Annotated in this window: 37 protein-coding genes and 6 pseudogenes; 19 read left to right on the plus strand and 24 right to left on the minus strand. The window is 43.3% G+C overall.

Annotated features, from left to right (window positions below):
- Nucleotides 1-449: 449 nt before the first annotated feature.
- The gene (locus tag IQ270_RS06915) at nt 450-677 is read left to right on the plus strand and encodes a photosystem II protein, Psb35-related (protein WP_193972508.1); all 228 of its coding nucleotides are present in this window, start codon (nt 450-452) and stop codon (nt 675-677) included.
- Between the two features lie 93 nt (nt 678-770).
- Here IQ270_RS06915 and IQ270_RS06920 read toward each other — a convergent pair whose 3' ends face one another.
- The 3 genes from IQ270_RS06920 to IQ270_RS06930 form a co-directional block, all read right to left on the minus strand.
- Nucleotides 771-1,142, minus strand: a complete 372-nt coding sequence (locus tag IQ270_RS06920) for a DUF5615 family PIN-like protein (protein WP_193972509.1) — start codon at nt 1,140-1,142, stop codon at nt 771-773.
- Nucleotides 1,139-1,369, minus strand: coding sequence for a DUF433 domain-containing protein (locus IQ270_RS06925; protein WP_193972510.1), 231 nt, complete (start codon nt 1,367-1,369; stop codon nt 1,139-1,141). The genes IQ270_RS06920 and IQ270_RS06925 overlap by 4 nt, the downstream gene beginning before the upstream one ends.
- An 87-nt stretch (nt 1,370-1,456) precedes the next feature.
- Nucleotides 1,457-4,417, minus strand: coding sequence for an AAA family ATPase (locus IQ270_RS06930; protein WP_193972511.1), 2,961 nt, complete (start codon nt 4,415-4,417; stop codon nt 1,457-1,459).
- A 388-nt stretch (nt 4,418-4,805) separates the two neighbouring features.
- Between IQ270_RS06930 and IQ270_RS06935 the strand changes: the two genes are divergently transcribed.
- Both IQ270_RS06935 and IQ270_RS06940 read left to right on the plus strand, forming a co-directional pair.
- Nucleotides 4,806-6,221, plus strand: a complete 1,416-nt coding sequence (locus tag IQ270_RS06935; protein ID WP_193972512.1) for an MBOAT family protein — start codon at nt 4,806-4,808, stop codon at nt 6,219-6,221.
- Nucleotides 6,222-6,467: 246 nt separating this feature from the next.
- Nucleotides 6,468-7,550, plus strand: coding sequence for a DUF459 domain-containing protein (locus IQ270_RS06940; RefSeq protein ID WP_228056136.1), 1,083 nt, complete (start codon nt 6,468-6,470; stop codon nt 7,548-7,550).
- A gap of 52 nt (nt 7,551-7,602) precedes the next feature.
- Here the strand turns inward: IQ270_RS06940 and gloA are convergent, their stop codons facing one another.
- The 4 genes from gloA to IQ270_RS06960 all read right to left on the minus strand — a co-directional run bounded on the left by gloA (nt 7,603) and on the right by IQ270_RS06960 (nt 11,290).
- On the minus strand, nt 7,603-7,998 hold the full coding sequence (gloA, locus tag IQ270_RS06945; protein ID WP_193972513.1) for a lactoylglutathione lyase: 396 nt from the start codon (nt 7,996-7,998) through the stop codon (nt 7,603-7,605).
- A 96-nt stretch (nt 7,999-8,094) separates the two neighbouring features.
- On the minus strand, nt 8,095-8,604 hold the full coding sequence (locus IQ270_RS06950; RefSeq protein WP_193972514.1) for a cupredoxin domain-containing protein: 510 nt from the start codon (nt 8,602-8,604) through the stop codon (nt 8,095-8,097).
- Nucleotides 8,605-8,623: 19 nt separating this feature from the next.
- Nucleotides 8,624-10,879 carry a heavy metal translocating P-type ATPase gene (locus tag IQ270_RS06955; protein WP_193972515.1) on the minus strand — a complete coding sequence of 752 codons (2,256 nt, stop codon included), beginning with the start codon at nt 10,877-10,879 and terminating at the stop codon, nt 8,624-8,626.
- Nucleotides 10,880-11,095: 216 nt separating this feature from the next.
- Nucleotides 11,096-11,290 carry a heavy-metal-associated domain-containing protein gene (locus tag IQ270_RS06960; protein WP_193972516.1) on the minus strand — a complete coding sequence of 65 codons (195 nt, stop codon included), beginning with the start codon at nt 11,288-11,290 and terminating at the stop codon, nt 11,096-11,098.
- A 275-nt stretch (nt 11,291-11,565) separates the two neighbouring features.
- On the opposite strand from IQ270_RS06960, the gene IQ270_RS06965 reads away from it, so the two are divergent.
- The 3 genes from IQ270_RS06965 (at nt 11,566) to IQ270_RS06970 (ending at nt 14,893) form a co-directional block, all read left to right on the plus strand.
- A complete protein-coding gene (locus IQ270_RS06965) occupies nt 11,566-12,276 on the plus strand; it encodes a DUF305 domain-containing protein (RefSeq protein WP_193972517.1) in 711 nt (236 codons plus the stop codon).
- Nucleotides 12,277-12,386: 110 nt separating this feature from the next.
- Nucleotides 12,387-12,509 carry a hypothetical protein gene (locus IQ270_RS31830; RefSeq protein ID WP_255532378.1) on the plus strand — a complete coding sequence of 41 codons (123 nt, stop codon included), beginning with the start codon at nt 12,387-12,389 and terminating at the stop codon, nt 12,507-12,509.
- A 440-nt stretch (nt 12,510-12,949) separates the two neighbouring features.
- Nucleotides 12,950-14,893 (plus strand): efflux RND transporter periplasmic adaptor subunit, encoded by a 1,944-nt coding sequence (locus IQ270_RS06970; RefSeq protein WP_193972518.1) that lies wholly within the window; start codon nt 12,950-12,952, stop codon nt 14,891-14,893.
- A 41-nt stretch (nt 14,894-14,934) separates the two neighbouring features.
- Here IQ270_RS06970 and IQ270_RS06975 read toward each other — a convergent pair whose 3' ends face one another.
- The 3 genes and pseudogenes from IQ270_RS06975 to IQ270_RS06985 form a co-directional block, all read right to left on the minus strand.
- Nucleotides 14,935-15,450, minus strand: a complete 516-nt coding sequence (locus IQ270_RS06975; protein ID WP_339384369.1) for a hypothetical protein — start codon at nt 15,448-15,450, stop codon at nt 14,935-14,937.
- A 17-nt stretch (nt 15,451-15,467) separates the two neighbouring features.
- Nucleotides 15,468-15,761 (minus strand): hypothetical protein, encoded by a 294-nt coding sequence (locus tag IQ270_RS06980; RefSeq protein WP_193972519.1) that lies wholly within the window; start codon nt 15,759-15,761, stop codon nt 15,468-15,470.
- Nucleotides 15,761-16,498, minus strand: a pseudogene (locus IQ270_RS06985) (TIGR04255 family protein). Before IQ270_RS06985 ends, IQ270_RS06980 begins: the two are co-directional and overlap by 1 nt.
- Before the next feature lie 310 nt (nt 16,499-16,808).
- Between IQ270_RS06985 and IQ270_RS06990 the strand changes: the two are divergent.
- A complete protein-coding gene (locus IQ270_RS06990) occupies nt 16,809-19,907 on the plus strand; it encodes an efflux RND transporter permease subunit (protein ID WP_193972520.1) in 3,099 nt (1,032 codons plus the stop codon).
- 282 nt (nt 19,908-20,189) lie between these two features.
- Here IQ270_RS06990 and htpG read toward each other — a convergent pair whose 3' ends face one another.
- From htpG to IQ270_RS07010, 4 genes are all read right to left on the minus strand, one after another.
- A complete protein-coding gene (gene htpG / locus IQ270_RS06995) occupies nt 20,190-22,178 on the minus strand; it encodes a molecular chaperone HtpG (RefSeq protein WP_193972521.1) in 1,989 nt (662 codons plus the stop codon).
- A 320-nt stretch (nt 22,179-22,498) separates the two neighbouring features.
- Nucleotides 22,499-23,863 (minus strand): two-component system sensor histidine kinase RppB, encoded by a 1,365-nt coding sequence (gene rppB, locus IQ270_RS07000; protein ID WP_193972522.1) that lies wholly within the window; start codon nt 23,861-23,863, stop codon nt 22,499-22,501.
- 228 nt (nt 23,864-24,091) lie between these two features.
- Entirely contained in the window at nt 24,092-24,781 is a 690-nt protein-coding gene (gene rppA, locus IQ270_RS07005) for a two-component system response regulator RppA (RefSeq protein ID WP_193972523.1), read from the minus strand.
- A 904-nt stretch (nt 24,782-25,685) separates the two neighbouring features.
- Nucleotides 25,686-26,189: a hypothetical protein gene (locus IQ270_RS07010; protein WP_193972524.1), complete on the minus strand. Its 504-nt coding sequence runs from the start codon at nt 26,187-26,189 to the stop codon at nt 25,686-25,688.
- Nucleotides 26,190-26,518: 329 nt separating this feature from the next.
- Here IQ270_RS07010 and IQ270_RS07015 point away from each other — a divergent pair, with 329 nt between their 5' ends.
- The 6 genes from IQ270_RS07015 to IQ270_RS07040 all read left to right on the plus strand — a co-directional run bounded on the left by IQ270_RS07015 (nt 26,519) and on the right by IQ270_RS07040 (nt 31,445).
- Nucleotides 26,519-26,749: a hypothetical protein gene (locus tag IQ270_RS07015; protein ID WP_193972525.1), complete on the plus strand. Its 231-nt coding sequence runs from the start codon at nt 26,519-26,521 to the stop codon at nt 26,747-26,749.
- A 78-nt stretch (nt 26,750-26,827) separates the two neighbouring features.
- Entirely contained in the window at nt 26,828-28,405 is a 1,578-nt protein-coding gene (locus tag IQ270_RS07020) for an ATP-binding protein (RefSeq protein ID WP_228056140.1), read from the plus strand.
- A 137-nt stretch (nt 28,406-28,542) separates the two neighbouring features.
- A complete protein-coding gene (locus IQ270_RS07025; RefSeq protein ID WP_193972527.1) occupies nt 28,543-28,851 on the plus strand; it encodes a hypothetical protein in 309 nt (102 codons plus the stop codon).
- A gap of 14 nt (nt 28,852-28,865) precedes the next feature.
- Nucleotides 28,866-29,363 carry a PepSY domain-containing protein gene (locus IQ270_RS07030; protein ID WP_193972528.1) on the plus strand — a complete coding sequence of 166 codons (498 nt, stop codon included), beginning with the start codon at nt 28,866-28,868 and terminating at the stop codon, nt 29,361-29,363.
- A 119-nt stretch (nt 29,364-29,482) separates the two neighbouring features.
- Nucleotides 29,483-30,250, plus strand: a complete 768-nt coding sequence (locus IQ270_RS07035; protein ID WP_193972529.1) for a hypothetical protein — start codon at nt 29,483-29,485, stop codon at nt 30,248-30,250.
- A gap of 439 nt (nt 30,251-30,689) precedes the next feature.
- Nucleotides 30,690-31,445 carry a hypothetical protein gene (locus tag IQ270_RS07040; protein ID WP_193972530.1) on the plus strand — a complete coding sequence of 252 codons (756 nt, stop codon included), beginning with the start codon at nt 30,690-30,692 and terminating at the stop codon, nt 31,443-31,445.
- A 246-nt stretch (nt 31,446-31,691) separates the two neighbouring features.
- Here the strand turns inward: IQ270_RS07040 and IQ270_RS07045 are convergent, their stop codons facing one another.
- The 7 genes and pseudogenes from IQ270_RS07045 to IQ270_RS30775 form a co-directional block, all read right to left on the minus strand.
- Nucleotides 31,692-32,375: a phosphatase PAP2 family protein gene (locus tag IQ270_RS07045; RefSeq protein WP_193972531.1), complete on the minus strand. Its 684-nt coding sequence runs from the start codon at nt 32,373-32,375 to the stop codon at nt 31,692-31,694.
- Between the two features lie 129 nt (nt 32,376-32,504).
- Nucleotides 32,505-33,764 carry a cell wall metabolism sensor histidine kinase WalK gene (locus IQ270_RS07050; protein ID WP_193972532.1) on the minus strand — a complete coding sequence of 420 codons (1,260 nt, stop codon included), beginning with the start codon at nt 33,762-33,764 and terminating at the stop codon, nt 32,505-32,507.
- Nucleotides 33,765-33,826: 62 nt separating this feature from the next.
- Nucleotides 33,827-34,504 carry a response regulator transcription factor gene (locus IQ270_RS07055; protein ID WP_193972533.1) on the minus strand — a complete coding sequence of 226 codons (678 nt, stop codon included), beginning with the start codon at nt 34,502-34,504 and terminating at the stop codon, nt 33,827-33,829.
- 31 nt (nt 34,505-34,535) lie between these two features.
- Nucleotides 34,536-34,742 carry a hypothetical protein gene (locus tag IQ270_RS07060; protein ID WP_193972534.1) on the minus strand — a complete coding sequence of 69 codons (207 nt, stop codon included), beginning with the start codon at nt 34,740-34,742 and terminating at the stop codon, nt 34,536-34,538.
- A 19-nt stretch (nt 34,743-34,761) separates the two neighbouring features.
- On the minus strand, nt 34,762-35,046 hold the full coding sequence (locus IQ270_RS30765; RefSeq protein WP_255532379.1) for a transposase: 285 nt from the start codon (nt 35,044-35,046) through the stop codon (nt 34,762-34,764).
- A gap of 240 nt (nt 35,047-35,286) precedes the next feature.
- A pseudogene (locus IQ270_RS30770) lies at nt 35,287-35,364 on the minus strand (IS630 transposase-related protein); the annotation flags it as partial.
- A pseudogene (locus IQ270_RS30775) lies at nt 35,336-35,608 on the minus strand (IS630 transposase-related protein); the annotation flags it as partial. The pseudogenes IQ270_RS30770 and IQ270_RS30775, both read right to left, overlap by 29 nt.
- Before the next feature lie 845 nt (nt 35,609-36,453).
- On the opposite strand from IQ270_RS30775, the gene rpmB reads away from it, so the two are divergent.
- A complete protein-coding gene (gene rpmB / locus IQ270_RS07070) occupies nt 36,454-36,690 on the plus strand; it encodes a 50S ribosomal protein L28 (protein WP_193972542.1) in 237 nt (78 codons plus the stop codon).
- Between the two features lie 82 nt (nt 36,691-36,772).
- Here rpmB and IQ270_RS07075 read toward each other — a convergent pair whose 3' ends face one another.
- The 3 genes and pseudogenes from IQ270_RS07075 to IQ270_RS07080 form a co-directional block, all read right to left on the minus strand.
- Nucleotides 36,773-36,937: an adenylate/guanylate cyclase domain-containing protein gene (locus IQ270_RS07075; protein ID WP_193972535.1), complete on the minus strand. Its 165-nt coding sequence runs from the start codon at nt 36,935-36,937 to the stop codon at nt 36,773-36,775.
- Nucleotides 36,895-37,343, minus strand: a pseudogene (locus IQ270_RS32245) (adenylate/guanylate cyclase); the annotation flags it as partial. The gene IQ270_RS07075 and the pseudogene IQ270_RS32245, both read right to left, overlap by 43 nt.
- Before the next feature lie 489 nt (nt 37,344-37,832).
- Nucleotides 37,833-39,638 (minus strand): proline--tRNA ligase, encoded by a 1,806-nt coding sequence (locus IQ270_RS07080; protein ID WP_193972536.1) that lies wholly within the window; start codon nt 39,636-39,638, stop codon nt 37,833-37,835.
- Between the two features lie 85 nt (nt 39,639-39,723).
- Between IQ270_RS07080 and IQ270_RS07085 the strand changes: the two genes are divergently transcribed.
- The 5 genes and pseudogenes from IQ270_RS07085 to IQ270_RS07105 all read left to right on the plus strand — a co-directional run.
- Nucleotides 39,724-40,038: a hypothetical protein gene (locus IQ270_RS07085; RefSeq protein WP_193972537.1), complete on the plus strand. Its 315-nt coding sequence runs from the start codon at nt 39,724-39,726 to the stop codon at nt 40,036-40,038.
- 70 nt (nt 40,039-40,108) lie between these two features.
- A pseudogene (locus IQ270_RS07090) lies at nt 40,109-41,076 on the plus strand (hypothetical protein).
- A 63-nt stretch (nt 41,077-41,139) separates the two neighbouring features.
- Nucleotides 41,140-41,442, plus strand: a pseudogene (locus tag IQ270_RS07095) (hypothetical protein); the annotation flags it as partial.
- A gap of 481 nt (nt 41,443-41,923) precedes the next feature.
- Complete coding sequence (locus IQ270_RS07100; RefSeq protein ID WP_193972538.1) at nt 41,924-45,058, plus strand: MFS transporter; 3,135 nt, start codon at nt 41,924-41,926, stop codon at nt 45,056-45,058.
- Nucleotides 45,059-45,815: 757 nt separating this feature from the next.
- On the plus strand, nt 45,816-46,251 hold a 436-nt coding region (locus IQ270_RS07105; protein ID WP_193972539.1), incomplete at its 3' end, for an orange carotenoid protein N-terminal domain-containing protein.

Raw genomic sequence — 46,251 nt, forward strand, 5'->3', positions numbered from 1 at the left:
TCATAGCGCCATAGTTTTAATCGTAATTTATTAACGCAAAAATTAGGATTTCTTAACTAAAAAATTATAATATTCAATGATTGTTGTCATTTCGGATACAGTTTAAGTTCGTCCCCACGGATAAATCGGGGGAAGTTGGCAGTGGGCAGTTGACTGTGGGCAGTTGACTGTGGGCTGTGGGTGGTTGGCAGCGGGCAGTTGGTGGTTGTTAAAGCTGCTTCCTGCTGACGATTCATCGCGGCGCTTCCTGTCTCTGCGCTCAGCACAGCCTACATACCTATATATTTGTCAAATCCTCTGACATTATCCTACTTTCCTCAAATTTCCTCAAAGGTGTGGTATTTACTACCTGCTGGACGGTTGCCACGACATTACACTACCTTGACCTTTTTATTTACGCTTTGTTACATTTATTCACATAGCGCAACAAAAGTTAAGGAAAAATAGCCATGACTATCGTAATCGCCATTTTAATCGTCGGTTGGGTAGCAGCCTCAGTAATTGGCACTCAAGCATACTTCCTCGGCGAACAGTCGAAGCCCATCCACGATCGCAATTGGAACGATGAGTCTTTTGAACAACTGGCAAAATCGGTGACTGGAACAGAAAGTGACTACAGCGTTCGCGTTCCCGCCTACAGCATGGATGCTTACACCAGCCGCACGATGGGCAATTAGTAATATTAAGTAGCAGGCTTGACTATTTTGAATAACAGGCTTTCTGGCCTGTTCCACAAGCAGATTAATTTTTGTGGAACAGGTAATAAATAATTATCGAAGTGTAATCGGCAAAATTCTCACCCTAGAGCGCGTTTCATCCACAGAAATGAATGCCCCCGACTCAATTTGTGCCTCAAATTGATGGAACACTTCCACAATCAAACTCTCTATATTAGCAGGCAGCACGTCTTGAATACGTACTTGAATGACACTGGGAGCATCAGCTTGGGTTGCGGCCAGCAGTGCGCCAAAATCTAAATCATGAGTGAATACGGCATAGTCATTTACTCGCGCCCATTCCATAATAACACGATCTGTGGCACGAGGATCGCCGACTGTAGACCAATGAAGAGACTCTATTCCGTATTTAGTAAATACGATAGTCCATTCAGGTGACAGATTCATATCAATCAAAATTTTCACGCTATTTTGAGAGGAATTTCTACTTCTTCAACTCGCCAGGCTGCATAAGCAAGCGCTTCATATATATCTGCTTCTTCCAGGTAGGGATAGGCCTGCAAAATGCTTGACGGTGAGTGTCCCGATGCCATCAGTCCGACTATCGTGCCAACAGTGACTCGCAAGCCGCGAATGCAGGGTTTTCCTCCCATTACTTCTGGATTCAGAGTGATTCTAGTTAGTTGTTTCATAATTTTAAACTACCAGGCTTTCTGGGAAACAAGAAGATTTATTTTTGGTGGAACAGGCCGGACAGCCTGTTCCTAGCTGTTCGGTAACTACAAACTTTTACCTACTAGCGCGGGGAGAGAGTCTTTTTTACGAAACTGCAAAGTGTTGTTTACACAGTCGATCGCAATTGTGTCACCTTCAACAAACGCATTTTCCAGAATTTTGTTAGCTAGCGGGTTTTCCAACTCCCGCTGGATGGCGCGTTTCAAGGGACGAGCGCCGTAAACTGGATCGTAACCGACATCTGTGATGTGGTTTTTCGCCGCATCTGAGAGTTCCAAAGTGATTTTTTGTTCCGCCAACAAACGCTCGATCCGCTTGACTTGGATGGTGACTATTTGCTGCAATTCGATTTTGCTCAAAGTGTGGAACAAAATTATTTCGTCAACCCGATTGAGAAATTCCGGCCGGAAGTGCGATCGCAAAGCTGTCATCACCCGTTTTAACATTTGTTCGTACTCTTGGTCTGTCTCCCGTTCTTGAGTCAAGGATTTTTCATTGTCAGACTTGTTTTCAGACTTACTTTCAATCTTACTTTCCGTCTTACCTTCACTATCAATATCAACTCGCTGGGCTGACACCTCGACAGTACCATCATCAGCAACTTTATAATCTGTCTTGGGAATTGATACCTCCTTCGCTTCATGCTTGCGAGTTGCGGGTTTTTTGGCAGTTTTTTCCTTCTTCGCAAACACCTCTAAAATGTGGTCGCTGCCGATATTGCTAGTCATCACAATTACGGTATTTTTAAAGTCAACCACTCGACCTTGAGAATCGGTAATTCTGCCGTCATCCAACACTTGCAACAAAATGTTAAATATATCAGGGTGCGCCTTTTCCACTTCGTCAAATAGCACCACCGAATAAGGGCGTCTCCGCACTGCTTCGGAAAGTTGTCCGCCTTCGTCGTAACCGACATATCCGGGGGGAGCTCCTACCAACCGGGAGACATTTTGCTTCTCCATGTATTCCGACATATCAATGCGGATAATCGCATCATCGCTATCAAACAAAAACTCAGCCAATGCCCGCGCTAACTCGGTTTTTCCCACGCCTGTGGGGCCCATAAACAAGAAAGAGCCGATCGGTCTACCGGGATCTTTCATACCAGCCCGCGCCCGCCGGATCGCCGCAGCAACCGCCGTTACAGCCTCCTCTTGACCGATGACTTTTTTGTGTAAATGGCTTTCCAATTGCAGCAATTTTTGGCGTTCCGACTCTAACAATCGGTTGACCGGAATGCCCGTCCATTTCGCCACAATTTCGGCAATATCACCCTCAGTAACTTTTTCCCGCAGCAGCGAAGAACCTTGAGCTTGCTGTTTCAAAAGTTCGGCTTCCTTGGCTTCGCGATCGCGCACCGCAGTTTCAAGTTTACCGTATTTCAACTGCGCGGCTTTATTCAAATCGTAAGCTCTTTCTGCCTGTTCGATTTGCACTCGCAGTTGGTCTTCTTCTGCTTTCAATTTATTGATGCCATCCAATAACTGCTTTTCGCCCAGCCACTGAGAGGACAATTTTTCCTGCTTGACTTTTAAGATGTCAATCTCTGTTTTGATGCGTTCGATGCGGGGGCTGATGGTGGGGCTGGGAGAACCTTTTCCCTCGCCTTCGATCGACAATTTTTCCATTTCCAACTGCATCACCCGGCGGTCGATCCCTTCGAGTTCCACGGGTTTGGAGGTAATTTCCATTTTCAAATGGGCGGCCGCTTCATCTACCAGGTCGATCGCCTTATCCGGCAAAAAGCGATCGGAAATATAGCGAAAAGACAGAGTAGCAGCAGCTACCAGCGCCGAATCGGTAATTTTTACCCCGTGGTGGCGTTCGTAGCGGTCTTTCAATCCGCGCAAAATTGAAACAGTATCTTCCACAGTCGGTTCCCCGACAAATACTTGTTGAAAGCGGCGTTCCAGTGCCGGATCTTTTTCAATATTTTTGCGGAATTCATCGAGAGTTGTAGCGCCGATGCAGCGCAATTCGCCTCGGGCCAACATCGGTTTCAACAAATTTCCAGCATCCATTCCCGACCCGGAACTGCCGCCGCCGCCAGTTCCAACAACGGTGTGCAATTCGTCAATAAATAGGACAATTTGCCCGTCAGAATCGATAACTTCTCGCAGAACAGAACGCAATCTTTCTTCAAATTCACCTCGGAATTTTGCCCCAGCAATTAAACTGCCCATGTCGAGGCTGAACAGTTGGCGGTTTTTCAAAGATTCGGGGACGTCGCCGTTAACAATGCGCTGGGCCAAACCTTCGGCGATCGCAGTTTTTCCGACTCCGGGATCGCCAATTAATACCGGATTGTTTTTTTGGCGGCGGGAAAGAACTTGGACGACGCGGCGAATTTCTTCGTCGCGGCCGATTACTGGGTCGAGTTTGCCTGCTTTGGCGGCTTCTGTCAAATCGCGGCCGTATTTGCTGAGGGCGTCGGAATTGGCTTCGCCATCTGCTTGGGGTTTAGGGTTGCGGAGGCCCGCTTTCGCGGTTTCGGAACTTTTTTCTGAGACTTTAGCGGTGGCGCGGACTGATTTGATTGCTTCTTCGAGTTTTGGTCGATCGATCGTCCCTGGGGCCGATTTGCGATCGTAACCGGGGCGACCTGGCGGGCCATCGCCCCTAGTCAGCAATCGCCTACCAACTCGTTCATCTTCTACTAAGCCAATTAATAAATGTTCAAGGGCGATAAAATTATCTTGCCCAGTCTGTCTGGCAGACTCAGCAGCATCTAACATCACGTCTAAGCCGCGACCGAGGTATAGTTGGTCAGCGTTGGCAACTTTGGGCTGCCGTTTGGCAAAAGCTTCTAACTGTTGCGCTAAGCGGGTCACATCTACTCCAGCTTGGCTGAGAATGCTGTTTCCCAAGGCTTGCTGTTCACAAATGGCGATCGCTAAATGTTCAACCTCTAGCTGCTGATTGGCAAAGCGGCGGGCTACATCCTGGGATTTGACAATCGCTTCCCAGGCTTCATCGGTAAATTTGCTAGGGTCTGTTGGCTGCACGTTGGTTGGTTCCTCGCAATCAAGGGGATTCCTGTGGTTATCCGTTAATATATCGTCTCACAACTATCATAATCTTTAAACAGGATTGTGAATCTATGAGTGCGGTTAATTCTGCTGAAGTTGCAACATAATTGAGCTTTTGCAAAAGCTTGCAGCCCGCAATCTAGGGAAATTTTTTGTACTCTGCGACTGCAGCGCGCGATCGAACTTATGAAAATACAGTAGTTCCCCATTCTCTCAACTACTCCAGAGAATCGCCATTCCCCTAAGTTCGTAGTGAGGACTTTAGTCCGCATTCATGAAGGACTAAAGTCCTCACTACGAACCTTTTTATTGGTATGTTTAACCTTTATAAATTGCCCTAACGTTGTTTGATATTCTAAAATTTATGCTATTTCCAACTTACCAATTCCTAGTATTTTTTCTAATTATTTTTAGCATAATTATATCCTTGAAGTCCCAAGTCGGTTTATATAAAATCGTCTTGCTAATTTCCAGTTTATTATTTTATTCATTTTGGAGTTTAGACTTTCTATTACTCCTAGTTTTAGGTACTGCCTACAATTATATCATTCTCCGAGCCACCTGCTACGGCAGATATAAAAAACTTGCCTTAATCTCCGGCATAATTTTCAACATAGCCAACCTCGGCATCTTTAAATATTGCAACTTCTTTGTAACATCCTTGTTTGAGGTACTCAACCAACTACAAATTCCCGCCAGCATTCAAATGTTGCAAATAATCGCCCCAGTCGGCGTATCCTTCTACACATTTAGAATGATTTCCCATTTAATCGACTGCTACCAAAAGAAAATCCCCTGTCCTAAATTTGTAGACTACGCCACCTACATTACCTACTTTCCCCAAATTGCCTCTGGACCCATATCGCGGCCTAGGGAATTTTACACCCAGCTAAATTCACCCAAAAAATACGACTATCAAATCGAAGAAGTCATCGTTTTAATTTTGTCTGGACTCTTCAAAAAATATACTTTATCGAGCTTTTTGTTTAACTTCACCAAACTCCCATTCACAGTTCCCCAGCAATACAGCAGCATCGATTTAATCCTCGCGGCAATTTCCTATTCATGTTTAATTTACGTAGATTTTAGCGGCTACTCGGATTTAGCTAACGGCATCTCTTGTTTGCTGGGTTTCAAACCCATTGCCAACTTTAATATGCCATACCGATCGCTCAGCTTGCAAGAATTCTGGAAAAGGTGGCACATCAGTCTTTCCGAGTGGCTGAGAGATTACGTTTACTTCCCGTTAGGCGGCAATAAATACGGGAAATTAAGGAAGTACGTAAATTTACTGATAACAATGGCGATCGGCGGATTTTGGCACGGCGCAGGTTTAAACTTTATTGTCTGGGGAACAATTCACGGTTTAGGATTAATTATTAACCATTTATGTAAAGATATTCCCCAAGCTATTCACCTAAAATTAGACTATTCCTTTCCCCGATTTGCTAAATTTTCCAGTTGGCTGCTAACATTTAGTTTTGTGACTTGTAGCTGGGTATTTTTCGGCACTCCCAACTGGGAAACTGCAATGAATTTTTTTCAGGGAATTCTGAATTTTTCCGCTGCAACTTTTCAATTTAACTTTTGGCAATTGTATTTAGTAATTGCCATCATTGGCGCGATCAACATTTGGGGCGAGAGAATTTCCCAACTCTTGCAAAGAGTATTTTCCTTAAAAAATATTTTCTTGAGAGTTGTCTTAGTTTCGCTGTTCGTGTATGCTATTTTGATGTTGGGGCCGAGCACCGTCCCACCTTTTATTTACTTTAATTTCTAAAAAAGCAAATAAATCCACCTAATTAAACGTAAAATAGCGATCGCTAAAAAAAATCCTGTATATGTCTTCTTCCTTCTTTTACCCTGAGCGAAGCCGAAGGGCCTTCTTCGTGATGACGTTGGACGTTCGATCTGGGGGGACAGCACTAATGACTAATAACTAATAACCAATAACCAATAACCAATAACCAATAACCAATAACCAATAACCAATAACTAATAACTAATAACTAATGACTAATGACTAATGACTAATGACTTCTTCCGACGGACTTACATCCGTTACATCCGTTACATCCGTTACATCCCGTACATTGCTCGTTGCCGAACTTCCTTCTTCCTTCTTCCTATGAAAGATAGAGAAATTTTACTAATAGTTACTTCTGTAATTCTCACCTTAATATTTTCCAACTTATCCTTATTTCTCAAAAACTTTGCTTCAACTCCTTTCGCAACTCCCGAAATCAAACAAGCAGCGCGCCAAATCGAAATCGAGGGTTTCAGGAAATCAGAACAAGATTTTTGGAGCAAAATCAAAGATATCAATTTCGATAGCCTCCCCAAAAAATCCGAAACTTCTGCCCTCAAAACCGCAACAAAATCGGCAATTGTCCCCCCAAAGCCAGCGAACAAACCCCCTTCACCTAAACCTAAATTAACCGTACCTTATCGCAAATTTTTATTGATTGGAGATTCGGTAATGTTTGACTTAGGAATTAAACTCCAGTACACTCTTAAGAACAAATACAACATCGCTGATACAAAACTTGACTACAAAGTATCCAGCGGATTAAATCGGATAGATTATTATGACTGGTATGCCAGAACCAGCAAAATTATCCAGGATTACCGCCCAGATGTAGTGATAATTTTGTTTGGAGGAAACGACCCTCAAGATATCATTGATTCTCAAGGAAAATACCGGGCAATCTTGACCCCAGAATGGCAAAAAGCTTATCAAGAAAGAGTAGACAAATATGCCAAGTTACTTGGCTCCTCCTCCGTGAGAAAAGTGTATTGGATAGGTCAATCTAACTCTCATAAATCGGCGTACATCAAAGCTTTTCCTGTCATGAACAATATTTATAAAAGTTCTCAAAAAGCTTCTCCCAAAATTGAATTTATTTCTACTTGGGAAACCTTTGCAAAATCAGGAAAATTTGTTCCGATAGTTGCTGACAAATCGGGGAAGCGAGGCTATGTAAAAATTAACGACGGCGTGCATTTTACCTCCCACGGAGCTCAAATTGTCAGCGATGTAATAGTTGACAAAATGGTAAAAGATAAAATTTTAAAAGTTCCGAAAAAAAGTCAGAAACCGGGTTTCTGACCAAAATCTCAATCAGGATGCCAAAATTATCGCAGAAACCCGGTTTCTTGGACTAGGCGGAGCGATTTTCCAGTTGAATTAACTCAACTTTGTATCCATCTGGATCTTCCACAAAAGCAATGACAGTTGAACCGTGTTTCATCGGCCCGGGTTGGCGGCTGACTTTACCGCCGCGGGTTTTAATTTCATCGCAAGTACCGTAAATGTCGTCAACGCCGATCGCAATATGACCGTAAGCATTTCCTAAATTGTACTCTGCGACACCCCAGTTGTAGGTTAATTCCAAAACCGTAGTGTCTGATTCGTCGCCGTAGCCAACAAAAGCCAGGGTAAATTTGCCATCTGGATAGTCTTTTTGCCGCAGCAGTTTCATTCCCAACACTTCCGTGTAGAATTTGAGGGATTCTTCCAGGTTGGCGACTCGGAGCATCGTGTGTAGTAATTGCATTTAGCTCACTCCAAATTTTTTAAGCTTCGATCAATTTTAGCGATTTCTTGCGAAAAAAACTCGCGGGGCAAGCGTCGCATCGGACTTTTTTTTGATTTATCTTTGTACTTCTACCACACCCCTAAACATATTCATGCCGCAAGTAAATAGGTATCGTCCGGGTTTGTCTGGGGTGAATTCAATAGCCGTTACCTGATTTAGAGGTAATTCTCGCACAATGTTAAAATCTGGTAACAACACTTTTTCAAGACAACTGTTGGGGTCCCGCCTCAAGAAATTGAGCCGCACTAATTGACCGGATTTCACAACTACACTAGCAGGCTCGTAACCCCCGTCTACAGTAATATTCAACTCTTGTATCCCCTGAATAGATTCAGCTTGCTGACTTTTTGCTTTACTGAACAAAAACCACCACAACTCCAAACCAATTAATGTCAAACCACCGAGGGTGACACCAACTTTCAAACCTAGCGGCTGTTCAATGCTGCGGAATTGATTGGTTGAATTAGAAGCAGCGACGGGCTCGGCAGCTTGAACTCCCGATGCCATTCCGATCGCAATTCCTAAACTCGCGAGAGTTCCCCACATCTGACGATGGTGCAACATTTCTTTAATTACTCCTAATTTATGCCAGAGACTTTGGTTTAAAATTACGCAAGCGCAAAGCATTAGTAAGTACGGAAACTGAACTAAAAGCCATTGCTGCACCGGCGATAATTGGACTTAGCAGCCAGCCTAAAATCGGGTACAGAACGCCCGCTGCGATCGGAATTCCAGCGATGTTGTAAATAAAGGCAAAAAACAGATTTTCGCGGATGTTCCGCATGGTGGCGCGCGAAAGTTGAATTGCTGTAACTATGCCTTGCAAGTCTCCAGAAATTAGAGTAATATCGCTAGCTGCGATCGCAATATCAGTCCCTGTGCCGATCGCAATTCCCACGTCAGAAGCGGCCAAAGCCGGTGCATCGTTGATCCCGTCTCCCACCATCGCGACAATTTTCCCTTCCCCTTGCAGGGCTTGGATTTTAGCTGCTTTTTGGTCTGGTCTAACTTCCGCAAAAACGCGATCGATACCAACGGATCGGGCGATCGACTCCGCAGTCGATCGGTTGTCCCCAGTCAGCATCGCCACCTCCAAACCCAGTTTTTGCAGCGCTTTCACCGCCTGCGCTGACGACGGTTTTAGAGCATCAGCAACGCCCAGAATTGCCTCTATTTTGCCCTCAGATGCCATCCAAACCACCGTTTTGCTATCACCTTCCAAAGCTTTCGCGCGCAGTTCCAGATATTCAGTATCGCAGCCTAATTCCTGCATCCACCTCAGCGTTCCCAGGGCGATCGACTTTCTGGCTACAATCCCCCGCACGCCACTTCCGGCAACGGCATCAAAATCCCGAACATCTGTTAAACTGACCTCTTGCGATCGAGCGTATCTAACAACAGCTTCTGCCAAAGGATGCTCCGAATTTCGCTCTACAGACGCAGCCAATTGCAGCAACTTTAACTCATTGCTATTCTCCGTTCCTTTAATTGTGACAAAATCAGTAACAGTCGGCTTGCCTTCCGTGAGAGTTCCCGTTTTATCTAACACAATAACTTGAATTTTATGAGCCAACTCTAAACTTTCGGCTCCTTTAATTAAAATCCCATTTTCTGCACCTTTTCCAGTGCCAACCATCACAGCAGTCGGAGTCGCCAAACCCAAAGCACAAGGACAAGCAATAATCAGCACCTCCACCATTGTAATCGTTGCCAAAGTAAAGTTTCCCGTCGCATTAAACCAGACTACAAAAGTAGCTAAAGCGACCGCAATTACAGCCGGAACAAACCAACCAGTCACCTCGTCTGCCAACTTTTGAATAGGTGCCTTTGACCCCTGGGCATCCTGCACCATCTTGACAATTTGAGCTAAGAATGTATCCTTGCCAATCTTAGTAGTGCGAAACTTAAAGCTGCCCGTTTTGTTAATTGTCGAGCCGATAACATCGTCACCAACTTGCTTTTTGACGGGCAAACTTTCCCCCGTTACCATTGCTTCATCTATGGTTGAATAGCCTTCAATTACCTCTCCGTCTACGGGAATTTGTTCGCCGGGCCGCACCTGGACGACATCGCCAATTTCCACTTGGGCGATCGCCACTTCCAACTCTTGCCCGTTGCGAACAATCCGAGCCGTTTTCGCTTGCAAACCCATCAGTTTCCGAATTGCCTCAGAAGTCTCTCCCTTCGCTCGATTTTCTAGAGTTTTACCCAACAAAATTAAGGCAATAACACTTGCCGCCACTTCATAATAAACACTCGGTATCAAACCCTTAGCTATGAAAAAACCAGGAAAAAACGTCACAAATACAGAATAGAAGTAAGCAGAACTTGTACCTAAAGCAATCAAAGTATCCATCGTCGCCAGTCGGCGTTTTAAGGCTTTCCAAGCTCCCGTATAAAATGAGTTGGCACACCAGAATTGTACTGGTGCTGTCAGCACTAATTGTAGCCAAAAATTGTGCAACCAGCCAGGAATAAATGGCAAATGTAAGCCAGTCATAGCGGGAATCGAACCCACAAATAATATGATGCTAATAGTCCCTGCTACGTATAGTTTTCGCTGCAAAAGCTGAGATTTAGCTTGGCGATTTTTTCGTTCGCTATCATCCTCTGTCACCGCCATTTCTGGAAGTGGAAAAGCTTCATATCCCGCAGCATCAACAGCTTCTTCAATTGTTGATACACTGGTTTTCTGAGAGTCGTATTGAATGCTTGCTTGTTCCATGCCAAAATTGACATGACACTCAGTTACGCCGGGAACAGACTGAATTGCTTGTTCGATAGAGGAAGCACAAGAAGCACAACTCATGCCCCGCAATTTAAGTGTGAGATTGTCCATAGGGGTTACTCCTAAACTAAATAAGAGTGGAGGTTGCCAAGGTATTTAGTAATTGGCATAACCTACTTGACCAATTACATAGGAGAATTGCTCTCTAAATGAGTAGTGCGGTGGCTGGACGCTACATTTGTAATATTCAGCATTTCACCCTAAGATGAAATTAGGATGAAATAGCTGTATTGCTAAAGTTAGAAACCGCTGACGTTTGTCTTAACATTAATCGACTGGATAACCAGCAGATGCGATCGCTTTTCTAACCTCACTTTCCGATTTAGCGGTTTGAACCGTGACCGCTTTTGTCTTGAGATCCACCTCAACAGTGGCGTCTGAGTCCACTGTTTGGACTGCTTTTGTGATTGTAGTCGCACAAGCAGAACAAGCCATTTTGGGAACTTTTAATTGTAGAGTCATAATTTAAACCTCAGCAGAAACTACTCTGCTCAATAAATGAATTAACTTCATTGTAAACTCTCCTGCTTACAGGAGAGTCAAGTCAAATTGAGATTTGAGATTTGAGATTTATACCGATTCTACTTGTAGGGTAAGCATTGCACGCCTTACGTATTTATTTAAATGATGGCTAAGTAATAATTATTTACAAATCTGAATCAAAAATTTCATCCTAATTTCATTTATATGTGAAAACATCAAGATAAATGGTAGTTTTAAGAATCTAACTAAAGTCTATGAAATCAATCTCATTACAAACAGGCTTTGCAGTGCTGACATTAACCGCCCTCACCAGCGGCGTGCTAGTAGCTTGTTCAAAAGCTCCTTCCAGCGAAACCCAAGCGCCAAATATTACGGCAGCAACCCCTGCTAGCAGCCAGCAAAATATGGCACAAGGTGGCGGCATGGGTGGGATGAATCATGGCATGGATCATAGTATGTCTATGGATTTAGGCCCGGCTGATGCCGACTATGATTTGCGATTTATTGATGGCATGAAAGTACACCATCAAGGTGCTGTAAACATGGCTAAAGAGGTGCTGGCAAAATCCAAACGTCCTGAAATGAAAAAACTGGCTACTAATATAATTGCCGCTCAAAACCGCGAAATTAATCAAATGACAGAGTGGCGAAAAACTTGGTATCCCAAAGCCAGCAGTACGCCAATGGCTTATCACGGTAAAATGGGTCACATGATGGCAATGACTCCAGAACAGATGCAAAGCATGATGATGAGCATGGATTTAGGTGCTGGTGACGACCAATTTGATTTGCGGTTTCTGAATGCCATGATTCCCCACCACGAAGGAGCTTTGGTGATGGCCGAAGATGCTTTAAAAAAATCGAAGCAGCCAGAAATGAAAAAATTATCTCAACAAATTTTGACTTCACAAAAGCAAGAAATTGAGCAAATGAAAGAGTGGCGCAAAGCCTGGTACAAACAGTAATTTAGCATCACAAATAAAATGTGAGATAAAGCTACAATATCAGTGACATAAGTCACAGTAGGTCAAGAGTTCAGGAAATACTTGCTTCACAAAGACAAGGAATTGAGGACATGAAAAAGTGGCAGCAAGCTAGCTATCAAGAAGGATATAGCTGTCAGCATTTTTCCGACTGCACAGCACTTTCATTTTTTTACGTGAGAATACTCTTGACAATTGAGAACGCATCCGTCTAAAGTATGAAAGTCACTCAAAAGCTCTCATAACAGGGGAATAATTAATGAGCTCGAACAGCTTGGAATTAAGCACTACTTATCTACCAAATTCAGTGTTAGAGCAGCTAGCGCTCGCATTGACAAAGGAAATGGAAGCGCCAGCAGAGAACGCTACACGAGTAAAAAAGTTACAGCGCCATCCCTTTTCATTAGGCACAACTTATCTGAACATTTTGGAATCGGGAGGGCATCTGGGTTGCTGAGGTGAAATTTCATCCGAATTTCATTTGGCTGTACAAGACTAGGTTGAGGAGAGTAGTTTTAGCTCTTGGTCATTGCTTAGCGATCGCTTCTGGGAAAATTCTAATAAGTATACCCGCTGAATTCGGTTTACTTAGTTTGGCAAAGTACCAATCGCTAAACCTTTGGCACTCAACCGGATCTTAAGGAAAATGCCAACGATGATATTTCACAAATATACTCAATCTCCTGCTATTATTAGCAGTTGTTCAGTAACTTTGTTCAGCCTGATTTTGCTAACTTCTCCCGCCCCTGTTTTAGCCCACGCGGGACACGGAGATGAATTTCACCAAAGTGGCGAAACAACCCAAATTCCGGCTGCTATTTCTGTCGATGCTGAAACCTCGAAGCGAATCGGAATCAAAGTCGAGCCGGTGAAAGCTCAGCGGTTGTCTGTCGGGATTAAAACTACCGGACAAATTGAAACTCTGCCAAATCAAAAAGTAGAAGTTCGGGCTCCCGTTAGTGGGACTGTGGTTGAGTTGCTCGTCAAACCGGGGGACAAAGTATCAAAAGGTCAACCTGTTGTTGTTTTATCGAGTTCGGAATTAGGCCAATTGCGGGTTGAGTCTCTGTCGAAACGAGCCGAAGCTGAAGGCGATTTGCAGCAGGCGCAGGCTGACTTTAGGTTAGCTGGAGAAAATTACGATCGCCAACTGCAAATATCAGACGCAGAAATCACCCAAGCCAAAACTCAACTGACAGCAGCAACTCAGCAATACCAGCGAGAGCAAGAATTAGTAAACAAGCGTTCGGTTGTGAAAGTTAGTAAAGAAAACTATCAACGTCAAGTTGAAATAGCGCAAGCGGAAATAGCGCAAGCCGAAACAGAATTAACTGTTGCCAAAGAACAGCTCGATCGCGACAAAGAATTAGTGGCCGCAGGGGCGATCGCGCGGCGGACAATGCTGGAATCGCAAGCCCACTTCGCCCAAGCAAAAGCCGCTGTTGCTAAGGCAAAAAGCCGTCCCGAAGTTATCAAAGCCGAAACCGAAATTAAACAAGCCGAAGTAGACCTCCCGATGCGCGAATTGCGCGATTCTCAAGGCAGAGTTGCCGAAGCGAAAGCTCTACTCACCAAAGCTTTGAGCCGCCGGGAAGTGCTAGAAGCAGAGGCCCAATTAAAACGCGCTAAATCTGCGGTAGAAGTAGCTCAGTCCCGAATTAACCTCAGCAATTCAGCTTATCAAGCGCGCCTGCAACAACTGGGAATTACCGCTAACGATCGAGGGCTTGTTACCATTGTCGCTCCGATTTCCGGCACTGTTGCCGATCGCGAAATCACTCCAGGCGAATCAGTCAACTCGGCTGAAAAACCGCTGATGAGCATATTAAACGATAGCAGGGTTTTTGCCACAGCAAATATTTACGAAAAAGATTTAAATCAGATAAAGATTGGTCAGGTAGTCAGGGTTAAAATTACAAGTTTGCCCGATCGCACTTTTACGGGAAAAGTTAGCTTCATTGGGTCGATTGTAGGAGAAGAAACGCGGGTAGTTCCAGTGAAAGCCGAACTCAATAACTCTGAAGGAGAGTTAAAGCCGGGGATGTTTGTAGAGTTGGATATCTTAACTGACAAAACAGCAACAGATGTTTTGGCAATTCCGGCTGCTGCTTTAGTTGAAGCCAACGGCAAAAAAATGGTTTACATTCAAAATGGCAATGCCTTTCAGTCAGTTGAAGTTGAAGTTGGTCAAACTTCTGGGGATTTAGTAGAAATTAAAAGCGGTTTGTTTGAGGGAGATGCGATTGTTACGCAGCGCGCACCTCAACTTTATGCTCAATCTTTGCGGGGCGGCAGTAAACACTCAAAAACTGAGGACAAGAAGGAAGTAACTCCCAAAGTAACAGAGGTTAATTTGAATAATTTACCAGTTCCTTTGTGGGCGGGAATTGGGGGAGGAATTGCGATCGCATCCCTAACTTTTGCCGCCGGTGCCTTCTGGGGAAATCGGCGCAAATTACCAACTATAGCAGCGGATTCTAAAAACAATGCTTTTTCCGTCTCCTCCGCAGCACTAAATGCGAGTACAGTAGATGAATTGCCGCATGATGACAACCACCGCGTTAAAAATCAGGAGGCAGAAGTCAAGATTTCAAAGTAAAATTTTTGTTTAATCGAGCACTTATAACTACATGAAATGACTTAAAAAGGGGGAATAGCAGATGGTAAACCAACTCGCATAAATAAACGTGAAAATGCCTGAGAAAAGTGATCTAGGTAGGGAGATTTTAACCGCCAGCGATCGTTTAAATTACTAGCGTGTTTCAACACATATTCGTAAGGCAAGGTTTGGATATCTCTAAAATCTACAACCAGTGCTTCTTTATTATTATCTGGGTTCGTTGGTGATGCCAGCAGGTGCAAACCTTCTATTCTCCCTCTTAAAACTTCATTCCATTTTCCTTTTTTCTTAAATGCTTCGTTGTTTTCCTCAAATTCTGAAATATGGTAAATTGCACACAGCACTACCTGAGCTACTTTTTTATTGTCCAAATCGCAGCTTTGGGTTAGAATAATTAAATCTACTTCATTAATTTCTATTTGTACGTTTTGAATTTCACTATTTTTGCCAAAACTTGTTGGGTCAAATACTGGTCTTGGTACGAGACACCCAGGCAGGTAATCACCTTGCCTGAGAGTGGATTCATTTATCTGCACCCAGAAAGGCTCTACGATTATTCTTCATCGAAGATATACGGCAGAGGTTTTTTACGCCCTTTGAACTGAGCTCGCATGATTACTCGTTCCGATCGCTTTGGTGGTACTGGATTGTAGTCTATTTCGCCACAGCTTTCTAGAGTTTGTAAGTATTGTTTTACAACTGTTAAATTCTGCAATAATTGAGCGGTTAGTGCTGCAATTTCTCGTCCTTCAGGACTTTGTAATTGAGCTGTGGCTTTTGGCTCTAACACCAGCAATCTTGGTGACGATAAAACGCCATTAGGACGTAGGGGGGTAATTGTAGCCATTAGTTAATCAACTCCCTTGTGTGTTCTGTAATACAAGCTTCAAAAGCTCTGTTTTTTTGTTCGTGCATTTGTTCTAAAATCTGCCAAAGCTCTATTTCATCAGAAGAAATATCTCCTTCCAGAAATAGATCTAAATCCAATATTATAGAAACAAAATTAGGTGTGGGAGGTGGAACTATTGCTTGATTGATCACAAGCATTGTTCCCAAGTGTTCTTGTGGAATTTGTAGCTGCATAAAGTAGCCACTTAATCCTTGCGGCAAGTCAGGAGAAACTTCCGGAAATGTCCTCAAATACTCTTTTATATCGCCAATCGGCAAAGGAATATCTAGCCTGTTAATATACCTGAGTGCTTAACGAACAATTGCTTCTGGATATGTCAGTGACTGATAGATATTCCACAGTCGCTTTGCTTCATCCCGAAAATTTTCCCAACAGTCGTAAGGGGCAAGCCAACTGAATGCGAAAGCATCTAAACGCAGTTGAAGAATCTGTTTTGGGTCGTCACCGGAGGCTCTATAGCCAATAGGAGACTGGCTTGCTGTTGCCCCAACACTAGCACCTGCCATCATTTGTCCCTGAAAAAGTAACACTTCTTCACACTGAGGATACTCAGCCTGAATGCTTGAGTACACCTGCGCCAAATTGTCAAGTTTAACTCCTGGTGGAAGTTTAACTTGTATATCAATTAAGGCTTCGGTGATTGGGGCGTGCGAGTAGTGTTTTGGTGCTTGCATAATAACTATTGTAAGCTGCTTTGTCAAAAAGAGCAACACTGGTTATATCATTTAAGATTTGAGATTTTAGATGACTTATTAATCAAGGTGGGAAGTCAAAATATTTCATCCTAATTTCATTTGAGGGTGTCAATCTAAATTGAATGGCTATTTAACCGTCAACTGTCAACTGTCAACTATTTAAATGTTCAGCACAATTCTCAGATGGGTAATTAACCGCCGCTGGGTATCAGAAGTCAAGAGTTTGAAGTGAAAAATTGCTTCTTAACTGAGGCAAAATTTTAATAATTATAAATTCATTGTCTAAAAAATGCTTAATTCAATCCTCAAATGGTCGATCGCTCAACGTTGGTTAGTTGTAATCGGTGCAATTATAGTCACTGTTTTGGGTAGTTATAATTTAACTAAAATGCCCCTTGATGTTTTTCCTAATTTTGCCCCGCCTCAAGTAGAAATTCAAACAGAAGCCCCAGGATTAGCCCCTGAAGAGGTAGAGTCTTTAATTACCTTACCAATTGAGAGCGCAGTCAATGGAACTCCGGGGGTAGAAACTGTGCGCTCCTCTTCGGCGGTAGGTATTTCAGTTGTCAAAGTAATTTTCAAAGCCGATACAGATATTTATCGAGCGAGACAATTAGTTGCTGAACGTTTACAGCAAACGCGATCGAAGTTGCCTCAAGGTGTTGAAGAACCACAAATCTCTCCTGTTTCTTCTCCGATAGGCACAATTTTAATGTATGCCTTTACCATAAAAGCAGAAGAAAATCAGCCAAGAACTGATTTAATGGAAGTGCGAAGATTAGTCGATCGAAATGTTACCAACAGATTACTGGCTGTGCAGGGAATATCACAGGTGATTGCCTATGGAGGCGATGTCAGAGAGTATCAAGTTTTAGTAGATCCAGTCAAATTAACTGCATTGAATATCTCTTTAGAAGAGGTGACAAAAGCAGCAGAGCAATCAAATACCAATGCGTCTGGGGGATTTTTGATTACACCCGATCGCGAAGAAATCATTCGCGGCGTAGGTCGGATTGAAACCATTCAAGAATTGGCAGAATCAGTAGTAATATCTAGGAATGGAAAACCCATCAAACTGCGCGATGTGGCAGAGGTAAAGTTAGGAGCAGCACTAGCTAGAGGAGATGGTAGTGTCAACGGTCAAAGGGGAGTCATTTTACTGGTAAACAAGCAGCCTCAAATCGATACTCCAACTGTAACCAGAGCCGTTGAAAAAGCAATGGAGGAAGTGCAGGCCGGATTGCCGAAAGATGTGAAAGTAGAAGTGACTTTTCGCCAAGAAAGTTTTATTGATTCGGCGATTGAAAATGTGCGAAATTCCCTGCGAGATGGCATTATAATTGTTTCAGTAATCATGGTAATGTTTTTGATGAATTGGCGCACAACTGTAATCACTCTTAGCGCAATTCCCTTGTCTATTTTGATCGGAATGTTAATTTTATCATGGTTTGGAGAAGGCATAAACACTATGACTTTGGGCGGATTGGCAGTAGCGATTGGTTCAGTTGTGGATGACTCAATTGTCGATATGGAAAACTGCTATCGAGGATTGCGAAAAAATCAATTAGAGGGCAAGCCTAAAGACGATTTTGAAATTGTTTACCGCACTTCGGTAGAGGTTCGCACCAGTGTAATTTTCTCTACGGTAATCATTGTGATTGTATTTGCGCCGATTTTCTCTTTGACAGGAGTAGAAGGACGGATCTTTACCCCAATGGGAGTGGCTTACTTAGTTTCTATTCTTGCCTCTACTTTTGTTGCAATGACTCTTTCACCTGCCCTTTGCGCTATCTTATTAGCAAATCGTAAATTGCCATCGGATGATACTTGGGTTTCGGCATTAAGTCAACGGCTTTATCGTCCAGTTTTGAATATGGCAATTAATCGTCCTAAATTAATCTTGTTCCCCGCGATAGCTGCTTTTATTGCTTCATTAATTGTGCTTCCCTCACTAGGAAGAGTATTTTTACCCGAATTTCAAGAGCGGTCTTTAGTTAATACAATGTTACTTTATCCTGGGAGTTCTCTGTCTGCTACTAATGACATGGGACTTTCAATGCAGAATGCTCTCAAAGACGATCCTCGATTTACCGCTGTACAATTGCGATCGGGACGTGCGCCCGGTGATGCTGATGCAGCAGGGGTAAATTTAGGACATTTGGATGTAGAACTCAGCGATATTGGTATTAAGAATCGAGAACAAAGTATTGCTAAAATTAGAGAGGAATTTAATAAATTACCCGGTGTGGCTACTAGCGTGGGAGGCTTTATTTCCCATCGTATGGACGAAGTGCTTTCAGGAGTGAGAAGTGCGATCGCTGTGAAAGTTTTTGGTACTGATTTGACAGAATTAAGAGCTATTGGTAAGGAAGTAGAAACGGCGATGAGTCAAGTCGAAGGTATTGTTGATTTGCAGTTAGAACAACAAATTCCTATTCGTCAGTTACAGATTAAATTTGATCGCGCTTTGGCGGCACGTTACGGACTTAGCATTGGAAGTATTACAGAAACTCTAGAAACTGCATTGAATGGAAAAGTCGTCTCTCAAGTCCTTAAAGAACAGCAGTTATTCGATCTGTTGGTGTGGTTGAAACCGGAAAATCGCAGTAATATTGATACTATCCGCAACTTGTTAGTTGATACTCCTTCGGGACAGAAGATCCCACTAGCACAAGTCGCAAAAATTGAATACGGCACTGGCCCTAATACTATCAACCGCGAAAATGTTTCTCGTTTCTTAGTTGTGGCTGCGAATGTGTCAGGACGAGATTTACGCTCAGTTGTTAATGAAATTAAGACCAAAGTACAACAGCAGGTAATTTTGCCTTCAGGTTATTTTATTCAGTATGGCGGACAATTTGAATCGGAAGAACGAGCAACCCAAAACCTACTTATATTTGGTAGCTTAGGAATAGTAATTATTGCAGTGCTGATGTATTTTGCCGTAAAATCTTTTGGAAGTGCGATTATGATTATGATTAACTTACCCCTGGCATTAGTAGGAGGTATTTTCTCTATTGCGATCGGTAGTGGCATCATTTCTGTAGCTTCACTTGTGGGTTTTATCACTTTATTTGGAGTCGCGGTTCGTAACGGTTTGCTTTTGGTGGATAATTTTAATCAAAAAGCAAGCAAGGGAATGCCTTTCAAGGAAATAATTAAAGAAGGTGCAATGGAAAGATTGGTAGCCATTTTGATGACAGCTTTTACCTCGGCTTTAGGCATGGTTCCCCTGGTAGTTGGTACAGGCGCGGGCAAAGAAATTTTGCAACCTCTGGCAGTTGTGGTGTTGGGTGGGTTGTTTACTTCTACGGCCTTGACGTTACTGGTTCTGCCAGCTTTGTATTCAATGTTTGGGAAGTTTTTATTTAATAAAACGAGTTTATGATTCGGCGGTTGAAACCGTGTCTAAACAAACAAAGTCGGCCTGCGCCGACTGGTTTATAAATTGGATGAGTAACCCGGATTTGGGCTCGTATCATATCGTTTGCGCTTGCATCGGAATGATTTAACCACAGAGAACACAGAGTACACAGAGGGAGAGAATATATATCTGAATCATTCCGATGCTACCGGATTTGATATCATGTCCGATCGATTACCCGCGATCGATCGGACACCATATCACCTCTAGCGGGCCGGCACAGAATCAAACAGCCCTAGCGGTTAATTAGACTGCACGTTCTGTCAATTTTGTCAAGACGTTGTTCGATCGCTCCACAAAATCTTTCATTCCTTCAGCATCGAAACCCTTCTGGGCCATCAAAGCCAAGTCATAAACGTGGTGACAAATCATACTCGCCAACTGCGCCGAGGGAGACTCGCCGCCACTTTGAATAATCGCACCTTGACTCAAATTAGCCAGATTTTGAATCAGCGGGTGAGACGTATTCACCAGCAAAACGTGTTCTTCGGGGAATTCGGCCGCTTGCTGCTGCAATAGCGCCGTCATATCCCGCATCCGGCGCAAAGCTTCCGGTAACAGGACGATCGCAGGTGGCGCCCCCTCTGCAGAGTCAGCCTTCAAAGCTTCGGTGCGGATGTTCACTTTCGGCTTGTTGAGAGCATTTTGGAACATTTCTTTAACTTGTTCGCTGCGAGTTTTATTGGTCGCCGGATCGACTATTTCCGCTTCTTTTTCTTTGTCAATTAGCGTGTCGTCGATGTCAGAATCAACCCGCGAGAATTTAACATCCGAATATTCTCGTTCCAAGAAACTGATAAAGTGCGTGTCGATGAAAGAATCCATAAACAGCACTTCCAAACCTTGGCTTTTGTGCAGGGCGACGTAAGTTGCTTGAGAAGCCGGCTCTGTGCAGTAAAACACGCGATTTTCGTGGCGTTTTTGATTGCGTTCCAAATACTCTTTCAGCGTGGTGTAAGGCTGCGTCGAACCGGAACTTTCCGACTTTGGAGTCACATCTTGCCACAAATCTCCTTCCTCGGTTTGCACCTGCACTTCGGGAGTTGCAGTTTCTGGTTTTTCCGATGTTGGCTCGTAGGTGCTGCGGTAGATTAAAATATCTTCGATTTGCTTTTTGAACTTGTCGTCGTTGAGGGCTCCGAATTTGACAAAAGTGCCGATATCTTGCCAGCAGCGGATGTACTCATCGCGATCGTCCCGGTAAAGTTCCTTGAGGCGATCGCCCACTTTTTTCGCAATATAATCAGCAATTTTCCTTACAGTGCGGTTGCTTTGCAAAGAACTCCGAGAAACGTTCAGCGGAATGTCGGTACTGTCAATCACGCCCCGCAGCGGCATCAAGAATTTCGGGATAATTTCTTCGCAGTGATCGCTGACAAAAACCTGGTTGCAAAATAGCTTGATATTGCCTTGGGTAACATCGACATCGGGCCGCAGTTTCGGAAAGAACAGAATCCCGTTAACAATAAAAGGATAATCTGTATTCAGGTGTACCCACAGCAGCGGTTCCTCTTGGAACGGGTAAAGGTAGCGGTAGAGTTCCAAATAATCTTGTTTCTGCAAGTTGCTGGCTGATTCCCGCCAGATTGCTTTGTGTTTGTTGAGTTCCTCTCCCTCAAATTTGATCGGAACTGGCATGAAATCGCAGTAGGTTTTGACTAACTGCTTGACCCGGCTGGCTTCTACATATTCGAGTTCTTCATCCTGGAGTGTGAGAGTAATTGTAGTGCCGCGTTCTGTGCGGGTGGATTCTGATAGTTCAAAAGCGGGGGAACCGTCGCAAGACCAGTGTACTGCTTGGGAACCTTCTTTGTAGGAAAGAGTGTCAATGTCTACTTTCTGCGCGACCATGAAAGAAGAGTAGAAACCGAGTCCGAAGTGACCGATAATTGCATCGTCGCCGCTACCTTGGTATTTTTGAATAAATTCTTCGGCGCTGGAGAAAGCGACTTGGTTGATGTATTTTTTTACCTCGTCGGCGGTCATGCCGATGCCGTTATCGGAAATTGAGAGGGTTTTGTTTTCTTTGTCGATCGCAATGTTGATTTGTGGTTCGCCAATGTCGCCGCTGTATTCGCCCGTTCGAGAAACCATTTTGAGTTTGGCAATGGCATCGACGGCGTTAGAAATTAGTTCCCGCAAGAAGACTTCGTGGTCTGTGTATAGCGACTTCTTGATAATCGGGAAAATATTCTCGGTATGGATAGAGATTGTTCCCTGTTCTAAAACTGTCATACTTCTTCGCTAGGTATTTTTTAAGAGTCAGCAGTCATTAGTCATTAGTCAGTAGTTATCAGTTATTGGTTATTGGTTATTGGTTATTGGTTATTGGTTATTAGTCAACTATCAACTATCAACTAAGAGGGCCCGCACGGGGCACCGCCCCTACCAACTGACAACTAAGAGGGCCCGCACGCACCATCCACCGCCCCTACCAACTGTCAACTGTCAACTGTCAACTGACTAATGACTATTTATTGATTTTGGGCGATCGCGCTACCTTTTGCCAAAGGGATTACCACAAAAAAATGATTCGGTTTCCCCCACATCATAACTCACAAAGGCAACCGCAGCAGAAAGGTGCTGCCAAAACCCACTTGGCTGCGGGCGCTGAGGCTGCCGCGGTGTGCCCGGGCGATGGTTTGGGCGATCGCCAATCCGAGTCCCGAACCGCCGGTATGGCGCGATCGATCGCTGTTGACTCGGTAAAATCGATCGAATATGCGCGCTAAATCTGCCTCCGCTATCCCAAAGCCGGTATCTTGGACCTGAATTATCGCCTCCTGGTGACTGCAATCTAAAATCGCTGTTACTTTTCCCCCAGCCGGAGTGTATTGAATGGCATTGACAATTAAATTAGTAACTAAACGGTAAAGTTGATCGGCATCGCCAACAACCTTCAATTGCTGCTGTACGCGGATTTCGGATATTAGCGCTACCTCGGAGGATCTCGCCACAACTGCCAATTCCTCGACTAAATCGCTAACCAAGTCGTTCAAACAGCAAAGTTGAGGGCGATCCTCTTCGAGGGCTTCGCTAACGGATTTTGCTCCATCGTTGGTTTGAGAGTCCATGCGTGCTAGCAGTAATAAATCGGTAACTAACTGAGTCAATCTGCGGTTTTGGCGATCGATCGTCCGCAAAATTTCTCGTGCTTCTTTTTCATCTAATTGAGGCATCAACAAAGCCGATTCTACAGTTGCTTGAGATGCCGCTAAAGGCGTCCGCAATTCGTGGGCAGCATCCGCTGTAAACTGTTGGATTTGTCGGTAGGAAGCATAAATCGGTTTCATTGCCAATCCTGCCAATAACCAGCTAGAAAAGGCGATCGAAATCAATGCAGTCGGCAATCCTAATTTCAAAATCAATTTAACTGTATTGAGATAATTGTGGAAATCTTGCAAGCTGCGCCCTACTTGAAAATATCCCCAATCTTCCTGGGTTTTAGTGTGCAGAGCCACAGAAATTTGATGGTAAATATTGCCTTTTATGTCAGTTATAGTTTGCCAGTATTGGGGATTGAATGTCGGCGGCAATGTTGCGGGATAAGTCCCTGCTGTGGCAATTAAATTACCTGAATAATCGAACAAACGAATATAGTAATAACTTTGGTCGAGCGCCGTTAAAATATGTCGATTGGGCTGCGATTTTTTCCAGCCGTTAACCCCAGTAACGCGGAGGTTAGGCAAAAGTTCGTTAACTATTGGTTCGAGTTTTCCAGGCTGCTGCAATTTGATTTCGAGGCTGTCGTGCAGCGTCCCGGCAACTGATGCTAATTCCCTGTCTATGGCTACCCAGTGAGCGTGGGCGATCGCCTTGTATACCCCAAATCCTAACAAGCTCAAAATTAAACCCATGACTGCGGCATAGGAAATCGCTAAGTGCGATCGAGTTCGGTTAAATAGTTTATTTTGATTCATTTAAACTTACATTTTGCACAATTCCTTCTACTGGTTCCCCGACTATGCCAATTAGTAACAACTTAAGACTGAAGCGCATAATAAATGTCGCTTTTATTCTAGTCGAGCTCCCCCTCGCATCCCCCTTAATAAGCAGGGTGGATCTAGATTTCGATACAAACAAGAGAGACTATCCCTTTGAGGTTAACTGGAAACGAGATATAATCCGCCGCCGTTGCCCGCCCTAATTTAATTTTTCATCCGGTATCCGATACCATGTACGGTTTCAATCAAATTCGCGCAGCCAAATGATTCTAGTTTGCGCCGCAACAAGCGCACTTGAGCTGCTACCACATTGCTAAACGTATCTGCACTAGCCTCCCATAGCTGATTCCGAATTTGGTCAGTGGTAACAATTTGGTTGGGATGTTTCATAAAATATTCTAGCAGTTGAAATTCTTTGTTTGTCAGAGAAATTATCTGGTTTTTACCATTTTTATCGAGATGACAAGCAGTGCGATTTCCGCAGTCTAAAATTAGATTGCCGATTTGTAGCTGTTGGGGCTGAATTTGGGGCGATCGCCTCTGCAAAGCCCGCAACCTTGCTAACAGTTCCGCCATCCCGAAGGGCTTGACTAAATAATCGTCAGCCCCCGCATCCAATCCAGCTACTTTATCTTCCATCCTATCTTTTGCCGTCAGCATCAAAACTGGCAATGCGCTATTTTTTGCGCGCAATCTCCGCAGCAATTCCAATCCTGACAATCCCGGTAGCAACCAGTCAAAAATAGCCAGATTGTATTGAGTCCAATGACTATCTAAATATTCCCAAGCTTCACAGCCATCCTGCGCCCAGTCAACTATATATTTTTCGTGCTTCAAAGTGCGATCGATCGCTTTTCCTAAATCTGGCTCGTCTTCAACTAACAAAACTCTCATAACTCTCAAATTTCTAGGGGGGAAACAATAATAATCTTGCCCCCTCCCCTGATTCAAGGGGAGGCTTAGGGTGCGGTGCTTTGTATTTTTGCAACAGTTCTCTTTAGTAGGTTTGAATTAAAACTATACCCAGGGGAATTGCTGCATTTATTCCCACCATTTTACCAGATATCGCGGACATCCAATTGCGAGTGTTACCAGGAGTGTCAACACCCCGTATATCAATTGATATAGTGGTATCAGGAGCAACAGGTTGCGCGAAAACCACTATCGCTTTTCAGTCATTAACCGAAACTTGAGACTCGATTTTTTGACCAGATTTATTTGTAACCTCAATTGGGCTACGCATTCTGATATCTGCCGGAAAATTAATTGTCAGCGCTGAAACACATTTTCCCTGAACCTGAACTTTAAAATGATGGGTAGCACCCTGACAACGAGCTTTGTTGGGATGTACACCACTGTGTATCAAGTGACGAACATTCACATTTCGCATTGCTCATCCTGCAACTATAGGGGAGGCATTAGATGCTAGCACAAATGTCAAGACAGCAGCGTAAATTAACTTTTTCATTCCGGTACTTACTGAAAAATTGACTAATTTATTATGTTATTTATTAGCTTGATTTTCAGGGATGAAATTGCGATTGAACTTTCTATACTAAAATTAGTAGGTACAAAGATATTCTGGCGATAATCCAACTCAAAATCAACCCTGTTCATCAAATAAGCTGTTGCAGCATTTAAACTGTATGCCAAAAAACAATAAAAATCTTGTGGGCCGTTGCTCTGAGCAGCGCCCTGAACATACAATGTTTATTTGTTCGACAGCTTAAACTGGGTTGATACTGTTCGACATAGTTGACATAACCCATAACCAAGACTGCATTAATCAATTAGCTATCTATTGCTTAAACGTAAAGCGACCATCAACTTTTTCTCCGTTAATATCCGCATTCATTTTCACAGCATAACTTCCTGCCTCTTGACCTGGAAACAGAACAGTGTAATGTTTGCCATCAGGGTCGTATTTGAGTGCTAGATTTTGCTGTTTGCCATTAGGTAACTGCACTTGAGCTGTCACTTTTGCATTGGGAACTGGTTCGTGTTTGTCGCCTTTTTGCAAATAAAAATCTAAATGAGTTCCGGTAGCTTCTTTCTCAGCTAAAAACTCTAAGTGGTAAGCTCCAGACTCAACAACTTGACCTCCTTTAGATGCGTTAGGATGACCAGTTTTATCGGCTGCGACTGGGGCAGCACTAGGAGCAGAAGATGCAGGTTTAGAGGCGACTGGAAAGGATGTTAAGCTGCTATTTGCATCACTTTTTTCGTCGCCTTTGCCACAAGCCCCCAAAAATAGTAATCCGACAGTGCCTAGAACAATTAAATTTGATTTGATGGTTTTCATTTGATGTAATTTTTGGGTACAATTATTCCGAATAATAACACCCAAAGATGAAATTAGGATGAAAATTTACCGAATGCAGAAGTTTTTCGATCTTTCCTAGTTCTTAAATTTTGGTTTTGGGTGGCTGCGCCTAACCAAGCGACTGCGCCCGATCGCAAATGCGTAGCCTATGCTAGTAGTAGTAAGATGTACGGCCAATCTTAATATCATGTTCAAAAAATCATGCTGCAAGCGAAGTGTTAAGTAAAGTATCTGAAATCAACAACCGATCGCCAATATTTATGAAATCAGTATAATGTATCTTATTCAACTTTACTGTCAACCTTAACATGATTCCCCAGCCGCCAGAAAACCATCACCAAGCTTTACTCCAAAAGCAATCCCACTTGAAACTTGCCCCCAATTGGTTGCAGCGACGGCTCAGCCGCGCCCCAATTCGCTGGAAAATTAGCTTAGGTTATTTACTGGTATTGAGTCTTGCGGTTTTAGGAACGATTATCGGACAGCTAGTTGGAAACTTCTACACCAGAAAAGCTTGGGATAAACTCAACCTAGAATAAGAGGAGGCACAGCATTTAAGCGAACTAAAAATTGCTGTAGTTGAAACTCAATCCCACCAACAAAAGCTAGTCATTGTGATGGGAGATCCAGAATCATTTAACCACGAAAAGGATGAATACTTCAAACACAACCAACAAGTCAATCAGCTTTTTTCCAAATTAAAAATTCTGGCAGAGCGGAATCTCAACAAAGACGACCCAGAAATAGTAGAGTTGAATCAATCTTTACAGACTTATGACGCGACTCAAACAGCATACACTCAACAACTAGATCGACTGCTGCAAGGAATCTATCAAAAACATTTTTTGCCACAAAAAGTTAAAGCCTCGCAGCAGTTACTTTGGGATTTTACCAAAAGCCAGTCGGCAATACATTTTAACCAACTTTCAGAAGATTTAACTAAACTTGTTAAACTTGCTGATCAAGGACAGGATCGAGCCGAAATTGGTATGGAACACGCGCGGGACATTCTCAAAGAAATAAGTATTGCTAGTTTTCTACTTTCTGCGATCGGCTCCACTATTTTTGCATTATACATCAGTCGGATGATTTCTCAACCTATAAAAGCATTGACTCAAGTTGCTGAACAAGCAACTAAGGAATCCAATTTTAGCCTCCAAGCTGCTGTTACTACGGACGATGAAGTCGGAAAATTAACGATTTCTTTCAACAGTCTAATTCAATCGATAAAATATCATATTCAAGCACTAGAATTCTCCAAGCAAAACTTGGAAAAGCGCGTGGAAGAACAAACTGACGAACTTTCACAAAAAAATCACGAGTTACAGTCAGCTTACAATCAACTTGCAGATGCCTTGCAAAATCTTCAACAGACTCAAGCCCAGCTAATTAAATGCGAAAAAATGTCTAGTTTGGGTCGAATGGTATCAGGTATCGCTCACGAAATCAACAATCCGGTCAGTTTTATTTACAGCAATTTAGAACACGCTAGTAACTACGCTCAAGACTTACTGCGATTAGTGGAATTGTACCAGAAGCAATATCCTAACCCTAATGGTGCTATTCAAGCTGAAACTGAGGCAATTGACCTGGATTTTCTGGCTGAGGATTTTTCTAAACTTATAGATTCAATGAAAAATGGTGCTGACAGAATAAAACAAATTGTTCTGTCTCTGCGTAACTTTTCTAGGTTGGATGAATCACAGCTAAAATTTGCCAATATTCACGAGGGAATTGACAGCACCTTGGTAATTGTCAATCAGCGCTTGGAGTCAAAAATTGCCGTGATTAAAAACTATGGAAATTTACCCAAAGTCAAGTGTTATGCAGCGCTTTTGAATCAGGTATTTATGAATATAATCGACAATGCGATCGTGGCTCTTGAGGAACGAAAATTTGATATTAAAAGCTCAAGCGATGGGATCGATCGACCTACCATCTGGATTCATACGGAAACAATAGATACCGAGCTGGTTAGAATCGGAATTAGAGATAACGGTACTGGGATAGCGCCAGAGTTAAAAGCTAAAATATTTGACCCTTTTTTCACGACTAAAGATGTAGGAAAAGGAACAGGTTTAGGACTAACTGTTTGTTATCAAGTGATTGAAAAGCATAAGGGTAATCTAGAGGTTATTTCGGAACTGGGAGAAGAAACGGAGTTTTTGATAACGCTGCCAATTAAACCGTCTTAAAATTCGAGATAAACACGATACAAGGCAGCACCAAGCCAGAATTTTACCAATTTTTATAGGTTTTGCTCAATCTTTCCAAGTTCTTGACATTTATCATCTAGAGTGAAATCACAAACCTGCATGGAAAGGATTTGAAGATGCAAACTGCCAACAAAACCTCTGTAGTTGACAATCGAAGCGACGGCGAGACTAATGACGACTCGCTTGGTTTGGCTAGTGTCAGCAAAGATACTATTACTCACGGGCAGGCAAAGGATGTCGTTCCACCATGTAGTAATAAATTAGATGGCATAATGTGGAACGATCGGCTTGAGGCCGAGATAGGTAACGACTTGCTCTGCGGCGAGGAAGGTAATGAAAAATCACTAGAAAAATTTCCAGCTAAAACAAATCTTGTTAAGTTCTTGACTTTTGTTATCTACAGTGAAACTGTAAGCCTAGATTAAAGAAGTTTCGCACCATGAAAACCTCAACAAAAATCGCTCTAGTGACAGCTTTAGTCGGTACTTTAGGGTTGAGTGCATTAGTCCGCGTGTACGCTGCGCCAGCACAATCTCAGATTGCCGTCATGCCCGATCGCACCAGCAGCAAAGCAGCACCTGAAGCCAGTGATGGCGACGGCGAAAAGAACGATGATGCCGAAGACAAGCAAGCATCAAGTCGCCTGCAATCTCTAGCTAAAGTTACGCCGCAACAAGCGCGATCCGCAGCGGAAGCTGCTAAAGGCGGCACAGCAAGTCGCGTTAAATTAGAAAACGAAGACGGCAATGTTGTGTATTCAGTTGCGATCGGCAAACAGGAAATAATAGTGGATGCGGGTAACGGTAAAATCCTCTACACGCAAAGCCCAAAAGATGAGGGCAATAAAAGCGTTTCTCCCCGCAGCAGCGTTCAATTTTCCGAGGCGGCTGGCGGCGATGGCGATGGCGAAACCAATGATGACGCCAAGACGAAGTAAATTCCGAACAAATTCGCTTTCTTGAGGCAACAAATAGAGTAGGGCGGTGTCTCTGAATGCCCGCCCTTATGATGCGATCCAATCTTGTTTCTATCGAAAAATTAAGAAAGAAAAATATCATGAATAAGATCCAAAACAGGGTTCCAGAGGTTACAGGTTCCTTCTGGATTATTAAGGTTCTGGCAACCACAGTAGGTGAAACTCTGGCTGATTATCTGTCAGTCAACCTGAAGTTTGGTTTAAGCGTTACATCCTATGTGATGAGTGGCGTGTTACTAATTGCGCTTTTGAATCAGTTTATGCTTAAACGATATGTTCCAGTAAGTTACTGGATTGTAGTCGTTTTGATGAGTATCACTGGCACACTAATTACCGATAGATTGGTAGACGAGCTGGGAGTTAGCTTGATGACAACTATTATAGTTTTTAGTGTTGTCTTGTTTGCAGTTTTTGCGTTCTGGTATTTAAACGAAAAGACCTTAGCTATGCACTCCATCAACACAGCTAAAAGAGAGATATTCTATTGGGCAGCTATTTTATTTACATTTGCCTTGGGCACAGCAACAGGAGACTTTTTAGCAGAGGCGTTGAAGCTTGGTTATGCACAATCAGCATTAGTATTTGGCGTTTTAATTGCGATAGTAGCCGTTGGTTATTATTATTTCAGAATGAATGCAGTCTTGGCATTTTGGATAACCTACATCTTGACTCGTCCGCTTGGAGCATCTACTGGCGATTTATTGTCACAACCTACTACAAATGGTGGTTTTGGTTTTGGTACGATCGGAACCAGTATGCTTTTTCTTTCTATAATCGTGAGTCTGGTTATTTACTTAAGCCTTAAGCAAAAGAAACTAGCCCCAATGCCGATCGACCAACAAAACTGATTAGCGATCGAATCATCGGATTACCTTGACTATTGCAAGTCAGCCAGGGCGTGTTTTTAAACTCCTCCTTCAGATTGATATCCCCCTCGCATCCCCCTTAAAAAGACCAACTTTAAGACTCTTTCCCTTTTTAAGGGGGGCAGGGCGGTTTGATTCGATCGGGAAATCATCGTTTTGTAGGGGTAGTGCCCCCGTGCCTACCCCCTCCACCGACGATCGAATGTTTCAAATCTCAGGGCCAGGCGCACGGCTCATAGGTCGAATGAAACCGCTGGCTGGGGATCTTTAGGTTTGAAAACATGCCCTAGGCATCAGCAGTTGTTTTACCGTGGAATTGCCACATTACCGCTGATAAATACAAACGCAATCGATCTTTCCAAGTTCTTGACATTTACGATCTAGAGTGAAACTGCCAAAGTACGATAACCCGATCGCAAAAATGAGCAAACTTCCACAAATCACTGCCTTTTTCTGGATCATGAAAATCTGTGCAACCACTCTGGGAGAAACCGCAGGAGACCTTTTATCCATGACGTTAAACGTAGGCTATGCGGTGAGCTCCACGATATTGATTGGAGTGTTCTTAGCGAGTCTTGTGTCTCAATTGATGTCGAAAAGCTATAACCCATTGCTTTATTGGACTGTCATCCTTTCAACCAGCACGGCTGGTACAACGATGTCAGATTACATGAATCGTACTTTAGGGCTTGGCTACACTATCGGATCTACGATTTTACTTACTCTTCTCTTGGCTACTTTGGCATACTGGCGATTCAGTATTGGATCTCTATGTGTTAAGAACGTCAAAACGCCTAAAATTGAACTGCTTTATTGGACTGCAATTTTATTTTCAAATACTTTGGGTACTGCCTTGGGCGATTTCCTAGCCGATACTTCTGGACTTGGATTTGCAGGAGGAGCATTTCTAATTTCTAGTTTGCTTGCAGTAGTATTAGCCGCGCATTATTTTACCCAAATTTCCGAAGTCTTGCTGTTTTGGGTGGCGTTTGTCCTCACCAGACCATTTGGCGCAACACTGGGGGATGTTCTGACTAAATCACACGAAAAAGGTGGTCTAAATTTTGGTACGATCGGCTCATCTATAGTTCTTCTTTCAATACTTGGAGTCTGTGTCGCGTTCACAACTTTCAAGCAGAGAAGACTAATCGGGCCTGAGTCTTATAACAATGAATAATACAAATCTGGCTCGGTCATCCCCTTGATAATGCGGTATCGTGTGTCGCTACTTTATCTTTGTACGGAAGCGAGAATTATTGCAGGCGACGCACCCAACTTTTAGGAGATAGTAAAGGGTGTATTATATCCGGATTTGGTATTAGATGGTGTCCACTAAATAAAAATTCATAGGGTAGCTTGATGTTTGCCCAACAACAAGCTACTCTTTGGTATTCGCTCAATTTGAGCAAAGTAAAAAGAAATACTAGACTTGTCTGGTTTGCAACTTCAGCATTGTGATGCACAGCATCAGCCAAATATAGCCGACTCCGTATCCAGCTATTATATCTGTCGGCCAGTGTACTCCTATATAGATCCGACTCAGACCGATAGCGGCGATCGTCACAACAGCTAGACTATAAATAAGTTTAGAAAACTTGGGAAAGTGACTAGAAAGCAGGTAAGCTAGAAACCCATACATCACAAAACCTCCTAAAGCGTGACCGCTAGGAAAACTAAAAGATGTTTCAGGAATTAAACTCGGAAAAATATGAGGACGCGGCTTAGCAAAAACTAACTTCATGCCAGTATTCAGAATTAAGGCTCCCAAACAAGCAAGGGCAAAAAATTTCGCTTCTGAACGGTGATGCTCCCACCAAAGAATTCCCAAGGTGACGGCCACAATAACTACTACTACACTGGCATCGGCAAGCTGAGTAATTGTCAGCATCACAGCATTTAAAGTCGGATTTGTATACCCGTGTACCCAATATATCCAAGCAGTATCAAACCCAAAAGCTTGTTTTTCTAAGACTTCTTCAAACAGCCATGCTAAAATCAAAATAATCGAAAAACAACTAGCAAGTCCCACGACACCAATTGTCACGATTAAAGTAATTATATGAGGGTTGATATGCTGCAACCAAAATTGGTAAAACTTGCGTAACATAATATATCTAACTTTAGTAACTTAAAACAATCTACACTCAATAAAATATTTTGTCAATGATTTGCGACTTTCATAAACAATCAAAAATCCAGATTATTTTAATTAAAAAAATGTTAAATAACTAGCCAATTAATCAGGCGAATTATCAGATATTTTCACAGATGGCAATCGCACTGTGAAGCAACTACCAACTGCTACCTGACTGGTGAGGGTAATTGAGCCGCCGTGATTTTGGGCAATGGCTTGGGCGATCGCCAATCCCAAACCAGAACCCCCTTCCCAATAGGAACGAGATTCATCCGCCCGCCAAAACCGTTCAAAAATCAGTTTAATATGCTCTGGTGCTATTCCCGCACCCGTATCCCGCACGCTAACAATTAAATAGGCACAGACTAAGTTAGCTGTAACTTCAACTGTTCCTCCTGAAAGCGTGTAATGGAGTGCGTTTTCAATCAAATTAGCAAACAGCCGTGTCAGTTGTCCCGCATTTCCTAGCAAGTACATATTCTCGGTAATTTCTGATTTTAAATTAATGTTTTTAGCACTGGCTTCAGGCTGATACAGTGATAACAAGTCGAACATAATTGCAGTTAAATTGACTGAAAATTCGGACCTAATATGATGTTTTTCTGCCCTAGCTAACACCAGTAAATCTTCAGTCATGCGGGTCATTTGATTCGCAGCACTAACAATAGCTTGAAACTTTTCTGCATCTGATTTTCTCATTGCCTTTGGATACTTCAATGCTACTGCTGCATTACTTTTGATCGCCATTAAAGGACTGCGGAGTTCGTGAGAAGCATCGGCAGTAAACTGTTTTAACCGTTGAAAACTCTCTTCTATTGGCTGCACAGCTTGCCGAGTTAAAATTACTCCGCTAAATCCGCTGAGAATTAAAGCTATAATAATACTACTCCCCAGTATCCAATCTAATTTAGTTAAAGTTTCGTCAACTTCTTCTAAAGATTGACTGACTCTTATATACCCGATAAATTTGCGATCGTCGCTTCCCATGATTGGTAATATCACCGCTTGGATTCGAGTTTTTCTCGTTTTAATTATTAGCTGATTTTGATTCGGAGAGAAAGGCAAGTTTAGGACAATATTTCCTTGCTTTAAAATGGATTTTCCGTTAATATCAAACCACTCCAGACCTTGATTTTCATGAATCAACTGTTGTACAATAAAGTCAGTTTCAACTTTGATGCGTCCATTTTCAAATTCTGCATTAGTAGCGGCTCCTTGTCCTAAAGTAGTTAGTCTATTTGTTAACTGTTCGGTGAGACTGCGCGCGAACAAAAGCCGAACTCCAGCGGCAAAAATTAGTAAAATTGAGGTAAATACTGTTAGATAAGATAACAGCAGACGCCAGCGGATTTTAGCAAACATAATTTTACAAATCTGCAACAGTAAGTAGAATATTAATAATTTGTTTCTAAAAGTGGGAATTTTTAGTTAGTGCCGTTGAGACGATAACCAATTCCATAAACTGTTTCGATTAAATTTTCTGAACTTCCGGCTGCTTTTAGCTTGCTTCGCAAATTTGTAATGTGAGTCTTGACAGTGCCTTCTCCAGAGGACTGATCGAAATCCCACAATTTATCTAAAATTGCTGCACGAGTCAAAACTTGAGCGGGGTTTCTCAAAAAGCATTCTAATATCATATATTCTTTTGGTGTTAAAGATAAAGGTTGATTGCCGTAAGTGACGGTGCAGCTACTGGGATTGAGTTGCAAATCGCCGTGGATTAAAATCAGCGGCTTGGTTTCAGGAATTCTGCGAGATAAAGCTCTGATTCTTGCTGTTAATTCTTCTAATTCAAAAGGTTTAACTAAATAATCATCAGCCCCCGCATCGAGTCCGACGACTTTATCTGAGGTTGTATCGCGTGCTGTCAGCATCAAAATCAGAGTGTTGGACTTAGCTGCACGCAGACGCTTGCACAGCGCAATCCCATCTAATTTGGGCAGCATCAAATCTAACAAAATTAGGTCATAATTAACTGATTGGATGTAATCCCAACCTTCGATGCCGTCACTTGCTATATCGACGGCATGGTTTTGATGTCTTAAATCTTCGGCTAGAGGTTTGGCAATGCGATCGTCGTCTTCAATTAGCAAAATTCTCATAGGTTTATGTCCAAAAAAGTTCAGGTTAAATTTACCTGTCGAGAGTCATACCCTCGATCGCTCGGCGGTTGAAACCGCTGCTTGTCAAACAAAATCGGCCTGCGCCGATTAAAGCAGGCGGACGAAAGTTTGTGTAAACGCGCTTGGAAACCCCCCGGTTTCCTATCTTATCGAATTTCTGTGTCTGTGTTCGATCGCACTTCTTCGACTTCCGGCGGCAAAACACGATTATAGTCATTTCAAATAACTATGAGACACTAGACTACACAATAAGCACAAATAATTTCATCAAGAGATGTGCCAGGAGACGCATACATTTTAGCTCTCTTTAATGCACTAAAATCATGCTCAATATCATTTAAGTCAGGAGAGTATTTTGGTAAAAATATTATCTGATGACCCGCCTCCTCAACCAATAGTCTAATGACCGTCTTACGATGAATGGGTGCATGATCCATAATTAATATAGATGGAATTGTTAAATCTGGTAACAAATATAAAGATAACCATCCTTCAAATCCTTCTGCATTCAAACTACCCATAAAGAGCATTGGTGCAATGCCAGTCCTTCTTTCCTTTTCTCCTTGCTGCTACTAAAATTTCTCTTTTTCCCCGTTTTCCTGGTCTTTGACCATAGACTTTTTTTCCTCTCTTTGAAAGAGCACAAACACAACCTTCAAATTCCTCAAATCCTGATTAGTCAATAAATACAATGCTTTTAATGGCATAAATTTTAATTAATTCTCTCAGATTTCTGTAGTAATTTATTCTTTTTTCTCTATTTATTTCTTGATAGCGAAGTTTTTTATTTTGGTAATTTTCAGTTTTTTTAAGGCATAGCAGATGGCACTCGGTCTGACCGAGAAAGTTCTTGCTCTTTCTACTAATCTTGCTGAACGGATTTTTTTCAACATCTTTTTTGAGGGCTTCCCAATCTAGCTTTCGTTGACGGTGTTTGACCTGAGTTGGCCGAAGGTCTTCCCTACCTAACCATCTATAAATTGTTGCTCTTCCTACCTTAAATATGGCAGCCGCTTTCGTTATAATCCCTCCATTTTCCACATAATTGACTACTTTTTCTCTTAGGTCTAGACTGTAAGCCATTTTTTTCTAATTAACTATTTTTATCGATTTTCTCACGAGCTTACCTCTGTATCACATTTATTTGAAATGACTATACTTCGTTGCTGTCGGTAAAAATCGTAAAAACCCGGTTTCTCAAGATGCGCGAGTGCCCATAAACCTCGGTTAGCCCGATAGTCCAACCGGGGTTGAAACCCCTGTCTCATCGAAAAAGTCCTCGCTATGAGGACTAAAGAGTTTTTCATTTTTATGTCGGATTTTCAGTCGGTTTCAACTCACATCTTGCACCATTCTCGCTCGCACAGGCTCTCCGGCCCGTTCGACAACAACTGCATTTTCTTGTGGGGTGGGCAGGAGAGCCCGCCCATAAACAGCTTATTGAGAATGGTGCAACATCTGGGTTAAAACTGATATCTTGCACCATTTTTAAGAACGGGCTCTCCGGCCCGTTCCACAAAAGATCAACTTTCTTGTGGGGTGGGCAGGAGAACCCGCCCATAAAAAACTTATTGAAAATGGTGCAACATCTGGGTTAAAACCGACTTTCGCCAAAAGCCCCGTGGGTTTGAACCCCTGGCGGGGGCGACACCACTTTGCTATTAGTTGCTAAGCTGTGTATGTACTAGGGATATTTTTTTAAGGGCGATGGAATGTAAGGTTTGTTTGATATTTGTTGAGGCGATATTTTGGACAGGCTGGTTAACCAACCATAATTGTTAAAAACGCACAATCCAATCAACCCGCCCCCAACCAACTGCGACTGACTGAAGGGGACCAGAGTTTACTAAGGGGGGAAGGCAGATTTTCGGCTGCTGATTGCTCTATAATTAGGGGTTGTGTCAAAAAATGATAATCTGGAGGGCAATATGTCGCGGAAATGTCAGCTAACGGGGAAGAAGGCGAATAACGGTTTTGCGGTTTCTCACTCGCACCACCGCACTCACAAGTTGCAAGAAGCAAATTTGCAGTGGAAGCGGATTTGGTGGCCGCAGGAAAAGCGCTGGGTAAGGTTGCACCTTTCTACCAAGGCAATTAAAACCTTGCAACACAAGGGTCTGGAAATTATGGCGAAGGAAGCAGGAATTAACCTGTACAAGATGTAAGAAACTTCTTGGCGAAGAAAAAACTAAAGTCCTTGCTACAAACCAGTTTTTTAGGTTCGTAGTAAGGACTTTAGTCCTTGCTCTATATCCACTTTCTACATTGTAGTAAATAAGTAGTCATCTCGCCTTTGCCTTTAACTTCAATTGCGCCGCGGTTTTCAAAGAAATACTTTTCTCGCAAGTCCTCATAACTTGCAGATGTTAGTTGTATACTAGCCAACTGACTGTTACCAATGACAGCAAGCATATTACAGAATAGATTTTATTGACAATTGTTGTATTGACATTATTTTGTGGATGTCCTACTGCTTTTTTGTGGCACCAAATCACCAACAGAGGAGTAAAAATTAAAACTCCCAATGTATCTCCAAGATACCAATTCCACCGAATAGACCAATATTCGCTCCAGTCAACTAGATTAGTTATACACAGGCGCAGCGTTCCGAGAGTGCAGTTTATTTGAGTGGAAACTACAGCGCCCCAAAAGATTAAATTGACTGCATCTATCAGCCGAGCGAGGAGCGTAAATTGACCTTTTGCAGCAAAGCAAATGCACAAAAAGCTTGCAAACTAGCACAAAAATCACTAATTGTTGCACTTGTCAAGGATATGTTGAGGTTAATAGTTTCGTAAAAAAATACGCCTAATGCTATTTCAAATATTGGGGCAACCACGGGGGGTTTGCCCCTACTTTGAATCAAACTCTTTCAAATATTGGGGCAACCACGGGGGGATTGCCCCTACTTTGAATGAATCATTTTCAAATATTGGGGCAACCACGGGGGGATTGCCTCTACTTTGAATCAAAGTCTTTCAAATATGGGGGCAACCACGGGGGATTGCCCGCACTACGTTTGACCTGTTTGTTGACACCACAAAAGGCACTTCTGCGTCCTCTATCTCTGTCATGTACCTCATTTACCACCAAATCTGCTAATACCAAATCCGAGAAACGCATCGCCTGTATAATGCGGTCTGGTGCGTCGCTACTCCATCGTTGTCAATAGCTAGAATTGTCGATCGCAGCGCACCCGGAGTTTACTCTTGGCATCAAGGGGTTACTATAGCCGAATTTGGTATCAATGCACAAAAGCTTACCTGTTGATGTAGTGCGAAGTTCGCAGATCAATAGTTACAAAATCTCATTTTATAGCTGCATCAATCCACTCTTTCAAAGTAGAACTTACTTCATCAATGAGAATTTCATGGGATTTGTGAGTAGCTCTTTCCACGACTTCAACCTTGCCTGCTTTCAGCGAACGACCTGTAACAATGCGATAGGGAATGCCGATTAAATCAGCATCTTTGAATTTAACTCCGGCTCGTTCGTCTCGGTCATCTAGTAATGTTTCAATACCAGATTGGTTGAGTTCAGTGTAGAGTTTTTCGGCGACTTCTACTTGTTGGGCGTCGGAAATATTGGGGATGCTAATAATGGCATGATACGGCGCGATCGCCACTGGCCAGATTATCCCGTCTTTGTCGTAGGATTGTTCTACCGCAGATTGAGCCAGCCGTGACACGCCGACACCGTAGCAGCCCATAATTAAGGGCATTTCTTCGCCTTGTTCGCTGGTGTAGGTGGCGCCCATTATTTGGGAATATTTTGTGCCTAATTGGAAGATGTGGCCGACTTCGATACCTCTGGCGCTTTGCAAGGTTTGTTCCGGGTTGTGCAGGGCCCGATCGCCCTTTTTTGCCGTTCTGACACCCACAACCGTTGTAGGTAGCGGAAATTCTTGATTCCAATTAGCTCCCACAACGTGGTATCCTGACTCGTTAGAACCAGTCACAAAGTTTGTTAGGTCAACTGCGGTGCGATCGACCAAACGCAAAAACTTAGAATTTACCTCCTTGCTCCCACCAATATAATCATCAGCAACATCCGGAGCCATATAACCCAGAGGCAAAGATTTAGCCGCCCATTTCCGCTGAGCTTCCGCATCAGGAACCGTCAAAAATAAAACACTTTTAGCTTGATAATTGCCCGCCAACTTCGTCAACTCATTCAGCAACTTTACCTGATTCACATCTTGGTCGCCGCGAATACTTACCAATACCAACACAGTCGTGCCATTATCGTAAACAGCCTCATAAAGCACATTTTTGACAACTTGCGTCGCAGAACAATTCAAAAACTTGCAAAGTTTATCAATTGTTTCAGTTCCCGGTGTTTCCCGCTTTTCAAAAGTTGCAAACTGCGACATTTCCGCATCAGTCGGCATCGATACAGCCTTCTCCACATTAGCAGCATACTGACCATCTTCAGTATAAAGAACTTCATCCTCACCCGCTTCTGCCAGCACCATAAACTCTTGAGAACCAGAGCCGCCAATCGCACCAGAATCAGCATCTACCGCTCGGAATTCCAAGCCCGAACGGCGCAGCATATTGCTATATGCTCGGGCCATATCCTGATAAGTTTTTTTCAGGCTTTCTTCGCTCGCGTGAAAAGAATAGCCATCTTTCATAATAAATTCCCGGCCGCGCATCAACCCAAAGCGCGGGCGAATTTCATCGCGAAATTTATTTTGAATTTGATAGAGATGCAAAGGCAACTGCCGATAGGAACGAATCATATCCTTAGCAATTGTAGTAATTACCTCTTCGTGAGTTGGGCCCAACCCCAACTCAGTATCGCGGCGGTCTGTGAGAGAAAACATGATACCTTCAGCTTGAGTGTACGTATCCCAGCGACCGGATTCCCGCCACAAATCGGCCGGTTGCAGTTGCGGGAGAAGGCATTCTTGAGCGCCGGTAGCATCCATTTCTTCCCGCACAATTTGAGAGACTTTTTTGAGAACTCGCCACATCAAAGGCAGATAAGCGTAAATACCGCTACCGATGCGTCGGATGTATCCCGCACGAAGTAATAGCTTGTGGCTGGGAATTTCTGCTTCTGCAGGGTCTTCCCGCAGGGTGACGAAAAGCATTTGAGAGAGTCGCATACCTGATTTCCTTAAATTTCCAGATGATTGTAATCTCAGATTAACTTCTGATATTATCAGAAATAAGCCAGATTTGATTAATTCTATGAATAAACTTTGGAAAAATTATCAAAAAGGTATGACAGCATTTGATAATTGTCACCATCCTACTCTGCAATCTCAGTGGATTGCATTACAAGATGAAATTGGAGAATTTGTGCGAGAACCTAACTTCAGCGAAATTTGGGATATTCTTCATGCTGCTGGTCGATTGCTGTACAAACTAATCGGAATTCCTTTACATCTGGTAGCCTATCCTACTGTTCGCAAACACAGCGAACGTTTTGAGGAGTACGGCTGTATTCGCAGCCGGCGCAACTGTGAGGGTAAATGCTGCAAACAGTTGACGGTTGACAGTTGATAGTTGATAGTTGATAGTTGTCATTACCCATTACCAAATCTAAAATCTAAAATCTAAAATCTAAAATTGCATGACCCGATTCATTCACGACCAATTTGCCAAACAGTATCTCAAAGAATTATTAACTCCTCTGGGCAATGTCGAAACCAGCCGCGACATTGCTGGAGAAGTGAGGCAGATTGACGTTTTTTTGCCCCGAAAGCGGAACCGGAAGTCGAAGCAACAGCCCTCGGCATTTTGGGTCAAATCGCAACAAAACCCGCTGTATTGGAACCATTCCGCAGTCCTGTTCAAACCGGAGAAATTCGCAGTTGTTTGGGCAAACTATTTGATGTCCACGCCGAATATGAACGAGTCGCCACTAGAGATAATACCCGGATTGCAGAGGCAGACTTGCCTCAACTTTGGATACTGTCACCGACGGTTTCCGACGCTATGTTAGCTGGATTTGGAGCGATTCCCGAACCCGAAAATTGGGTAAATGGAGTTTATTTTCTGAGTCCGTCTCTGAAAGCAGCAATCATTGCCATTCACCAACTGCCCCGCACTCCCGAAACGCTGTGGCTGAGGGTTTTGGGGAAGGAAAACGTGCAAAAGCAAGCTATTGCCGAATTGAGAGAATTACCCTCTGATAATTTCTTTCGGTTGAGCGCGTTAGAATTGTTGTACAACTTGCGAACGATTTTAGAAGTCCGCCAAGACATAGATCGAGAAGATCGGGAGTTAATTATGGAACTGTCACCCCTCTATTTGCAACGGCTTGAAGATGCAACTCAACGAGGTATGCAGCAAGGTATCCAAGAAGGTATCCAGCAAGGTATTCAGCAAGGTATCCAGCAAGGTATGCAGCGCGCTCAACGCCTGATGGTTGAGAACCTGTTACAAGTAAAATTTAGTGAGATTGATGAAGAATTAGCCCAAATAATCGAGCCTTTGATTCAACTAGAACCCCTGGAGCGCACGCGGCTGATTATGCAGCTCGATCGCTCTGAATTACTAGCTCGTTTCGATGCGTCTAAAAACCAACCGGAATCCTAACTCAGCAGCGCACTCTACAATCTGTAGGGGGCGCTAAATATCACTTTAATATTTATTATATATCGAGAAAATCGGGATTTAATTATGGAACTGTCACCGCTCTATTTACAACGGCTGGAAGAAGCAACTCAGCGAGGTATCGAGCAAGGTATTCAGCGAGGTATCGAGCGAGGTATGCAGCAAGGTAAACGCGAGATTATTGAGACTGTATTACAAGTAAAATTTGGCGAAATTGATGAAGAATTAGCCCAAATAATTGAGCCTTTGATTCAACTAGAACCTCTTGAAATCACGCGACTGAGTATGCAGCTCGATCGCCCGGAATTACTAGCTCGTTTTGCTCCCAAAAATCCAACGGAATCCTAATTATCTAGCGCACTCTACTATATTTGGGGTGCGATCGCACTTTACTAAAATTGATAATTGGTAGCTATCGCCCCCGCCTCAAACTTGTCTTTTTTGGGCGAACTCTACTGCTAGCGCTGGCATCAAAACTGAAATGAGTTTTGCTGGAGGCATCAAGACTCCCCGAAACCGGGTTTTTTACCCTTACAGCGGGTGACAAGAAGGATTTTTGTAAAAACGCGGTTTCTGACCCCTCATGCGTTAGTGTTAATTTCTGACTTTAGAGGGATTTATTTTTTAGCTTCAAGAGCCATAATCAGCAGTAAGGATGAAATAAATAAAGAACAAATCTACTACTCATCCCGATTTCACGAATCAAGGCTTCCGAAAGATCAAGCCTGACGAAAAAAATCACCATCTAAAAAGTTCAAACTCCCCTAGGTAAAAGTTAGGGGAAGATTTCCATATGCCTGAACAAGTATCAAATTTTAGGAGGTAAATTATGTTTGAAAGCGAGTTATTAATGTCGCTGTACAGTGCCAAATTCAATATTGCCCAAATGCCAGTGGAAATAGATGTTCCGTTTGACCACCCCGATATCGGAGGGCTGATGTTTCTAAGTCCTCAGTTTTTCGTGGCATTAATCGCCGGAGTCATTATGGCTTTCGGCTTCCAATTTCTGTTAACAAATTTCTCTATAGCTGCCAAAATTTCAAATTGGGACGAGGCTTTACCCGACGACGATGACGATGATGACGAGTTTGAAACTTTAGGAAATAAAGTTCGGAAGATTGAAGGTTTGGTAGGCGGTTGGATTTTAGTCACAGTTAACCTGGCTTTATTTTTAGCTTGTTTTCTTGCGGTCAAACTAACTTCAATAGCCTCGGTAGATGGAGCGGCAATTATTGGTGTGGTCATCTGGGCTGCGTACTTTTTAACCTTGGTATGGCTCGGTTCTAGCGCCGTCGGTTCGATGATTGGTTCCTTGATAAAAACTGCTTTTTCAGGCATTCAAGGCGTCATGGGTACTGCCGGTTCGGCGATCGGCGCCAAGATGGCGGGCGACCAAATGGTCAATACTGTGGAAGCATCGGTGGCTGCTGTCCGCCGCGAGTTGAGTTCGGCTGTAGACCCGGAGAGCATTCGCGAAACACTGCAAGATTATGTGGGCTCTTTGCAGTTGCCGAAGTTAGATGTTAAGGAAATTCGCGGTCAATTTGAAAACTTGCTGGGGGATGCAGATATCAAATCTCTGGCGGGAAGTGATGTTTTAAAAAATGTTAACCGCCAGACTTTTGTGGATTTAATTAGCAGCCGAAGTGATTTTTCTCAAGATGAAATAAATCAAGTTGCTGACCAACTAGAAGGCGTTTGGAAGCAAACATTTGGCAAGCAGCAAGAAAACAAAGACCCGAATTTAGAGTTGGTTGATTTTCTTAAATTTGCGGCTCCTGATTTGCTGAAGTCTGACGAACTCAACGCCAAGCTGTCTCAAATTATGGAAACTGGGGAAAACAAATCGGAGTCCAGCGGGGGCATGAACCGAGCGATGCAGTTGGGTGTAGAAGCTCTGGTTGGCACAGTTTTGTCGCGGACGGATTTGTCGGATTTGGATGTTGAAAAAATCTCTGGTCAGTTGCAGCAACTAACTGGAAAAGGGAAGGAAAAAGCTAAGTCTTTGAGCGATAAGGTGGGCGATAAATTGCCTGCTCTGCCTTTCAATACAGCTAAGGCTGATGTGGAAAATTATTTGCTGAATACTCAACCTTGGCATCTCAACCGAGAAACTATCAAGCAGGAATTTAGGGATGTCATTTACGATCCTGAAGCTTCTCCGGGGGCGGTTTTGCGCCAGTTAGAGATGTTTAATCCTGAGTATTTTGTTGGGATTTTGGGCCGCCGCGAGGGGTTTAGTCAGGAACAGGCGACGGAAATTGCCGAACAGCTTGAAGGTGTCCGTCAAGAAGTTTTGGGAATTGTTCGAGATGCTGCGGGTGAGGAACAGTCTCAAGATTTACGCAGCCGAGTTGAGAATTATTTGCGATCGACCGGTAAGGAAGAATTGAATCCTGAAGGTATCGAGAAGGACTTCCAAGCGCTTTTGGACGATCGCGATGCTGGTTTTGAGGCTTTGCGCGATCGCCTGTCGCAATTTGACCGCGATACTTTGGTGCAGTTGCTCGGCCAGCGGGAAGATTTCAGTCCAGAGGAAGCCGATCAGTTAATCGGGCGGCTGGAAAGTTCGCGCGATCGCGTAATTTCCAAAGCTCAAGAATTGCAAGATCAAGCGAAATCGAAAGCACAAGAATTGCGCCAAAAGGTGGAAGACTATCTCCGCAATACTAACAAGGAAGAACTGAATCCTGAAGCGATCGAACGCGAGTTTCAAACGCTGTTAAGCGACCCGGAAGCGGGATTGAAAGCGTTGAGAGAACGCTTGTCTCAATTCGACCGCGATACGTTGGTGCAGTTGCTTTCACAGCGCCAAGACCTCAGCGAAGAACAGATCGATGGGGCGATCGACAAAATCGAATCCGTCCGCGACAACATTATCCACGCACCGCAAATATTTGCAGATAAAGCTAAAGAGCAGTACGAAGAAATTACTGGCAAAATTGGCGAGTACCTGCGAAATACAAACCTGGAAGAACTAGATCCTGAAGGCTTGAATCGGGATTTGACCAAATTGTTTGAAAATCCGAAAGAAGGCGCTTTGGCGCTTCGGGAAAGGCTGTCTCAGGTCGATCGCGAAACTTTGGTCAAGTTGCTTTCGCAGCGGGAAGATTTGAGCGAAGAACAGATAAATCGGACGATCGACCGCGTGCAAGATTCGATTCGCACCCTTGTGAAATCACCCCGCCGCTTGGCATCTCGCGCTCAAAAAAGAGTAACGGATTTCCAAGGAAGTTTGGAAAATTACTTGCAGAATACCAACAAGGAAGAACTCAATCCCGAAGGCATCAAACGCGATTTGCAGTTGCTGTTTAACGAGCCGGGAACGGGGATACAAAGTTTGGGCGATCGGCTCAAGCACTTCGATCGCGGTACGCTGGTAGCATTGCTGTCGCAGCGGGAAGACATCTCCGAAGAGGAAGCCAACCAAATTGCCGATCGTATCGAATCTGTCCGCAACGAATTTGTCGAACAAATTCAAATGGTGCAAGACAAGTTCCAGTCGGCAATTGACAGTATTTTCACAAAAATTCGGGATTACCTCAATTCGCTCGATCGACCAGAACTCAACTACGAAGGAATTAAGCGAGACTTCCGCAAAGTGTTTGACGATCCGCAGGCCGGATTTGACGCTATTAAAGAGCGTTTAGGCGAGTTCGATCGGGAAACTTTAGTTGCAGTCATCAGCTCTCGCCCCGATATTTCAGAAGCCCGAGCTCACAAAATTATCGACCAAATTGAAGGAGCCAGGGACAGCGTTCTGTCGCGTTCTGAACGCCTGCAAACAGAAGCCAAAAAACGCATTAAAGAGATCAAGAAAAAGACCAAGCAACAAGCAGAAGATGCGCGCGAAGCCGCAGCAACTGCTGCTTGGTGGCTGTTCGGTACGGCCCTAACTTCTGTGGTTGTTTCGGCTCTGGCTGGAGCAATAGCAGTCGGCGGTATTTCGGGTTTGTTGAACTAGACTTTCAACAAGTTTCAATTAAATTTCTCCTGATTCTAGGCTGGCTGTTTGCCAGCCTATTTTCTTGTGCATTCGCAAAATAAAGGTTCGCAGCATCGGACATCACTGTTGAGTATTCGTAGGGTGCGTCGCTCGAAAAAGCCCTTGCATTCAATGGACAATATTAGGGCGACGCACCTTAAACAGGGGCAGACTCGTGGAAACAGCCGGCCCGTGATACTCTCGCCCAACACTTGTGGTGTAGCACTATTTTGATAACAGGTGCGTCGCCACGATATTGTCCATTAAATACGAGGGATTGTTAAGGGCGACACACCCTATAAATACTACTGTAGAAGGTTGGTAGTGAGGACTTTAGTCCGCAAAAATTAAGAAGGACTGAAGTCAGATGCGGAGAACCATACTGTAGTCTGCAAAAATTAAGATGGACTGAAGTTCTCACTAGAAAAAAATTAAGAAGGACTGAAGTCCGAACGATCAAACCTGAGTGTAGTCCGCAAAAATTAAGAAGGACTGAAGTCAGATGCGGAGAACCAGTGCGCTCTCAAACTAATTAACCTGAGACATCTCGCATCATCCTTTAGTTTTAACTTCCTAGCACCTTCGGAGCCTCCACCACCAATTAATTACTGTTGGGGATCATCTCTACCTTCAGCAAGATTCTAGCCTCCCTATTTATTTGCTAACTTTTATTAAGTAGCAAAACAAGTTTTTGCGATCGGCAAACTGAGCAATACATATTATTTTGGAGACTGAAATGACATTTTCTACTAGCAGCGCTTACGACCAAGGAAAAGCAGATATGCAGAGCTTGAGTGTAGACGACCAATTAGGTTTGCTGTGGTTTGTTTACACCAAAATGGGCAAGTCAATCACGCCAGCGGCTCCCGGTGCTTCCGGTTCCGAAATCGCTGAGGGTTTGTTCGAGCAAGTCAAGCCGCTGCCCCACGAAGAACAACTACAAGTAATGCGCGACATTGCCTCAAAAACTAATACAGAAATCAGCCGGATGTACGGCTCGATGAGCCCAGAAACCAAGCTGGCTTTTTGGTATTTTCTAGCAGTAGGAATGGATGAAGGCACAATTATTCCTATGCCTCCAGACTATGAACTTCCCGAAGCTGGAAAAGCTTTATTAGGAAAGATTGAGGGCATGGACTTTCAGAAGCAAATTGATTTCCTGCGCGGTACGG

Source organism: Microcoleus sp. LEGE 07076 (assembly GCF_015207455.1).
GTDB lineage: Bacteria > Cyanobacteriota > Cyanobacteriia > Cyanobacteriales > Microcoleaceae > Microcoleus.

Coding starts and splice junctions, on each gene's coding strand:
- IQ270_RS06915 (WP_193972508.1), top strand. CDS start 450: ATGACTATCGTAATCGCCATTTTAATCGTCGGTTGGGTAGCAGCCTCA.
- IQ270_RS06925 (WP_193972510.1), bottom strand. CDS start 1,369: ATGAAACAACTAACTAGAATCACTCTGAATCCAGAAGTAATGGGAGGA.
- IQ270_RS06935 (WP_193972512.1), top strand. CDS start 4,806: ATGCTATTTCCAACTTACCAATTCCTAGTATTTTTTCTAATTATTTTT.
- IQ270_RS06940 (WP_228056136.1), top strand. CDS start 6,468: ATGACTAATGACTTCTTCCGACGGACTTACATCCGTTACATCCGTTAC.
- gloA (WP_193972513.1), bottom strand. CDS start 7,998: ATGCAATTACTACACACGATGCTCCGAGTCGCCAACCTGGAAGAATCC.
- IQ270_RS06950 (WP_193972514.1), bottom strand. CDS start 8,604: ATGTTGCACCATCGTCAGATGTGGGGAACTCTCGCGAGTTTAGGAATT.
- IQ270_RS06955 (WP_193972515.1), bottom strand. CDS start 10,879: ATGGACAATCTCACACTTAAATTGCGGGGCATGAGTTGTGCTTCTTGT.
- IQ270_RS06960 (WP_193972516.1), bottom strand. CDS start 11,290: ATGACTCTACAATTAAAAGTTCCCAAAATGGCTTGTTCTGCTTGTGCG.
- IQ270_RS06965 (WP_193972517.1), top strand. CDS start 11,566: ATGAAATCAATCTCATTACAAACAGGCTTTGCAGTGCTGACATTAACC.
- IQ270_RS31830 (WP_255532378.1), top strand. CDS start 12,387: ATGAAAAAGTGGCAGCAAGCTAGCTATCAAGAAGGATATAGCTGTCAG.
- IQ270_RS06970 (WP_193972518.1), top strand. CDS start 12,950: ATGATATTTCACAAATATACTCAATCTCCTGCTATTATTAGCAGTTGT.
- IQ270_RS06980 (WP_193972519.1), bottom strand. CDS start 15,761: ATGGCTACAATTACCCCCCTACGTCCTAATGGCGTTTTATCGTCACCA.
- IQ270_RS06990 (WP_193972520.1), top strand. CDS start 16,809: ATGCTTAATTCAATCCTCAAATGGTCGATCGCTCAACGTTGGTTAGTT.
- htpG (WP_193972521.1), bottom strand. CDS start 22,178: ATGACAGTTTTAGAACAGGGAACAATCTCTATCCATACCGAGAATATT.
- rppB (WP_193972522.1), bottom strand. CDS start 23,863: ATGAATCAAAATAAACTATTTAACCGAACTCGATCGCACTTAGCGATT.
- rppA (WP_193972523.1), bottom strand. CDS start 24,781: ATGAGAGTTTTGTTAGTTGAAGACGAGCCAGATTTAGGAAAAGCGATC.
- IQ270_RS07010 (WP_193972524.1), bottom strand. CDS start 26,189: ATGAAAACCATCAAATCAAATTTAATTGTTCTAGGCACTGTCGGATTA.
- IQ270_RS07015 (WP_193972525.1), top strand. CDS start 26,519: ATGATTCCCCAGCCGCCAGAAAACCATCACCAAGCTTTACTCCAAAAG.
- IQ270_RS07020 (WP_228056140.1), top strand. CDS start 26,828: ATGGGAGATCCAGAATCATTTAACCACGAAAAGGATGAATACTTCAAA.
- IQ270_RS07025 (WP_193972527.1), top strand. CDS start 28,543: ATGCAAACTGCCAACAAAACCTCTGTAGTTGACAATCGAAGCGACGGC.
- IQ270_RS07030 (WP_193972528.1), top strand. CDS start 28,866: ATGAAAACCTCAACAAAAATCGCTCTAGTGACAGCTTTAGTCGGTACT.
- IQ270_RS07035 (WP_193972529.1), top strand. CDS start 29,483: ATGAATAAGATCCAAAACAGGGTTCCAGAGGTTACAGGTTCCTTCTGG.
- IQ270_RS07040 (WP_193972530.1), top strand. CDS start 30,690: ATGAGCAAACTTCCACAAATCACTGCCTTTTTCTGGATCATGAAAATC.
- IQ270_RS07045 (WP_193972531.1), bottom strand. CDS start 32,375: ATGTTACGCAAGTTTTACCAATTTTGGTTGCAGCATATCAACCCTCAT.
- IQ270_RS07050 (WP_193972532.1), bottom strand. CDS start 33,764: ATGTTTGCTAAAATCCGCTGGCGTCTGCTGTTATCTTATCTAACAGTA.
- IQ270_RS07055 (WP_193972533.1), bottom strand. CDS start 34,504: ATGAGAATTTTGCTAATTGAAGACGACGATCGCATTGCCAAACCTCTA.
- IQ270_RS07060 (WP_193972534.1), bottom strand. CDS start 34,742: ATGACTATAATCGTGTTTTGCCGCCGGAAGTCGAAGAAGTGCGATCGA.
- IQ270_RS30765 (WP_255532379.1), bottom strand. CDS start 35,046: ATGGGTAGTTTGAATGCAGAAGGATTTGAAGGATGGTTATCTTTATAT.
- rpmB (WP_193972542.1), top strand. CDS start 36,454: ATGTCGCGGAAATGTCAGCTAACGGGGAAGAAGGCGAATAACGGTTTT.
- IQ270_RS07075 (WP_193972535.1), bottom strand. CDS start 36,937: ATGCTTGCTGTCATTGGTAACAGTCAGTTGGCTAGTATACAACTAACA.
- IQ270_RS07080 (WP_193972536.1), bottom strand. CDS start 39,638: ATGCGACTCTCTCAAATGCTTTTCGTCACCCTGCGGGAAGACCCTGCA.
- IQ270_RS07085 (WP_193972537.1), top strand. CDS start 39,724: ATGAATAAACTTTGGAAAAATTATCAAAAAGGTATGACAGCATTTGAT.
- IQ270_RS07100 (WP_193972538.1), top strand. CDS start 41,924: ATGTTTGAAAGCGAGTTATTAATGTCGCTGTACAGTGCCAAATTCAAT.